This is a genomic window from Microbacterium cremeum (assembly GCF_015277855.1).
Classification (GTDB): Bacteria; Actinomycetota; Actinomycetes; order Actinomycetales; family Microbacteriaceae; genus Microbacterium; species Microbacterium cremeum.
Genome location: NZ_CP063812.1, coordinates 514,711 through 572,381, shown reverse-complemented (window position 1 = coordinate 572,381; position 57,671 = coordinate 514,711). Strand labels below are relative to the sequence as shown.

Sequence of the window (57,671 nt, the reverse complement as noted above, 5' to 3'; positions counted from 1 at the left end):
ACACGCGGAATCTACACAGCGACCCCGCGTGTCGCGACCCGCGAACCTCCGGACCCTGAGCGGGCAGCTGACGCCAGCTCCAAGGCTGGGCCTCCGCCTCAAGTGGCACAACACGCGGAATCGACACAGCGACCCCGCGTGTTGCGACCCCCGAACTCCCGACCCCCGACCCCCGCCCCCCGAGCCGCGCGGCAACTCAAGTGGCACAACACGCGGAATCGACACCGCGACCCCGCGTGTCGCGACCCCCGAACCCCGAACCCGCGAAACCCCGAACCCGCGAACACCCGGGACCCCGGAACACGTGGACCCCCCGCAACCCCCGGCGCGCGAGCGGGCAGGGGGTGCCGGCATCCGTCGCCCGCTCAGTCCTCCGGGCCGCGGCCGGCGTGGAAGCGCGAGCGGTAGCGCGCCACGGCTTCGTCGAGCAGCGCGTCGTCGAGCCGCGCGATCGGGATGACCTCGCGCAGCAGCGGCTCGCAGTCGGGGCCCCGGCCCACGACGGTGCCGCACAGCACCCACGCGTACCGGTCGGGGTTCTTCTCCTGCAGCTCGCGGTACTGACACACCTGGCGCGCGAGCCAGTCCTCGAAGGGCCGCGTCCACCACGGCTCGGCATGCAGCGGATTGACCGACAGCCCCGGCAGGGTCAGCCCGCTCTCGGTGTCGACGCTGGGGTCGCGATCCGACCCGGGCCCCTCGCTGTACCGGACGTACGTATGCCCGTAGCGCCGCACGGCCGCCGCGAGCTCGCCGAGCGACCGGTGCGTGTCGATCAGCGTCTCGGTCACGAACAGCGGCAGGCCGCCCGGCGGTACCGGGTGCCGGTCGGCGTCGGTCATCGCGGTCCTCCCTCCGGGACCGCCAGATTACGGATGCCGCCACCGCGGCCGCACGGGGTTGACGGCTCTGCGGGGCGGGAGTAGCGCCGGGCACGGCCGGCACCCGCCGCGGCCGGCCGCGATCAGGCGATCGCGGCCCCGGCGCGTGCGTCGACGGGGGTGAGCGTCCCGAGCCGCGCCTCGACGTCGCGGGCCGCGGCGAGCGCGACGTGGTCGCCGTTGCGCGGGCCGATGAGCTGAACTCCGCTGGGGAGCCCGTCCTCGTCGAGTCCGGTGGGGACGGCCACCGACGGCAGGCCGAGGAAGTTCACCGTCACCAGGAGGCGGTGATCGCGCCACAGCTCGGTCGTCGCTGCCGGTCCCGAGAGGTCGAAGCCGATCTCGGGCATGCGCCGTGCCGACACCGGACCGAGGATCACGGGGTGCTCGGCCTGGAACCTCTCCCACGCTCCGGCGATCACGACGCGCTGCGCCCACGCGGCACCATAGGCCTCCCCCGACTCGAGCACCTCGATCTCTTTCACGTTGTCGAGGAAGTAGCGGGTCGAGCCCTCCGACAGCGGCGCGGGCAGAGCGCCGGGAAGGAATGCGCCCACCATCTCGGTCGAGGAGATCCGGCGCCAGAGGGTCGCGGCCTCCTCGATCATGGGCGGCTCCACCTCCACGACCTCCCAACCTGCTGCGGCCAGCGCGCCGGCCGCACGGTCGATCGCGTCGGCGACCTGCGGGTCGACGCCCCACCCGAGCGGATCGCGCACCACGGCGACGCGACGTGGCCCGTCGTACGACGCGGGATGCCGGATGCTCAGGGCGGTCGGGTCGCTTCCGTCCGCGCCGTGCATCAGCGTGAACGCGACATCCAGGTCGTCGACCGAGCGGGCGATCGGGCCGTTCACGGCGAAGAGGAGCAGCGACAGCGACACCGGCTCGTTCACCTCGAGCGTCGGCGCGGGGATGCGGCCTGCCGAAGGACGCAGCGCGCAGACGCCTGCGGCGTACGCGGGCAGCCGCAGCGACCCGCCGTAGTCGTTGCCGAGGCCGAGCGGCGTCATGCCCGTGGCGACGGCCACGGCATCCCCGCCACTGGATCCGCCGGGCACGCGTGCCGGGTTCCACGGGTTCACGGTGCGGCCGAACAGGTCGTTGTCGGTGTCCCACCGCAGTCCCCAGTCGGGCATGTTCCCGCGGCCGATCGGGACGGCTCCGGCCTCGAGGAGCCGGCGGACCATCGTCGCGTCATGGGCGGGGACGGCCTCGGCCAGGAACGTCCAGCCGCTCGTCGTCGCCGACCACGTCAGGTCGATGTTCTCCTTCACCGTGAACGGCACGCCGGCGAGCGGACCAGGGTCCTCGCCGGCCTCCAAGGCGGCGTCGACGCGATCGGCGAGGGCGCGGGCGCGGTCGGGGAAGACCACTGTGAGCGCGTTCACCACCGGGTTGATCTCGTCGATGCGTGCCAGGTGCGCGTCGACCGCCTCCCGCGCGGTCGACGCGCGGGAGCGGATCGCGTGGGCGAGCTCGCGCACGCCGTAGTGCCACAGGGGTCGGTCGGTCATCTCTTTCCTCCAGGGGTCACGATCCGGTTGGTGGCGGTGGCCACGGCCGGCAGGGGGGTCGTGCGGGCGGGGAGCCGGCGACGGGGCACCCAGCCCTGCCGCGGGATCGAGTCGATCAGCATGCGCGTGTAGTCGGCGCGCGGTTCGTCGAGGACGTCGGCGATGGGCCCCTGCTCGACGATCGCGCCGGCGCGCATCACCACGACATGGTCGCAGACGCGTCGTACCGTGGTGAGGTCGTGCGAGATCATCAGCAGCGCGACGCCCGTCTCGCGGCGGATGCGGTCGAGGAGGGTCAGGATCTCGACCTGGGTCGTCACGTCCAGCGCCGACACCGCCTCGTCCAGCACGAGGATCTCGGGGTCCGCGGCGAGCGCACGCGCGATCGCGACGCGCTGCCGCTGCCCTCCCGACAGCGAGCGCGGCTTCTTGCCGGCGAGCTCGAGGTCGAGAGTCACCGCCGTGAGGAGTTCGTCCACGCGTGCGTTCAGCTCGGCGCGGGAGGCGGCGGGCCGATGCACCGAGACAGCTTCGGCGAGACACTGCCGCACGGTCTGACGACGGTCCAGCGACTGGTACGGGTCCTGGAACACCATCTGCGCGATCCGGGCACGCGCCCGCCGCCCGCGCGCACGGCGTGCCGGCGTCGTCCAGTCCTCCCCCTTCACCGAGACGGTGCCGGCGTCCGCTCGCTCGAGCCCGCAGATGATGCGCGCCGTCGTCGACTTGCCCGAGCCTGATTCGCCGACGATCCCGAGCGACCCGCCCGGGGCGAGCGTGAACCCGACGTCGTCGACGGCGACGAACGTCTCACGCACCCCCGACGCCGACCGCACGGGAAAGGTCTTGCGCAGGCCCTCGACCACCAGCACCGGCTGGTCGCCGCCGCCGCCGTGCGCCAGCAGGTCGGTCGGCAAGGAGGCCGACAGCAGCCGGCGCGTGTACGCGTCGGTCGCGTCCTCGCGCATGCGGGCCGCGGCGAGCGTCTCGACCGTGCGGCCGTGCTGCATCACGGCGACGCGGTCGCATACGGCGCCCGCGAGCGCGAGGTCGTGGGTGATGAACAGCAGCGCGAGGTCGCGATGCGCGCGGAGGTCGGCGATCACGGCCATGACCTCCTCCTGCGTCGTGACGTCCAGCGCCGTCGTGATCTCGTCGGCCAGCAGGATCGGCGGGTCCATCGCCAGCGTCGCCGCGATCATGACGCGCTGCAGCAGACCGCCCGACAGGTCGCCCGGTCGCTGCCGCATGCGGCGGCCGGGATCGGGGATGCCGACCTCGGCGAGCAGGTCGATCGCGCGCCGCGCCGCGGCATCCGGCCTCTCCCCTGCCACCGACACCAGCGCCTCGGTCATGAAGTCGCCGATCGTGCGCAGCGGATTCAGGTGCGCACGCGGCGTCTGGAAGACCATGCCGATGCGCCGGGCGCGGATGTCGCGCAGGCGCTTGGCGGTCATCTCGGCGATGTCCTCGCCGTCGATGCGGATGCTGCCGCCCTGGGTGAAGCCCTCGGGGAGCAGTCCCGCGACCGCGCGCACCGAGAGCGTCTTGCCGGATCCGGACTCGCCGACGAGAGCGAGGGCCTCGCCACGGCGGACCTGCAGCGTGCAGTCGTGCACGAGCGTGCGGGGACCGCCCGGTCCCGGGGCGGCGATCGACACCCGGTCGAGTTCGAGGACGTTCTGCGTCACTGGTCGGCTCCTTCCGCCCACGTGGTCACGCGGGCGCCGAGGATGTTCACCGCGAGCACCGTGACCACCACGAGCAGCGCCGGGAACATCGACTGCTCGGGGGCGCCGTTCAGCAGAGCCGGCTGCCCGCCGGCGATCATGACGCCCCAGTCCGACGACGGCGGCTGCGCGCCGAGGCCGAGGAACGAGATCGCCGCGAGGTCGAGCATCGCGTAGCCGAATCCGACCGTCGCCTGCGCGAGGATCGTGGGCAGGAGCGCGGGAACCACGTGCCGGAAGCAGATGGCCCCCGATCCGACGCCTTGGATCCGCAGAGCGGCGACATACGGCTTGGACAGTTCCTGCCGAGCCGCCGCCCGCACCAGCCGCGCCACGATCGGCACGTAGGCGATCGACAGCGCCACGATCGGAGCGACCAGCCCCTTGCCGAACATCGAGACCGCGAGGATCGCGAGCACGAGTCCCGGGATGGCGAAGATCACCTCGATGAGGCGCGAGCTGACGCCGTCGACCCAGCCGCCGAACCAGGCCGACGCGATCGCGACGGCCGATCCCAGGACGGCCGAGGCGAGCACGACGACGACAGGGGCGAACACGCTGGGCGCTGCGCCCGCGAGAACGCGGGACAGGATGTCGCGGCCCAGGTCGTCGGTGCCCATCGGGTGCGCGGCGCTCGGCGCGCCCGAGACCGGGCCCACGAAGAGCTGGTCGGGCGGGTAGGGCGCCAGGAACGGCCCGAAGAGTGCCAGCACGACGATGACCGACATCACGATGGCCGCAACGATGAACAGCGGGTCGAAGACTGCGACCCGGCGGGCGAAGACCGGCACGCGGCCGCCGGCGAGTTGAGCGACGCTCATGCGGTCCTCCTCGGCTTGACGGAATCCGGGTCGATCAGCGCGATCGCCACATCGGCCACCGCGTTGAGCACGACGAACAGGAACACCAGCAGCAGCGAGATGACCTGCACCACCGGCAGGTCCTTGCGCGCGGCGGCCTCGGTCAGCAGCGAGCCCAGCCCGCCGATCCCGAACGCCTGCTCGGCGATCGCCGAGGCCGCGAACAGTCCTGCGATCGTCGCGCCCGAGATCGCGAGGATCTGCGGTGACGCGTTGAGGAAGACATGACGGCGGAAGATCTGCCCGCGAGGGATGCCTCGCACGCGCGCGGTGTCGACATGCTCGGCGTGCAGCTGGCCCACGACGGCGCCGCGTGTGATGCGGCTCGTGTACGCGATGTAGAGCACCGCGAGCGAGATCGCGGGGAGCGTCAGGTGGAAGAGGTTGTCGAGCAGCCCCTCGCCCGAGCCGTACACCGGGAACCAGCCGAGCACACGGCCGAACACCCAGATGAGGAGGATCGCGACGACGAACGTCGGCATCGCGACGCCGATCGACGTCGCGATGAGCACCGACCGATCGGCCGCACGTCCGCGGGTCGCCGCGACGATCCCGGAGCCGACCCCGAACACCAGGATCAGCACCAGCGTGTACGCCACCAGCAGCACCGTGATGCCGAACCGCGGGGCGATCAGCTCGACGACCGGCGTCCGGTAGACGAACGAGGTGCCGAGGTCGCCGCTGAGCACTCCCCCGATCCAGTGCAGGTACTGGATCCACACCGGCTGGTCGAGGAGGTACTGCTCCTTGATCGCGGCGATCATCTCCGGCGTCGGCCGGAGCCCGCCCGCGAGCGCGACCACCGGATCGCCGGGTGTGAGCAGCACCGCCGAGAAGATCAGGACGCTCGACAGGAAGAGGGTGAGCAGCAGTCCGCCGATCCTGCCGAGGAGCTGCCGGGCCACCGTGGCGGTCATACGGGCTCCCCTCTCTCGGTCGCGGCGCTCACCGGCCGCCGAGATGCAGCGCCCACGGGCTCGCGTACGCGGCCACGGAGGTCGTCGCACCGGTGAGCGCGTCGTTCAGGAACGTCGTGTGATACGAGCCCGCGAGACTGACCTGCAGCAGGTCGGGGGCGAAGATCTCCTGTGCGGCCACGTACGCCTCGGCCGCCGACTCGGCATCCGGCGCGGTACGCGAGGCCTCCAGCAGTCCTGTCACCTCGGGATCGGCATAGCCGCTCCAGTTGAAGATGCCTCCCAGGTCAGGAGGGAGGAGGAAGAGCTGCGGGTATGCCAGCACCCCCGGGGTCTCCATGTATCCGGAGGTCGCCACGAAGTCGAGGTTCTCCCGCGGCGCGGGATCGGGAAGGAAGATCGCGGCGAAGTCGGCGGCCTGACGCTCGTCGATCTCGACCGTCAACCCGATCTGCCGGGCCGCGCTCTGGATGATCGCGGCGGTCTGCGAGAGCTCCTTGCTGCCGGCCGGGATCGCGACGCGCAGCGGCACCGAGACGTCCTCGCCCGACTCCGCCACGAGCCGCTTCGCCTCGTCGAGGTCGACCTCGGGAGCGGCGAGGGCGTCGTACCCGGCCTGATAGTCCTCGGCCGCGGACGACCCCGACCACGAGAAGGGCGTCACGAAGGTGCTGATCGGCTGTCCGAGCCCGCCGAGGACGGTCGAGATGTACTGCTCGCGGTCGATCGCAAGGCTCAGCGCCTGCCGGATCATGGGGTTCGCACCAGCGCCGGACTCCCGCGCGGGACCGAACGAGAACGACGCCGTCGACGGCCCCACCACCAGACGCCCGGTCTCGGACGCCTCGAACGAGGAGCGGCTGGAGGGCGGCACGTTGAAGGCACCGTCGACCTCGCCCTCGAGCAGCGCGTTGGTGAGCGTCGTGCCGTCCGAGATGAACCGGAACGTCAGCTTCTTCGCCAGTGGAGCGCCGTCCCAGTACGACTCGTTCGCGACGGTCACGATCTCGCGGCCGGGCGTCCAGCTCGCCAGCTTGAAGGGTCCCGCACACAGGAGCTCGCCGCCGGACGTGCCCAGCGCCGGGCCCTGCGCCTCGCTCACCGCCTTGTTCAGCACCGCCCCCGCGCCGCCGGACAGGGCGTCGCGGAACGTGGAGTCGGGAGCGACGAAGCGGATCGTCACCTGACGCTCGCCGGTGATCTCGATGCCGTCCTCGGCAGCGACGAGCACGAACGCGCCGTAGAACGCCGACGTCACATCGGTGCGGTGGCGCTCGAGGCTGTACACGACGTCCTCGACCGTCACCGGCGTCCCGTCCCAGAACGTGACGCCGGGGCGGATGTCGATGACGAAGGTCACCGGGTCGGCCCAGTCTGCCCGCTCGGCGATGCCGGGTGCCACGCCGAAGTCCGGCTGCACGCGCAGCAGGCTGTCGCACAGGTTGGGCTGCACGAAGTTGTAGTCGGCTCCCGGGACCAGCGAACGCGGCTCGCCCTCGACCAGCGCCCACGTCACCTCGTCGACCTCGGCCGTGCCGGCGGGGAGCGCGGCGACGAGCTCGACCGGACCCGCGTCGGCGTCATCGGTGGGCGCCGTCTCGCCGTCGCGCGGCGTGCACCCCGCCAGCAGGACGAGCGCCGTGCCTGCGGCGATCGCCGCCAGGGCCTTTCCTCGGAATGTCATGTCGATTCCTCTCGGTTGTCGGATCGGCTGCGCGTCAGCGCACCACGAAGACCCGGACGCACACCTGGCCGTCCTCATCGCGCGCGAGCCCCACGAACTGGTGCTCGGCGAGCCAGCGGTGGGCCGCGGCATCCGTCTGGAACACCGGCGCGGTGCGGAAGTAGTACTCGTCCTCGGGCACGTTCTCTCCCGCCTCGAGGCGCGCGATCACCTCCGCCGAGGCGCGGAAGTAGCCGCGGTTGAGGATGTCGATGACGGAGCCGTCGCTCGCGCGAAGCAGGTAGCGCGCCTCGAGCTGCGCGGTGCGGGCGCGATCGACGGCCCAGTCCCCGCCGTAGGGCAGCACCTCTCCCGACAGGAGCGGGCCGGCGACGGTGCCGCCCGAGATCGGCGTGAACGTCAGCTCTTCGTCGGCGCTGCGCCCGATGCGAAGATGCGGGTCGACGTCGACGCGGATCTCGAACGCGAACTCCAGAATGGGATCGATCATGCGGGGGCCTCCTCGGCTCGCGGGTCGGGTGAAACGGTGATGATCACGCGCAGCGGGTCGTCCCCGCCGAGCGTGATCCGCTGGCGGTTCGGCACGGTCTCGATCGCGCCCCACGGCTCCTCGCCGGTGCCGGACTGCGGGATGAACTCGGGGAAGTCGCTGCTGTGGACGTGCAGGCGCAGCCGGTGCCCGGCGCGCAGCCGGTATCCGGCCTGGCCGAGGTCGATGTCGACCGACGCCGGCTCGGTCGCGTCGTGCACCTGCACCTGTCCGCGGGCGATGCGCAGCGCGGTGCCGTCGGGCGCGACGTCGAGGAGGCGGGCGAAGACGTCCATCACCGGGCCGTCGGACGAGACGGATGCCGCGACCCGCACCGGACCGGTGAGATCGACGTCGCGCACGAACACGTCGGTCGTGAACGCGAGGACGTCGTCGCGTTCCCCGATGCCCGACTCGTCGGGCCGGTGCTGCAGGTAGGCGAACGCGTTCGGCACGCTCGAGGGCACGAGGTCTGCCGGGTCGTGCACCCACTCCAGGTCCGTCGCACGACCAGGACCCTCGGGCGAGAGCCCGCCGCCGGCCGACGCGTAGAGGATGCGGGTCGTGGCGCCCGGAGGCGGCCAGCTCTCTCCGGTGCGCATCCCCGTCGTGCCGGCGAGGTTCCATGCCACCCGGGGGATGTCGGCGGGCCGGCCGTTGCCCCGCACGAACACGTCGAAGAAGTCCGCCGCGGGCTGCAGCATCCGTGACAGCTCTTGACGGATCTGCTCGTCGGAGCGCGACTCCGCGCGCGACTCTTCGGGATCGTCCAAGTAGTACGCCTCGTGGTCCATCGACTCGATCCGCAGGAAGTGGTTGAGCGCCCACGCGGGTCGCCGCTCGATCTCGGCGACGTCCGCCCAGGACAGCGGTGCGCAGTTGTCCCACCACCCGATCGTGTGCAGCACCGGTACGGGGCGGGCGTCGAAAGGGCTGGCGAACGGGAAGCGCGGCAGATGCACGGGCCGCGGATACCACTGGTCGTACGACACGGAGCGGGAGCCCAGCCGGCCGACGATCTCCTCCGCCTGCGCGCTGAACGGACGCCGCGCGGTGTCGAGCTCCCAGAAGTAGGCGTCCTGCGAGTGGAAGTACGTGAGCGGGTACAGGTACGTGATCGCCCATTCCACCGGGCGCACGCGCTCCCCGCGGATCGCACGCACGGGCTCGCCGAGCATCGTTCCGGTCACCCGCGGGGCGATGGCCTTGAGCGCCGGGTGCTGCGACGCGGCGGCCGCCCACTGGGTGTAGCCGTAGTAGCTGTCGCCCCACATCGCGACGCGCCCGTTCGACCACTCCTGGCGGATGATCCATTCGATCGTGTCGTAGCCGTCGTCGACTTCGTTCACGAACAGCAGCGCGTCGCCCTCGGAGCGGAACTTGCCCCGCACATCCTGCGCGACCACGCGGTAGCCGCGCGCGGTGAAGTACTCGGCGATCAGCGGGATGAACGTGTATTCGCCGCTCTTGTCGTACGGGAGGCGGATGAGGATCGCGTCGCCGGGCGTGCGGTCGGGATCGGCCGGCGCCCCCGGAAGGTACACGTCGGTGGCGAGATGCGCGCCGTCGCGCATGCGCACACGCTGCTCGTGTGCGGCGGGGCTGACCGGTGCGGGTGCGACGTGGACGATCTGCGTCACGATGTCTCCTCTTCGAGCGTGATGGGAGCAACGGTAGAGAGGGATCTGTTCTTAGTCAAGTCTGACTAGACAATAAACTGGGACTCCAGTCCGATATGGTGCGAAAGGGAGGTACCGATGGCTCGACCATCCGTCGCCGATGAGCGGATCCGGCAGATCGTCGACGCGACGATCCGCACGATCGGCGCGCACGGCATCACCGGAGCGAGCCTGGAGCGCATCGCCGAGGAGGCGGGCATGTCGCGCGGACACGTGCGGCACTTCGCCGGCAACCGCGAGGAACTGCTGCGCGAGAGCGCGCGCCGGTTCTACTACGACGGCATGGAGGGAGAGTCGGTTCTCCCAGCCGGCACGACCGACGTCGATGCAGCCCTGGACCACCTCTTCGGCGAGGAGTTCTCCGCCCCGGGCAATGACAACGCGGTCGTCCTCGGGTTCGTCGAAGCGGCCCGCACCGATCCCGTGCTGGCGCGGCTGCTCGTCTCGGCGTATCAGGGCACGCACGACCTGCTCGCCGAGCTGCTCGAACGGTCGCACCCGGCCGCAGACCGGGCCGCCTGCGAGAGCGTCGCCTACGGGGTCGTGGGCATCGCCCTGCACAACGTCTTCCTGAGCGACATCGCCTCGGAGGCCACCGGCACCGCGATCGCCCGCGCCGCAGCGGAACGGCTGATCGCGACATTGGACTGAGCAGCGCCGCGCGGGGTGACCTGCGACCGCGCGACCGGCAGACTATGCCCATGACCGGGACGCCGCGCTCATGGGTGCTGCACGTCGACCTCGACCAGTTCATCGCGGCCGTGGAAGTGCTGCGGCGGCCCGAGCTCGCGGGCAAGCCCGTCATCGTGGGCGGCCGCGGCGACCCCACTGAGCGGGCCGTCGTCTCGACCGCCTCGTACGAGGCGCGCGAGTTCGGTGTGGGATCGGGGATGCCGCTGCGGATCGCGGCGCGGAAGATCCCGGATGCCGTCATCCTGCCGGTCGACGCTCCCGCCTACCTTCACGCCTCGGAGACGGTCATGGCGACGCTGCGAGCGCAGCCGGGAGCGGTCGTGCAGGTGCTCGGCTGGGATGAGGCGTTCGTCGGCGTCGAGACCGACGACCCCGAAGGCTACGCCCGCCGCATGCAGCAGGCGGTGCTCGACGCGACCCGGCTCCATTGCAGCATCGGGATCGGCGACACCCTCGTCCGCGCCAAGGTGGCGACCGGGTTCGGCAAGCCCCGCGGCACGTTCCGGCTCACCGCCGAGAACTGGCTGGAGGTCATGGGCGGACGACCCACCATCGACCTGTGGGGCGTGGGCTCGAAAGTCTCGAAGCGACTTGCGGCCCTCGGCATCCGCACCGTGTCGGAGCTCGCCGTCGCCGAAGACGACGTGCTGACGACTGAGTTCGGGCCCCGCATGGGTCTCTGGTATCGCCAGCTCGGACGCGGCGACGGCTCGGCCGTCGTCGACGACACGCCCTGGGTCGCCCGCGGCCACAGCAAGGAGACGACGTTCCAGACGAACATCGTCGACCCCGCCGAGATCGAGGCGGCCGCGCGGCACCTGCTCGACCAGGTGCTCGACGAGGTCGCCGCCGATGAGCGCCCCGTCGTCGGGCTCGGGCTGAAGGTGCGCTATGCGCCGTTTCTCACCAAGACCTTCACGAAGAAGATCCCCTCGACCTCCGACCGCGACACCGTCATCGCGCGCGCGATGGAGCTCGTGGCGAAGATCGAACCCGATCGGCCGATCCGCCTCCTCGGCATGCGGGCCGAGATGTCCATGCCCGAGGATGCGAGAGAGGGGCATACCCCGACGCGCGGCGGGTGGTGAGCCGGCGGGGGAATGCGCCCGGCTCGCGCGGTCGATGACCTCGCAGCCTTAGCATCGAAGCGATCGGCGAGAGAGACGACATGAGGAGGATCATGAATCTGACGAGCCTGTACCCGGTGCTCATGACGACGGATGCCTCGGCCGGCGCCGCCTTCTACCGAGAGCACTTCGACTTCGAGGTCGCGTTCGAGTCCGACTGGTACGTGAGCCTCCGCCGCGGCCCGTGGGAGCTCGCCGTTCTCGACGCGAGCCACCCGACGATTCCCGAGCGGTTCAGGGGGCGCTCCGCGGGCGGCCTGCTGCTCAACCTCGAGGTCGACGACGTCGACGCCGTCCACGACCGGCTGCTGGCCGCCGGCGTCCCCCTCGTACAGCCACTCCGGTCGGAGGACTTCGGTCAGCGGCATGCCATCTTCGCCGGCCCCGACGACGTGCTTCTCGACGTCATCACCCCGATCCCACCGACCGGAGAGTTCGCGGAGCAGTTCTCCGCGGAGGCGCTCGGTGAAGCACAGGCACGCACCAGCGAGGTCGCGGCGGCCCACCCGATCTCGCCGGCGTGATCCGCCGCCCGGCGTCCGGCTGGCGGCGCGGCGGGTGCTGGGCGCGGGCGTGGCATGCCGGGCAGGGCGGAGACATGTGATCTTCCCCCGGCTCGGCGCCTGACGCCGCGCTGCGCGAGCTTCGCCACCGCGGACCCTGGCGGCGCGACCACGCGTGCGTCACGAACTCGGCTCAGCGTGCTCCGCCGACGGGTCCGGTCGTCGAGCGGATCACCAACTCCGGATCGAGTGTGACCGACGACGGCGCTCCCCCGCGCGTGAGATCGCGCAGCAGCGTCGCGGCTGTGCGACCCATGAGTCGGCGCGGCTGGTTGACGCTGGTCAGCGCAATGGGCTGAAGCTGGGCGAGGATCGTGTTGTCGTAGCCCACGACCGAAACGTCGGCGGGCCAGCTGAGACCCAGGTCGGCTGCGGCGCCGAGTACACCGAGCGCTGCGAGGTCGTTCGAGGCGAGGATCGCGGTGGGGCGCTGCGGTGAAGAGAGCAGTTCGCGGCCCGCGGCGTAGCCGCCGTCCTGGTTGGGTGCAGCATTCGCGACCTGCGCTCGGTCGGCCAGCCCGACGGCGGTCATCGCGCGCAGGAAGGCATCCTCGCGCGCACGAGCACCCGGGTTCGCGCCGGCGGCGACGAATCCGATGTCTTCGTGCCCGAGCGCGAGCAGATGATCGAGCGCGACGCGCACCCCCTGGGCGTCGTCGGTGAGTACGCGACCGGTGCCGACGGGGCGCGGACCCGGCCGCCCGACGATCACGGTGGGCACGTCTGCGGCGATCGCCTCGATCTCTTCGGTGCTCATGGTCGGGGTGATGAGGATCAGGCCCTCGGCGCGCAGTTCGACGAATGCCTCGGCAGCGGCCTTCTCCTTTGAAGGTTCGCGCTCGCCGCTTGCGATCAGCACTTGATGGCGGAGGTCTTCCGCCGCTTCGAGGATGCCGTCGATGACCTCTGTATAGAAGGGGTTGTGCAGGTCCGAGACGAGGACGCCGAACATGTCGGTCCGCTGGCTCGCCAACTGGCGAGCCGCAGCGTTCGGGCGATAGCCCAGTCGGCGCATCGCCTCGTGCACGGCGCGCTTGCGTTTGTCGCCGACTTTCTCAGGTTGCTGCAGGACGAGTGAGACGAGGGATCTCGACACGTTCGCCTCGCGAGCGACATCCGACATCGTCGGCCGCCGGGCCCCTTGCGCCGACGACCCCGAGGCGCCGGTCATCCCTTCACCGCCCCGGAGGTGAGTCCGGCGACGAAGTACTTCTGCAGGAAGGCGAACAACAGCGCGACCGGGATGATGGCCAGAACGGAGCCGGCCATCAGCAGGTCCCATTCGGTGGCGAACTGACTGCGCATGCTCGCCAAACCTACAGGGATGGTGCGCAGGTCGGCATCATTCACCGCGAGCGAGGGCCACGCGAACTCTCCCCACGTCCACATGAACTTGAGCACGGCGAGCGTGCCGTACATCGCCAGCGCGTTCGGCACGAGGACCGACCACAGTGTGCGCAGGCGGGAAGCGCCATCGATGAACGCGGCTTCGTCGAGCTCGCGCGGCATCGCCATGAACGTCTGCCGCAGCAGGAAGATGCCGGTCGGACTCACGACGTAGGGGGCGATGAGCGCCGCGTACGAGTTGAGCCAGCCCAGATCGCGCATCTGGATATAGAGCGGCACGAGGATGACCTGCGCCGGGATCATGATCGCCGCCACCACCAGAAGCATGACGATCGGCTTGCCCCAGAAGTTCATGCGCGCAAGCGGATACGCGATGAGACTGTCGAAGACGAGGTTCGCCAGGACGACGACGACGCATACGAGCAGAGAGTTGAAGAACCATCGCGCGAAGTCCTTCTGCTCGAACAGACGTGCGTAGTTGTTCAGGGTCACGTCGGCGAACGCGAACACGTCCATCTGCGCTCCGAGCAGGTTCTGCAGCGGTTGCAGAGACGCCAGCAGCATCCAGACGAACGGGACTCCGCAGAACAGCACGATGCCCACCAGGGCGACCACGTAGCCCGTGCGTTTCAGCGCCGCGTTCATGCCGTGACCTTTCGTCGAGCGACCAGCTGGAGCGAGAGCGGGATCAGCACGAGCAGGAACAGCACGGCTGTGCCCGCCGCGGCGAAGCCGATGTCGATCTGCATGCGCGTATAGAGGAACGTGATGATCGTGAGCGTGGCGTTCCCGGGGCCTCCCTCGGTCATCACCCACACCTGATCGAACACCTTGAACGAGTTGAAGATCAGCAGCACCAGCACGAAGAGATTGACCGCGCCGAGCATGGGGAACTTGACACGCCAGAAGGTCTGGGTGGCACTGGCCCCATCGATCGATGCCGCTTCTTCGATCTCACGCGGAATCTGCTGCAGACCGCCCAGAAGTACCAGCATGTAGATGCCGAAGTCCTTCCAGACCGACACGAGCATGACCGACGGCAACGCCAGCGCAGGGTTCTGCAACCATGCCGGGCCGTCGATCCCGAAGACGGCGAGAACCTGATTCAGCGGACCGCCCGTCGGTTCATAGATGAACTTCCAGATCACACCCGCCACGACCATCGGGATGATCGCCGGCAGAAGCGTGACGGTGCGAACCGCTTTCACTCCGGCAATCGCCTTGTTGAGCATCACGGCGGTCCCGAGCGAAAGGGCATAGGCGGTCACCGACACTCCGACGGTGTAGACCAGGGTCACGATCAGCGACTGATGGAACGTCTCCGACGCGATCAGGCGTTCGTACTGCAGCGTTCCGACGAACTTCGGGTCCCCCAGGAGATTCCACTGGAAGAAGCTCAGTCCGAACGCCTGGCCCAGCGGCCAGTAGAGGAAGGCGACGAGCGGGATGAGCCCGGGGAGCATGAACAGCCACGCAGAGATTCCTTCGCGCCGCGCCGCGCTCATCCCGCGTCGTCGCGTCCCCATCAGTAGCTCGCCACCTCGAGTGCCTCGTCGACCGCAGCATCGATCGCTGCGAGCGCATCGTCGATCGACATGTCTCCATTGATGGCGGCCACGATGTACTGCTTCTGAGCCTCCCACCGTGCGGCTTGCGCATGGCGCTCGGCGACGATGTTCGACAGGCTGGCGCGCTGAAGCTGCTCGAGCAGCGCCCCGCGGTTCGGGTCGGCCTCGATGAGGGCCTCGACCTGTCCACGGACCTCGTCGCTGACCTCGTCGAGGTCGTATGCGAACAGCGGCGCCTTCTCCATGTAGCGCAGGCCCTGCTCAGGCGAGGTCATCCACTTCATGAACGTGCCGGCGGCCTCGAGCTCTTCGGATGCCGCGTTGGCGACCAGGAACTCACCATCGGTGTAGGAGCTCGCCGTGTCAGGCCCCTCGGGCATCGGCGCCAGACCCCACTCGTCCGCCAGCGTCGACGCCTCGATCTCGGGCAGGTGCAACTGCTGGAACGTGAACATCGCGACCGTGCCGTCGATGAACCCGCCCTTGGCGCTCGGACCGGGCGTCGAGATGCCCTCCTCGACGAAGCTGCGCAGATACTCCAGCGCCTCGCGCCCGGACTGGGAGTCGGCGTTCGCCTTCGTGAGGTCGTCGATCAGCTGCTCCCCACCGGCCTGGTAGAAGAAGTTCGCCCACGTGTGGTTGATCGCGTTGAGGTGATCGTCCATGCCCTTGATCTGGAAGCCCATGACGGGATCCCCCGCCGCCGCGGACTCCGTGGTGATGGTCGCAGCGGTCTCCTTCAGTTCTTCCCACGTCTCGGGTGGCCCATCGAAGCCGTACTGCTCGAGCAGTGTCGCGTTGTAGTAGAGGACATTCGTGTAGTAGCCGATCGGCACGCCGTAGATCTCGCCGTCGTAGCCGGCGGCCGCCTCGATGATGTCGAGGAACGGCTCGACCTCGTCCTGCGTGTATCCGAGATCGGCGAGCGATGCGAGCGATCCCGACGTGAGGAAGTCCTGGTTCACCGGCGCCATGATGAAGACGTCGGGGCCGGTCCCCGCGCCGACCGCCTGGATGATCTTGTCGCGTCCATCGGCCCACTGCAGTCCGGTCAGCTCGACCACGATGTCGTCTTGGCTCGCGTTGAACTCGTCGACGTACGCGGCGACATCCTCTTCCGTGTGACCGCCGAACGGCATGCTCCAGAACTCGATGGTCACGGGTCCTGCGTTCTGGTCTTCCGGGCCGCCGTCCCCCGTGTCGCTTCCGGTGCTGGAGCATCCGGCGAGGATCAGGGTGACGGCCGCCGCGGCCGCAAGCCCTCCTGCTGCTTTACGCTGAAACATCTTCGTCTCTCCTTGGTGTTGGGTGTGGGCGTTTTCGAGTCGTCAGTCCAGAATCACGCCATCGGCCCGTAGCGCATTCTGCAGTGCGGTCATGTCCAGATCGCGCACGCGCGTGCCAGAGGCCGCCGCGAGACCCGCCGCGGTGCCGGCGGCCTGCCCCATCGCCATCGCGGTAGCCGTGACACGCGACGAGCCAGCGGCTCGGCGTGTCGCCGAGTGGCAGCGGCCGGCGACGAGCAGGTCGTCCCAGCCCTGAGGCAGGAGCGTGCGGAACGGGATGTCGTAAGGCTCGGGCGTCCACGCGTCGTAGTCGTGGGTTCCCGCACGATCGGTGGGGTGGACGTCCACGTAGAAGACACCCTTCAGCACGGCATCCTCGAATCGACGGCTCGTGCGGATGTCGTCCTCGGTCAGTTGATAGTCGCCGACGATGCGCCGAGTCTCGCGGACCCCGACGGAGGGTCCGCTGTAGATCAGGTAGGCGGCGCGAAACTCCGGCACGCGCTCCCGCCAGGCGCGCACGAGTGCGTTGGCGTCTTTGCGGCCGCGGATCTCGGCCGCGGTGAGATCGGCAGGGTCTGTGCCGTCTCCGGGCATACGCGTGATGTTGAACACCAGTTCGTCGGGTGCGTGTGCGAAGTCGTCGTGTTCGGCGTGGAAGAAGTACAGCCCGATGTCACCGGACTCGTGCAGGTCTTCGACCACTTCCCGCATGCGGGAAGTGAGGGTGTCGCTGTCCTCCACGTTTCCGACGCGGAAGTGAAGCGTGAGCGGCTGCATGGGCATGCTGCGCTCGATGGGCGCCCCTGCCCAGGCCGCGACGTCTCCGTCACCGGTCGCGTCGATGGTGACCTTCGGTCGCACGACAGTGAGTCCAGCCTTGTTGGCCAGCACCACGTCGTCCACGCGTCCGTGGGTGGCGCGAACGGCCGCGACCGAGGTGTGGAAGAGCAGGCTCAGTGAGTCGCTCTGCTCCGTGAGCATCTCGTCGGCGACGTTCTTGAACGCCTCGGGGTCCAGCGGGAGGAAGGGGTGTTCGAGATGCGTCTGCCCGACACGAGCAAGACCCAGCCGCTGCAGCACCTCGACGGGGATGCCCCCCAAGGCGATGCGGCCGGTGCCGAGGTGGGCGATGCCGTCGAACCACGGGTTCCCGACGCGCGTCAGGATGCCGCCGGCGAAGCCCGCCTGCTCGACCAGCAGGGTGTCGGCACCGTGACGGGAGGCCGCGAGGGCGGCGCCGAACCCGGCGCACCCCCCACCGGCGACGAGCACGTCGACATCGGTGACGGGAAGGTCGGCTACGAAATGCGTGGTGGTCATCCTTGACTTTCTGAATTGTTGCGCTCCAAGTACGTCAGACCGTACACGGTGCCGGCACAGACCACAACCTCGTAACCCACGATCCTTGAAATAGCGGGGCGCCAGGGCGCCGACCGCGGCGGCGGGATCGAGCCAAGGAGCGGCGTGAATCGATCCGTCCAGCCTCGATTGTTGGTGCGCTCCAACGGCCCCGCTCGTCGGTTGCCCCTTGCGTGGCCATGACACAGCGCCTGAGTCTCCCGCTGCGCCCGGGCCCCCTCCGCCCACCGGTATGGTTCTGCCATGCCGATTCCGATGGAGAACCTGGGCGCCTTCGCCGTCGCATGCGTGGTGTTCGTCGTCGTGCCGGGCCCCAGCGTGCTCTTCGTCGTGGGCCGGTCCATCTCGCTCGGTCGGCGGGGCGGTCTTCTGAGCGTTGCCGGGAACACCTTGGGCACGGTCCCCGCAATCATCGCGGTCTCGTTCGGACTCGGCGCGATCATCTCCGCGTCGGCCGTTGCGTTCACGGTGATGAAGATTGCCGGGGCCGCGTACCTGGTGTGGCTTGGGGTGCAGGCGATACGGCATCGACGGGATTCGTCCGACCAGGGATCGATGTCCTCCGTCTCGTCTGCGACGCTCCTGAGACAGGGCTTCGTCGTAGGTCTCACCAACCCGAAAGCGCTGGCGTTCTTCGTAGCCGTCCTGCCTCAGTTCGTCGCTCCGTCTGCGGGGCCGGTATGGGCGCAGCTGCTCCTCCTCGGGCTGATGCTCCAGATGATCGGGCTCCTGTGCGATACGGTCTGGGCGCTCCTGGCAGGAGCGGCCCGGTCGTGGTTCGCGCGATCTCCTCGCCGATTGAGCGCGATGTCGGTGTCTGGTGGCGTCATGATGATCGGGCTCGGCGGCGCGCTCGCAGTGAGTGGCGCGAGAGACTAGGCCGGGCGGAAGCCACGGCCCACCGCCTTCCCTGAGCAAACGCGAAGCTTGATGTCTATCGCCGGCTTCGGGTGTGCGAGCGCTCTCACCGAGAGAACTCGAGTCGCCGCCGTGCGATCGAGTTCCTGTACCGGAGCGGTACGGAAATGGCTATGCTCACACGCATGACGAGAACCGCGCGACCGCTCTCACGAGAGCGCGAGGCTCGCCTCTTCGAGGCCGCCGCGCGGGTATTCCTGACGCGCGGGTTCGAGGCATCCTCGCTCAACCGCATCATCGACGCAGCCGGCATGCAGAAGAGCTCGTTCTATCACTACTTCGCCGACAAACGCGATCTCCACGATCGGATGCTGCAGACACTCATTGCCACGCTCTCGGAGTACGTCCGCCTCCCCGACCTCCCGACGCTCAACGCGCCCTCGTTCTGGCCGGCGATGTATCTGCTGCTCGACGACGTTGGGCGCATGACCGGCGAGCGTCCGGAGACGATCGAGCTCGCGCGAGTGTTCCACGCGGCGGCCGAGGATGACGAGGCCGTGCGGCTGCGGGCCGCAGCGCGGTCATGGACGGATGCCGCTCTCGCTCGCGGAGTGGAGTTGGGTGTGGTGCGCGCCGACCTGCCGACGCAACTGCTCGGCGACATCGCTTTCGCCGCGGTCGTCGCGGTCGATCGGTGGGCACTGAACCCGGATGCGGGTCCGGACGCCTCGGACCAAGCGCACCGTGCCCTGGAGGCACTGAGGCGACTGTTGGAAGGGAGCTGAGAATGGCCACGGTGCTCTTCTGTCCCGTCACGTTCAACCTTGCTGAGACCACCCGGATGATCCAGGTCGCGCGCGCTCTGGACCCGGCGCACCGGGCCGTGTTCATGGGGTACGAGGACGACTTCGTTCATCTCATCACGGATGCAGGAATGGAGTACCGCGCGTGCAGGCCGTCGTGGGGTCCCGCCGAGCGCAAGCAGGCGATCGACTTCGACCAGGGCAAGGCGCTGCGCAGCCCCTTCACGAACGAACTCGTGAGTGCACGTGTCGGTGTCGAGCGCTCGCTCATCCGCGAGCTCGACGCGAAGGCTGTCGTCACCGGCTCGAACATCACGTCGTTCGTCTCAGCACGCGCCGAGAACATCCCGGTGTTCTACCCCGTGCCGTTCGCCCTCACCCGAGCCCAGGTCGAGCAGACGGAGCACATGGAATTCGTGCGCGGGGACGGGCTGCTCGCACGCACAGCGGATCGCATCGCGACGTCGGCCTTCCGGTGGGTGTACACGAAGGCACCACTCGCGCCGAAAGCGTTCACCAAGGTCGCGAGGGCCAACGGCGTTCCCCCGCTCCGGACGATCGCTTCGCTTCTGACAGCCGACCGAAACCTGCTCACCGAAATGGAGTGGGAACTCGACGGCTTCGACATCCCGCCTGACTTCGAGCGCGTCGGGCCGATCTTCGCGCACATCGACTCCCCGATGCCCCCGATCGTCGAGCAGCTGGCGGCCGCACCCGAACCGCTGGTCTACCTCGGCCTGGGCTCCAGCGCGAACCGCAAGCTCGCTCTCGCGGCCGCCCACGCACTCGGCGCGCTACGAGTCAATGTCGTCGCGCCCATCCGTCACTATTTGAAGCCCGGCGACAGTGTGCCACCCAATGTTCACGTCACGGACCTGATCCCCGCGCACCTTCTCGGAGGCCACGTCGACGCCGCGGTGTTGCACGGTGGACAGGGCACCGTGCAAACGGCGTGTGCGACCGGCATCCCGTTCGTGGGCATGGGCCTCCAGCCGGAGCAGACATGGCATGTGCGGATGTGCGAGAGGCGAGGGAACGCGCTCGCGGTGTCACCGAAGGCGGTCTCGAAGCCCGCCTTCACCGCCGCGGTAACACGCGTCCTGACCGAGCCGTCGTTCCGCGCGGCTGCATCCGAGGTGCGGGCCGCCTATGCCCGCGAAGACGGCGCCGCCGCCTCGGCTCGTCTGATCGAGGACGCCCTTCAGCGGAAGGCAACGTGAAGAAACCTGGACAACCGGGCGTCTTGTGGCGGAGACGGAGGGATTTGAACCCTCGGTCCCCTTACGGGGACTCCACCTTAGCAGGGTGGTGCACTAGGCCTGACTATGCGACGTCTCCAGGCATCCGAACGGCCGTGGCCGACGAACACACCTGGCAATCATAACTGCTGCGCGCGTGAGCGCAGAACCGGCGGTTCAGTTCTCGGGCAGGGTGCAGGTGGTCTGCGCGGCGGTCTGGCCGGCGATGTCCGATGGCAGTTCGACGCGCTGCTCGGCAGGCGGAGCCGTCGAGTCGACCGGGGCCGCCCCCGCACCCTCGGCGCCTTCCGCCGCGCCCTCCGCCGGCGTCGCCTCCTCCGGCGTCGTGGTCGGCTGCTGCGCGACCTCACCGGTCACCTCGACGCCGTAGCCCTGGCTCGCGTCGCCGGTGAGGGTCAGCGGCTGGTTGGCGGCGAGCGCGGCGAACAGGGCGTTCGCGGCATCCGTCACCGGCAGCACCCGGCTGGCACCGCCTCCCGACGCGTATCGCGTCGGGTACTGCACGAACACGATGTCTTCGTACGGCACGTCCTTCATCGCCATCGCGATCTGCACCATGAGCGTGGGGTTGGTGAGGCCCGAGCTCAGCACGAGCTGGCCCTGCTGCACCTGCGCGATCGCGGTGGTCGCGAGGTTCAGCAGGCGTCCGGGGTCGGCGAGCACCGCGTCGGACTGGAGCTTGCGCACCATCGACGACATGAACTGCTGCTGGTTCGATATGCGGCCGAGGTCGGAGCCGTCGCCGATGCCGTGGCGGATGCGCAGGAACTGCAGCGCCTCGACGCCCTGGAGCGTGTGCGTGCCGGCCGTGAGGTTGAGGCCGGTGTGCCGGTCGCTGATGTCGCCCGCGACGCACACGTCGACGCCGCCGATCGCGTCCGACATGTTGATCACCCCGGTCCAGCGGATCGCCGCCGCGAAGTGGATCTTCTCACCGGTGAGCTCCTCGACGGTGAGCACGGTGCACGCGAGTCCGCCGTACATGTACGACGCGTTGATCATCTGCGACGACATGGCCGAGTAGTTGCCGCTGCCGTCCTCCTTCGGGCACGACGGGATCGGCACGAGCATGTCGCGGGGGAACGAGACGACCGTCACGCGCCGCGGCTCGTCCGAGATGTGCACCAGCATCGTCACGTCGCTGCGCTCACCCGGCGAGTCGTCGTTCGCGCAGCGGGGGAACAGTGCGACGTCCTGGCCCTCGCACGAGTCCGAGCCGACCATGAGGATGTTGACGCCGCCCTCGATCGCGCCGAGCGACGGCGGCAGGGGCTTCTCCTCGTCGAGCACCACGGCGTTCGCGGTGATCGTCTCGGCGGCGTTCCACACGCTGTAGGCCGCGACGCCGGTCGCACTGAGGCCCACCACGCCGAGCACGACACCCAGCATGGCGAGCATCGTGACGAACGGATGCCGCGTCGGCAGGACGCCGTGACGCGCGAGTGGTGCGCGGCCCTCGCCCGAGGACCGGTTCTGCCCCGCCATCAGCCGTTGGCCCTGAGGTTTCCGGCCGAGCAGGTCTGGTCGGCGGCGGACTGGCCGGGGATGTCGTCGAGCGGCACGGCCGTCTCGGTCGGCGCCGGGGTGCCCGTCGCGGACGGATCCGGCGCGGTCTCGACCGGCTCCTCGGTCGGCTGCGGGTCGACCGTCACGACGCCGCCCGTCTTGTTCTGATCGTTGGTCAGCTCGATGGGCTCGTTCGCGGCGAGCGCGGCCCAGAGCTTGTCGGCGAGCACGTAGTTCGGCACGACGCGGTTCTCGTCGGCCGGGTCGGTGAGCACCGGGTACTGGACGAAGTTGATGTCTTCGAACGGCACGCCCCGCACGGCCATCGCGATCTGCACGAGCGTCGAGGCGTTGGCAAGCGACTGGCTCGGCGTGATGTTGTCGACGGCCGTCGTCGCGAGCCGGTACAGCGCCGCGGGATCCGACAGGACCTCTTCGCTCACGAGCTTGCGGGCCAGGCTCGACATGTACTGCTGCTGGTTCGAGATGCGTGCGAGGTCGCTGCCGTTCTCGAGACCGTGGCGCGTACGGAGGAACTGGAGTGCCTCGACCCCCGAGATCGTCTTCGGCCCGGGGCCCCAGTTGATGCCCGTGTGGGGGTCGCGGATGCCGCCGTTGCCGATGCAGACGTCGACGCCGCCGATCGCTTCTGTGATGTTGATGACGTTGCCGAAGCTGACCTTCGCCGCGAACGGGATGTTCTCGCCGCTGAGGTCGGAGACCGTCTTCGCGACGCACGACAGGCCGCCACGACCCCAGGCCTCGTTGATCTGCGACTTGAAGGTCTCGGGGCTGACCGAACCGTCTTCGCGCGTGCACGACGGCAGCGGGATCATGAGGTCGCGGGGGAACGACACGACCGTGACGCGCCGCGGGTTGTCGGCGATGTGCACGAGCATGTTCACGTCGTTGAGCTGACCCTCGGAGTCCGGACCCTTGCAGCGGTCGCCGAAGATCGATGCGTACTCGGGCTCGCACTCGTCGGTGCCGACGAGCAGCAGGTCGACGCCGCCCTCGATCGCGCCGATGTCGGGCGGGACGGTGCCCTGTCCCTCGAGTTCGACGCCGCCATCGGCGAAGCTCGCGGCCAGATCGTACGCGGCGTACGACGCGACGCCGACGCCTGACACGAGCACGACGGCGACGATCACGCCGAGGATCTTGAGGATCGTCCCGAACGGATGCGGGGACGAGAGCTCACCGTGGCGTGCCACCGTGCGGCGGCCACGCCTCGCACGCTTGCTCGTCTCGCTCACTCGGTTCCTCTCGGGGATGCTTGCCCGCGGTCCACCCCTCGCGCCCGTCTGCGGAGGGTGTGGGATTCGAACCCACGGGACATCTCTGCCCACTGGTTTTCAAGACCAGCTCCATCGGCCGCTCGGACAACCCTCCCGACCGATCCCACCGCGAGGGCGGCATCCGTCGAACAGGCGTCGAGTCTAGCCGACAGCACTGTCGGCCCATTCTTCCAACCACGGCTGTGCAAGCTCTGAAAGGCGCACCGGATGCCGCGGAGCGCGCGCTTCTTCGGGCTCAGCGACCGTACCCCGGGCTTTGAGCGCCCTTCGATACGCTCCTTCGTCGCTACTCAGGACCCGCGAAGCGAGACGAAACGCCCCGGTCGGTCAGAGAGCGCGAAGCACGGCCGCGACGCCGCCCGCCTGCACCGACGCGGTGATCTCGCCCGCGGCATCCCGCACCTCCTGCGGGCCCTGCTCCATCGCGACCGCGCGGCCGCCGTTCTCGAGCGCCCAGCGGAACATGCCGAGGTCGTTGCGTCCGTCGCCGATCACGAGCACGTGCGCGGGGTCGATGCCGAGCTCGGTGCGCACGCGGTCGAGGCCGGTGCCCTTGTCGACACCCTGCGGAGCGATGTCGAGCCACGCGGTCCAGCCGACGGCGTACGACACGTGGTGCAGGCCGATGCGCGCGACCAGGTCGACGAAGTCCTGCTCCTCCTGCTCGGGGGCGACGACGACCACGCGGCACACGCGCTGCGCGCCGAGCTCATCGAAGGGCACCTTGCGGGCGTGCAGGAGGTTCCAGTCGTCGAGGTGCTCGGTGTAGAGGCGGGTGCCGTCGGGGAGCTCGACGAGGTAGCGCGCCTCGGGAAGGTGCCCACGCAGCAGCGTCAGCACCTCGCGCGGATCGAACGTCTCGACGTGCCACCGCTCGTACTGAAGGTCGTCGGGGTCCACCCGCTTGAGCACGACCGCCCCGTTGGAGCACACCACGAACTCGGGTGCGATGGCGAGCGCGCGCAGGATGCCGCGAGTGCCCTCCCAGCTGCGCCCCGTCGCGATCATCACCTCGTGCCCGGTGCGGTGCGCGTGCTCGACCGCTTCGACGACGCCGGGGCTCAGCGACTCGTCTTCGAGCAGCACCGTGCCGTCGATGTCGAGCACGATGAGCAGCCGCGCGACGACCGTCGGCGCCGCGGCGGTCTCGCGTGCGAGCTCTTCGACGACTTCGGCCGCTGCTTCCGGCGTGACGAGGTCGACCTCGCCGGTGTCGGGCAGGCGCGCCTCAGCGGACGAGTCCCCGGCAGCCGGCGTCACGCGATCGGCTCCATGATCTCGAGGCCGCCGAGGAAGGGCCGGAGCACCTCCGGCACGAGGACGGATCCGTCGTCGCGCTGATGCGTCTCGAGCATCGCCACGATCCAGCGGGTGGTGGCGAGCGTGCCGTTGAGGGTCGCGACGGGCTGCGTCCTTCCCCCGTCGGGACGGTGACGGATGTCGAGCCGCCGCGCCTGGTAGGTCGTGCAGTTCGACGTCGAGGTGAGCTCGCGATAGGCGTTCTGCGTCGGCACCCACGCCTCGACGTCGTACTTGCGGGCCGCGCTCGACCCGAGGTCGCCGGCGGCGACGTCGATCACGCGGTAGCTGAGACCGAGGTCCTGCAGCATGCGCTCCTGCAGCCCGACGAGCCGCAGGTGCTCGGCCTCGGCATCCTCGGGTGCCGTGTAGACGAACATCTCGAGCTTGTTGAACTGGTGCACGCGGATGATGCCGCGGGTGTCTTTGCCGTACGAGCCGGCCTCGCGCCGATAGCACGTCGACCATCCGGCGTAGCGCTTCGGGCCCCGCGACAGGTCGAGGATCTCGCCCATGTGGAAGCCGGCGAGCGGCACCTCGCTCGTGCCCACGAGGTAGAGGTCGTCTTCTTCGAGGTGGTAGACCTCGTCGGAATGCTGTCCCAGGAAGCCGGTGCCCCGCATGACCTCCGGCCGCACCAGCGTCGGCGGGATGAGCGGGGTGAACCCGGCCTGCAGCGCGCGGTCGAGCGCGAGGTTCATGAGCGCGATCTCGAGACGCGCGCCGATGCCGGTGAGGAAGTAGAAGCGGCTGCCCGACACCTTGGTGCCGCGCTCCATGTCGATCGCGCCGAGCAGCTCGCCGAGTTCGAGGTGGTCGCGGGGTTCGAACGCGAACACGGGCTTCTCGCCGTGGGTGCGCAGCGTGACGAAGTCGTCCTCGCCACCCGCGGGCACGCCCTCGATGACGATGTTCTCGATCCGGGCGAAGGCGGCGTCGGATGCCTCTTCCGCCGCGGTGACCGCGTGCTGGGCCTGCTTCACCCGCTCGCTGAGCTCCTTCGCCTCGGCGACGAGCACCGCCTTCTCTTCTTTCGGAGCCTGTGCGACGCGCTTGCCGTGAGCGTTCTGCGCGGCGCGGAGCTCTTCGAACGCCGTGATGGCGGCGCGCCGCGCGCGATCCGCCTCGAGCGCGGCGTCGACGGTGTCGGGCGACTCCCCGCGCGCCACCTGCGAGCGCTTGACCAGCTCGGGATTGTCGCGAAGAAGCACGGGATCGATCACCCTGCAAGCTTAGTCGCGCCCGGTGATGCGGCATCCGGGCGTCGGGGTCGGCGGCGAGCGCCGTGTCGAGGCATCCGTCGCCCGCCGGTTCCTTCGGGTGGCGCAACACGCGGGAACGATCGCGCGACCCCGCGTGTCGCGACACCCGAAGCGGCGGCACCACACCTTCGGGTGCCGCAACACGCGGGAACGATCGCGCGACCCCGCGTGTTGCGACACCTGAAGCGGCCGCGAGCACGGGCGCGCGGCATCCGTCGCCCGCCGGGTTCGGGCGGCACGCCGGAGTCGCGCCGTAAGGTTGTCCCATGGCAGCGGCATCCGGTCCTGACCGTGAGAACTCCCGGCCGGGCGCGGAAGATCCGCCGCACCCGGCCGACGAGGTGTACGCCGACGGTCCCGAGACCGGGGAGCTCGGGGAATCGGCCGCCGCTCCGGCACCGTCCGACGCCGATATGGTGCGCGCCGCGGCCGAGACGGGCGATCCGGATGCCGCGGCAGAGGTCGCGACCGAAGGCCCGGACGACGCGGGCCTGATGTCGGCGGACGCGCCCGACCCCGAGGAGGCGGCCGCTCCCGACCAGGTGATCCGCGAACCCGAGGACGTCGAGCCCGACACCGCCGACGACGAGCACGGCGAAGCCCGCCGGGTCGATGCGGCGGGACGCACCGAGCCGCTGACGGATGCCGGGCGCCCGAACCCGAAGGCCGCGCTCGTCTACAACCCCATCAAGGTCGACGCCGCCCGGCTGCGCAGGCTGGTGACCCGCCTGTCGGACGAGGCCGGCTGGTCGGAGCCGCTGTTCTACGAGACCACGGTCGACGACCTCGGCGACGACGTCACGCGGCAGGCGCTCAACGAGGGCGTCGACGCGGTGCTCGTGGCCGGCGGCGACGGCACGGTCCGCGCGGTCTCGGAGGCGATGACGGGCAGCGACGTGCCGCTCACGATCGTGCCCAGCGGCACCGGCAACCTCCTCGCGCGCAACCTGCAGCTGCCCCTCGACGGCCCCGAGGAGATGGTGCGGGCGACCTTCGACGGCGATCGCGAGGCCATCGACGTCGGGCTCGCGCGGCTGCGCCGCCCCGACGGGGAGGTCAAGGAGCACGCGTTCGTCGTGATGGGCGGGATGGGCCTCGACGCCGCCATGATCGCCAACACCAACCCCCAGTTGAAGAAGTCGGTGGGGTGGGTGGCCTACGTCGACGGCGCCGCGCGGTCATTGGTCAGCGCGCAGCCGTTCCGCGTCATGTACGAGCTTCCCGGCCACCGCCTGCACTCGACCCGTGTGCAGAGCGTGCTGTTCGCCAACTGCGGGTCGCTCCCGGCCGGGCTCGAACTCATCCCCGAGGCGTCCGTGTCGGACGGCGAGCTGGACATCGTGATCGTGCAGCCCAAGGGCCCGCTCGGGTGGCTGCTGGTGTGGCGTCGCGTCGCATGGGACAACAGCGTGCTGCGGCGCTTCCGCGCCGGGCGCCGCATCCTCTCGCTGCGTACGCGCGACAGCGCGGTGCGCTATGCGCGCGGCGAAGGCATCGACATCGGCACGAGCGAGCCGCGCCCCGTGCAGCTCGACGGCGACGAGTTCGGCGAGGCGGTGCACGTGACCGTGCGCGTCGAGCCCGCGGCGCTGCGCATCGCGATCCCCCGCGGCCACTCCATCACGCCCCCGGCCAACGGGAGCCGCAAGAAGAGGCGGCGACGCCGGGGCGCGGCATCCGCCGTCACCCCTTGACGGCGCCTCCGAGGCCGGCCGACCGCAGGAACAGCAGGACCACCTCATCGCATGTCTTGACCTGACATGCGGCGAGATCGCGGTGCCGCGACGACGCCGCCCGTACACGAGATCGGCCACGCCCCCACGAGGGGACGTGGCCGATCCGGCGGTCGCGGCGAACGTGCGGGAGGTCAGGACACGAGCGCCTGCTGCCACTCGATGAGGTCGGCGATCTTCGCGACCAGCGTGGCGTTCTGGAGGCCGTGGGCCTTCCCGTACGCCCGCTCGAGCGTCTCGATCGCGGCGACGTGGTCACCGGCGAGCGCCGCCGCTTCGGCGGACTCGAGGTACGCCGCGACGTCGCTCGAGAGCTTCCCGGCGCGGTTCGATCCCCCGGCGAGCCCGGCGACGATCCCGTCGACCTCGGGGAACGTCACGCAGTCGCCGCCGCCGGTCACGACGCCCGCGGTCCATTCGATGCCGGCGAGGATGTGCTCGAGGAACAGCGGGTCGCTCCATGACGCGTCGGTGTGGCCTGCGCCCTCGTACCAGGAGCGTCCGCCCTCGAAGTTGTGGCACCAGGCGATCGGATGGTCGGCGCCCATCGCGCCGAAGCCCGGGTTGTAGGTCGACTCGTCGAGCGTGATGAGCACGTGCACGTCCTCACGCGGATTGACGGTGAAGTTGTACCACTCGTCGAAGCGCACCCATTCGGTCGGGAGCATGGCGGTCGACGGGTGACCGGGGTTCTCGACCCGCATCGTCGCCGTCTGCTGCGCGGGGTGATTGCGGAACCGCGCGCTGCCGCCGGTGAGTTCGCTGTACCAGGGCACCGTGTGCATCGAGTCGGTCGCGGCGTGCAGGCCGACATACCCGCCGCCCGAGCGGATGTAGCCCTGGAACGCACTCAGCTCGGCGTCGTTGAGCAGTCGCGGGCGGTTCGGGTCGAGGTTGTTCGTCGCATCGACGGGCGACGCGAAGATGACGGTGGCGTACTGCGAGAGGTCCTCCGCGGACGTGAACGGCGTGGAAGGCAGCGTGAGTTCGGGCTGTCGGCTGTCCCATACGTCGACGGTGAAGCCGTTGTCCTCGCCGAGGGCGATGATGGCATTCGTGGTGTCGTCGATGTGCGAGTGACGGAAGCCGAGGGTCTGCCCGACCACCAGCACCTTGTACTCGTCCTCGGCGTGCGCCGGCGCGACGGCGATGCCGACGCCGAGAGCGAGACTCGTGGCCGCCAGGCCCATGACCCCGCGTCGGATGTGTCTGTTCATTCGGTCGTTCTCCCCTTCGAGTTGGCCCGATCCGTCCGCGCATAATATGTTGCGCTAGACGACATATCTGTCGCCGCCGACCCTATTCCTGCAAATACAACGTTGTCAACGGCGAGGGAACCGGCCTGTGCGTCGAGCGACGGACCTTCTGCCTGATGCGAGAGGCGCCGCCCGCCAAGTCGGACCGGAGTCATTGCGAGCCGGACGCGTCGGGATGCCCGGGGGCCCCGCCTCACAGGCGGAAGCAACCCGGTTCGGCACATCGCGGCGCGACTACCGGCGGTGCAGGCGGCGTGCCGGCCGCGCTGTGGCGCGAGGCCACATGAGAAGGAACTAATGCGCAGCACGAAATTCGGGCTCGAAGAGCAGTTCGTCGCCGGCCTCGAGGTGCGCTCAGCGCACGCAGGAGGACGTCGACGGAATACCCGCGTGCCCCGCCGCTGTTGCGCCCCACCATGACAACGATCGGAATCATCGGTGCAGGACACATCGGCAGCGCGCTCGCACGGGCGTTCTCGGGACTCGGCTACGACGTCGTGCTCTCGAACTCCCGCGGACCCGAGAGCCTGACGGACCTCGTCGCCGGACTCGGCCCCCGGGTCACCGCCGCCACGGCCTCCGACGCGGCCGCGGCTGCCGACATCGCGGTGGTCACCGTGCCGCTCAAGGCGCTGAACGACGTGCCGGTCGAACCCCTCGCCGGCAAGATCGTGCTCGACACCAACAACTACTACTTCGAGCGCGACGGCCACATCGACGCGCTCGACCGCGGGGAGACCACGACGTCCGAGCTGCTGCAGCAGCACCTCCCGACGTCCAGGGTCGTCAAGGCCTTCAACCACCTCTATGCCGACGAGATCAACACGACCGGCCTGCCCGCGGGCGATCCGGATCGGCGTGCCCTCGGCACCGCGGGCGACGACGCCGAGGCGCTCGCGTTCGTCACCGGCGTCTACGACGCGCTCGGCTTCGACACCGTGAGCGCCGGACCGCTGAGCGAGTCGTGGCGTCTCGAGCGCGACCGGCCCGCCTACGTCGCGCGCCAGACCGCGGCCGAGCTGCGCGACAACCTGGCGAAGGCGAACCGCCTGCCCTGACGCGTTTCGTCTCGCTTCGCTCGCTCAACGACCGGGGCAGGGACGCGTTTCGTCTCGCTTCGCTCGCTCAACGACCGGGGGCAGGGACGCGTTTCGTCTCGCTTCGCTCGCTCAACGACCGGGGGCAGGGACGCGTTTCGTCTCGCTTCGCTCGCTCAACGACCGGGCCCCCCACCCCCCGGTCGTTGAGCGAGGGAGCGCAGCGACCGAGACGAAACGCCTCGGACTCTCCCCCGCGTCAGGAATACCGGGGATGCCGCGGCCGGTTGTCGCTGGGGATGAACACCGACGCGACGACCACGCCCGTGCCCGACCTCTCGCTCTCGGTCCTCGACCTCGTGCCGGTGCGCACCGGGCAGACGAGCGCGCAGGCGGTCGCGGCATCCCTCGACCTCGTCGCGGCCGCCGACCGGCTCGGCTTCCGCCGGTACTGGTTCGCCGAGCACCACAACATGCCCGCCGTGGCGTCGACGACGCCGCCGGTGCTCGCGGCCGCGGCCGCCGCACGGACCTCGCGGATCCGCCTGGGGTCGGGCGGCGTCATGCTCCCCAACCACTCGCCGCTCGTCGTGGCGGAGCAGTTCGCCGCGCTCGAGGCGATCGCGCCGGGCCGCATCGATCTCGGCATCGGGCGCGCGCCCGGCTCCGACCCGGTGATCACGCAGCTGCTGCGGCAGAGCGGCACCACGAGCGACGTCGAACGGTTCCCCGAGCATGTGCGCGATATCGTGTCGCTCGTGTCGGCCGAAGGGGCGGCGCTGCGGTTCACCAGCGGCGGGACGTACGACGTCCACGCCACACCGGCCGCGACCAGCGTCCCGGAGGTGTGGCTGCTCGGCTCGAGCGACTACTCCGCCCAGCTGGCGGCATCTTTCGGCCTGCCCTACGTGTTCGCGAACCACTTCTCAGGCGAGGGCCTCGAGCGTGCGCTCGAGCTGTACCGCACGCAGTTCCAGCCGAGCGAGGCGCTCGCCGCACCCCGCACCTTCCTCACCGCGAACGTGCTGGTCGCCCCCACCTCCGAGGAGGCCGAGGCGCGGGCGCTGCCCAACCTGCGCATGACGGCGCGCCTGCGCACCAACCGGCCGCTGGGCGCGCTCGAGACCGTCGAGCAGGCGCAGGCCGGGGCATCCGATTTCGACGCCCTCGCCGAGTCGTTCATGACATCGGCGCGCGCGAAGTGGTTCGTGGGGGCACCCCGGGCCGTGGCCGAGAGCCTCCGCGCCTTCGCCACCCGGCACGGCGTGGACGAGGTCATGATCTCGCCCGTCGTGGGATCGTACGAGAACGAGCCGATGGATGCCGCGCCCGGCCGCGTGCGCACGCTCGAGCTGCTCTCGTCCGAGCTGCGGCTCAGCTGACCAGCGAGTAGAACCGGAAGAACCCGAAGTCCTCGATCGGCAGGATCTCGATGTCGTCGAAGCCCGCTGCGCGCGCGTAGTCGCGGAGGACACCGGGTCGCATCACCGTTCCCGTGCCGACGCTCGGCGAATGCGAGAGCCCGTCGGGAAGGCAGCAGAAGAGGCTGTAGCCGTACATGAGCCGCTCGACGTCGCCGCCGGGCGCCACGAGCGTCTCGCCGACGGCCTCGTCCATGACGATCACGGCTCCGCCCGGGTGCACCGCGCGGCGCATGGCCGCGAGCACGTCCACCGGCCGCGGCATGTCGTGGATGCACTCGAACGCGAAGGCGGCGTCGAACGGTCCGTGGGCGGCGAGTCCGTCGGCGTCGGCGTTGTGGAATCGCACACGATCGGCGACCCCGGCACGCTCCGCGTTCTCGCGGGCGAGCTGGATCGACGGCTCGTCGATGTCGAACCCGTCCACCTGCAGGCCGGGGTACTCGCGGGCCAGCGCGATCGACGACCAGCCCGCACCCATGCCGACGTCGGCGATTCGCGTGCCGGGCTTCGAGAGCACCGACTGCAGCTGCGGGACCCCCGCGAACGCATCGGGCAGCTGATCGAACCACGGACGGTTGAGATCGGCCTGCGCCTCGCGCGCGTCGGCGCCGAGCTGCTCCCAGCTCACCCCGCCGCCGTGACGGTACGCGTCGAGCAGCTCGGGCATCACGCGCCCCGTGGCCGCGAACAAGCGCGGCAACGGGCCGAGATACGCCAGGCTCCTCTCGTCGGTCAGCACCTCGGCTGCCCCGGCCGGCAGCGTGAACCGCCGCGAGGCCGGCACGCCGTCCTCCCCCTCCTCCATCAGGAGGATGCCGGCGACGGCTTGCTGCTCGAGCCACTCCCGCACGTAGCGCGGGTGCGTGCTCGTGCGGTCGGCGAGCTCGGCGACGGTCGCGGGGCCGTCGGCGACGAGGCTGCGGTACCAGCCGAGGCGATCGCCCAGGTAGGCGGCCAGCACCTCGGTCGCGGCGAGGACGGCGGCGAGCATGCGATCGGCGAACTCCTCGGCGCTCGGGCCGACGGCGGTGGCCGGGACGGTGTCGGGAAGGGTGGTCGACATGGGGACTCCGTTCGTTCATGGCGAGCCGTGATGGCCTCGCACCTCCGACGCTACGAACGGGAGAGGCGGCGCGAATCGGGCGAATCATGCAGATCGCGCGGACGCAGTGCTGCATGGGATCGTGCAGATCAGCTCACGGCGGAATCCGCGACCCCCTGGGAGTGCCACCAGGCCGCCGCGGCCGTGCGAGAGCCGACGCCGATCTTGACGTAGATGTTGGCGAGGTGGCGGCTGACGGTCTTCTCGCTGATGAACAGCTGCTCGGCCACCCGGCGGTTCGGCGCGCCCTGCGCCACGAGCGCGAGCACCTCGCGTTCCCGCGGGGTCAGCGGACCGGCGTCCACGACCGGTTCGTCCCGATCCTCGGGGACGCCGAGGCGGGCGAGGATGTCGTGAGCCTCGGTCGCCGCCACGTGGGCGGTTGCGGCATCCCCCGCCAGCTCGTGCGCTTGCGAGAGCAGCAGCAGCACGCGCGCGAGCTCGTAGGGCTGACGGTCGGCGCGGAAGGACGCCTCGGCCCGGCGCAGCGCGGCGAGGGCGGCCGGCGCGTCGCGGGACGCGAGCGCGAGCATGCCGTCGGCGTGCGCCGACCACGCCGCGAACCCGGGGCTCCGCAGGCGCTCCGCAGCCTCGCGCAGCTCGGCGGCCGCGGCATCCGCCCCCGTCCGGTCGTCGCACGCGAGCGCGATCTCGGTGGCCGCCCGCAGCAGCCGCACCCGCGACAGCGCATCGCGCGGGGCCAGCGCGGCGGTCAGCGCCGAACGCGCCGCGACCGGATCCCCGGCGTCGAGCAGGAGCAGCGCCGCGCCAGGCTGCGGATCGACGCCGGCCGTGCGGGCGAGGTCATACGCCTCGCGCGCGCCCGCCGGGTCGCCGCGGCGACGGCGCACCTCGCCGAGCTGATAGAAGCCCTCGCCGGCCACCCACGGATTGCCGCCGGCGAGATCCGCGCACTCACGCAGGAGCATCGCCTCGGCAGCCGGCCAGTCGCCGCGGGCGCTGCGCAGCTCCAGGCGATGCACGCGGCAGATGCCGGTGTACATCGCCTCGCTCCCGAACTGCCGGCACCACTGCTCGGTCGCGCGCGTCCAGTCCTCCATCCGGCGGAAGTCCGCGAGCTCATGGCAGGTGTGGATGATCGTGCAGTAGATGTCGCCCGCCCATTCCGCGGCGACGTCGCCCGCGAGCACGGGGAGCATGGCCTCGTCGAGCAGGGCGAAGCCCCGTCGCGAGTCGCCGCGCCGCAGCTCGGCCAGCCCCCGCACCACCATCGCCAGGGCCTCGACCGCCGGCTCGGGGAAGCGCCGCGCGAGATCGGCGAGACGCTCGATATCGTGGTCGGGCCAGGCCTCGATCCCGGTCGTGATCTGACCGAACGACGCTTCGAGGTACACCAGGTACGCGTGCGGCGGACCCTCGGGCAGATCGGCCAGGATGCGCCGCGCGCGGTGCAGCCACGCGGTGCCGATCGTCAGGTCTCCTCGCGTGAGCCACAGCACGCTCAGCTGCAGCGCCATCATCGCCGCGTCCGACGCGCGGTCGGTGTCGCAGAGACCGCGGAAGGCCTCCTCCGCGAGGGCGAGCGACTCGGCCACCCGGCCCAGCCACCAGGCCGAACGCGCCATGAGCACGACGTCGTCGACCTCGAGCGGGGCCTCGGACCGGGCCGTGCTCAGGTACTCGAGCGCGGTGGACCAGTCGGATGCCGCGAAGGCGCTCCGCGCGGAATCGATGAGCGCACCGCGGTCGGCCATGCCTCAGGGTACTGCCGTGCACAGGGCGATCGGGAGGGCGGGACGGCGCCGCATGCCCGTCCGGCACGGCACGGCCCGAGAGGTCAGCCGCGCTCTTCGGGCTCTTCGGGCGCGCCCGAGATGAGGCCGCGCAGCCAGTCGCGGGCCTCGACGAACACGTCGTCGGCGTAGCGCTCGGGGTAGTGCACGACCGCGCGGTCGGCGCGCGGGTACGAGCCCAGGAAGATCACGCGCGGGCTGAAGCGGCGCAGGCCCAGCAGCGCATCGGCCATGCGCTCGTCCTCGATGTGGCCGTCCGCGTCGATCACGAAGCGGTAGCGGCCGAGCTCGTCGCCGATCGGACGCGAGGCGAGAAGCGAGAGGTTGATGCCGCGGGTCGCGAACTGCTCGAGCATCTCGAGCAGCGCGCCGGGGTGGTCGTCGGGCAGTTCGACGATCAGCGACGTCTTGTCGGCCCCGGTCGGGGGCGGCGGCGCGACGGTGCGGCTGACCAGCACGAACCGGGTCACCGCGTTGGCGTTGTCGCCGATGTTCGAGGCGAGCAGTTCGAGTTCGTGATGCTCGAGGATCCCGGGCGGCGCGATCGCGGCATCCGCGTCGCTCGTCCCGTCCAGCAGGCTCATCGCGCTGGCGACATTGCTCGCCGCCGGCACATGCGCGTGCGACGGGAGCTCGCGCGAGAGCCACTGCAGGCACTGCGCGTACGCCACCGGGTGCGCCGAGATGAGCGACACGTCCTCGAGGCGCGCGCCCGGGCGTCCGACGAGCACGAACTCGACCGGCACCAGGTACTCGCCCACGATGCGCAGTCCGGACACGGTGGCCAGGGCATCCTGCGCCGTCGACACCCCGCCGTCCACGGAGTTCTCGATGGCGATCATCGCGGCATCCGACCGCCCCTCCACGACGTCGGCCAGCGCCTCGCCCACGTTGCGCACCGACCGCCAGTCCTGCGCGCGCGCCTCCGGCACCTGCGCGAGCGCGGCCTCGGTGAACGTACCCGCCGGGCCGAGGTAGCTGTAGGTGCGGCGGACGGGTGCGGATGCCTGAGCGTCGACGGCCTCGGAAGTCACGCCCGCCAGCCTAGCCGCGCGCCGGGGCGGCGGCCCGGCAGGGCGTAACTCCGCCTCGCCACGCGTGCGGAGGCCCTCGTCCCGCGGGAATCCGCCTCGGGCACGCCGCTGATGGCCGATTCAGGCGGAGTTGTGACACGGACGCCGTGCGGTGAGTCCCGCCGAGAGGCAGACTGGAACGCATGACTCGCGCAGGACAGCCCGCCGACGCATCCGACCTCATCGACATCGATGAGCTGATCGCCGCCTACTACGACGTCAAGCCCGACCCGGCGGTGCCCCAGCAGCGCGTCGCCTTCGGCACCAGCGGGCATCGCGGCTCGTCGCTGTCGGCGAGCTTCAACGAGGTGCACATCCTCGCCACGACCCAGGCGATCGTCGAATACCGTCGCGGCCAGGGCATCGAGGGGCCGCTGTTCCTCGGGCGCGACACGCACGGCCTGTCGCTGCCGGCTGAGCGCAGCGCCATCGAGGTGCTCGTCGCGAACGGCGTCGACGTGCGCGTGGACGCCCGCGACTCGTGGGTGCCGACTCCGGCTCTCAGCCACGCGATCCTCACCTACAACCGCGGGCGGGATGCCGCCGACCCGGGCCGCGCGGACGGCATCGTCGTCACGCCGAGCCACAACCCGCCCGGCGACGGCGGCTTCAAGTACAACCCGCCCCACGGCGGGCCTGCCGACACCGACGCCACCGGCTGGATCGCGAACCGCGCGAACGAGCTCATCGCGGCGGGTCTCGACGGCGTCGCACGCACGCCCTTCAAGGACCTGGACGGCGACACCATCGGCGAGTACGACTTCCGCGACGCGTACGTGCGCGACCTCGCGAACGTGATCGACGTCGACGCCATCCGCAACGCCGGCGTGCGCATCGGCGCCGACCCCCTCGGCGGCGCGTCTGTCGAGTACTGGGCGCTCATCGCCGAGGTCTTCGGCCTCGACCTCGCCGTCGTGAACCCCGACGTGGACCCCACGTGGCGGTTCATGACGCTCGACTGGGACGAGAAGATCCGGATGGATCCCTCGTCGCCGTCGGCGATGGCCTCGCTCGTCGCGCGCCGCGACGAGTACGACATCCTCACCGGCAACGACGCCGACGCCGATCGCCACGGCATCGTGACACCCGACGCCGGCCTCATGAACCCCAACCACTACCTCGCCGTCGCGATCGACTACCTGTTCTCGCACCGCGAGGGATGGCCGATGGATGCCGCGGTCGGCAAGACCCTCGTCAGCTCGATGATCATCGACCGCGTCGCCGAGGCGCTCGGGCGGCCGCTGCTGGAGGTGCCGGTCGGGTTCAAGTGGTTCGTGCCGGGACTGCTCGACGGCTCGGTCGCGTTCGGCGGTGAGGAGTCGGCAGGCGCGTCGTTCCTGCGCAAGGACGGCTCGGTGTGGACGACCGACAAGGACGGCATCCTGCTCTGCCTGCTCGCCGCCGAGATCCTCGCGGTGACGGGCAAGACGCCGTCGCAGCGGTACGCCGAGCTCGAGGCGCAGTTCGGCGCGTCGGCGTATCAGCGCGTCGACGCCCCGGCGAGCCCCGCACAGAAGGCGGCGCTCGGCAAGCTGTCACCCGAGGCGGTGACGGCGACCGAGCTGGCCGGCGAGCCGATCACCGCGAAGCTGTCGCACGCGCCGGGCAACGGCGCCGCGATCGGCGGGGTCAAGGTGCAGACCGAGCACGCGTGGTTCGCCGCGCGCCCGTCGGGCACCGAAGACGTCTACAAGCTCTACGCCGAGTCGCTGCAGGGCCCCGAGCACCTCGCGCAGGTGCAGGAGGAGGCGCGCGCCGTGGTGTCGGAGGCCCTCGGCGACAGCTGACCCGAGGGACCGCGGTCCCTCGGGGTCCGCGGCCCCTCGGGGGTCCCGCCCTCCGCCCGCGCCCTCGCGCGCCGCGCGCCGTGCATCGCCGAGAGTGCAGCTGGCGGACGAGAGGTAGGGAGCTTCCCTCTGCCTCGTCCACCAGCTGCACCCTCGCGGATTCGGCGGGCGGGCAAGCGCTTACTCGAACGCTCGGGCACAATGGCTGCATGGCCGAACTCGCGCTGCGCATCGACGACGCCGACCTCACCGTCACGGCCGCGGGCGTCGACATCGCCCGGTACGCGTTCGAGCCGGGGGGCGCGGCATCCGAAGGGCCGAAGCCGTTCCTCCACCCGCTTCGGGCCCTCGACGGGGCGCCGCTGACGGCCTTCCGCCCGTGGGATCACCGCTGGCACAAGGGCTTGCAGATGACCTGGACCCACGTGTCGGGCGAGAACTTCTGGGGCGGGCCGACGTTCCAGCGCGACACGGGCTACCGGCAGCTCGACAACGTGGGCAGCATCCGTCATGACCGCTTCACGGACGTGCAGGATGCCGGACCCGCCGTCTCGTTCACCGAAGAGCTGACGTGGGTCACGCGGGCGGGCGAGGCGTGGATCGCCGAGACCCGCACGCACCTCTTCCACGGCGTCGACCCCGAGCGCGGCCTGTGGATGCTCGACTTCTCGACGACCCTCTGCGGCATCGCCGACCGCGACCTCGAGCTCGGCAGCCCGACGACGCAGGGGCGCCCGAACGCCGGCTACACCGGATTCGTGATGCGGATGCCGCGCGCCTGGACCGGCGGACGCGTGCTGTCCGCCGAGCTGCCCGACGACGCGGGCGCCGACGCGATCATGGGCGCCGAGACGCCGTGGGTGGCGGTCTCGGGCGAGCACGACGAGGTCGACGGCGGCGGAACGGTGCTCGTGTTCGCGGGCACCTCGACCGGCGCGCCGCCGATCCGGTGGTTCGTGCGCACCGAGCCGTTCCCGATCGTCGCGCCCTCGCCGTCGTTCGACGAGCACATCGTGCTCGCACCGGGCGCTGAGCTCGCGCTGCAGCATCGCCATGTGTTCGCAGACCGGGTGTGGTCGCCGGCGCAGACCCGCGCCCTCGCGGAAGAGCTCGCACCGTGAATCCGCTGTTCCCCGGCGGCGTCGCCGTGAGCAGCCTGCACGTCTACGACTGGGAGGCCGAGGACGGTCTGCGCGGCGGATCGCCGCACCTGCACACCGCCTCGAGCGAGGGCTACGTCGTCACGGCGGGGTCGGGCGAGGTGCACACGGTCTCGGCAGCGGGTCGAGGCATCCGTCGCCTGCACCCGGGTGACGTCGTGTGGTTCTCGCCGGGCACCGTACACCGCCTCGTCAATCACGGCGGGCTCGATCTGCTCGTCGTGATGCAGAACGCGGGCCTGCCCGAGGCCGGCGACGCCGTGCTGACATTTCCGGCCGACGTGCTCGACGACCCCGAGGCGTATGCCCGGGCAGCGACGCTGCCCGACGGCACCGACGAGGAGCGGGAGGCGGCGGCCCGCGCCCGGCGCGACCTCGCACTGAGCGGGTATCTCGAGCTTCTCGACGACCTCGAGGCCCGCGGCCCGGTCGCGCTCGCCGAACTGCACGCACGCGCGGCGCGTCTCGTGCAACCGCGGATCGCGCGGTGGCAGCGGCTGTGGGAGTCCACCGTCGCCGCCGAGACCGCGCGCACGCGCGACCAGCTCGAGCGGTTGGGCGACGGGATGCCGGGACTCCTGGCCGACGCGGCCGTCGCGCGCGGCGAGCGCCGAAGTGGCCCGCGAGCGTTCGGGATGTGCGGCCGGCTGCAGACGTGGGACTGGCCGGCCTGAGCGGAGCCCGGACCGGTTCGACCCGAACACGTGTAGCCTCAGCACCACAGGGTCACCGCGGCTCTCGAAGGAGCCGGATCCATGGGTGACAAGTCCACGCGCAGAGAAGGCGGCAAGACCGCCCCCTCCAAGACGCTGAAAGAGAAGCGCCTCGCGAAGGCCGACAAGAAGGCCGCGAACAGCCGCGCCGCCGACAGCGACGCCATCACGAACATCAAGAAGCGCTGAGCATCTAGCCCTCTGCGTTTCGTCGCTGCGTTTCGTCGCTGCGTTTCGTCGCTGCGTTTCGTCGCTGCGTTTCGTCTCGCTTCGCTCGCTCAACGACCGGGGGTTCCGGTCGTTGAGCGAGCGGGCGAGCGAGACGAGCGCGCCTACCGCACCGTGACCTTGATCTCCTTCGACGACGTCGCGCCGGCGGCGTTGGCGAACTCGGCGACGTACGCGTACGTGCCCGGCGCGCGGCCGACGATCGGGGTCGACGCGTGCTGTGAAGCCGGGGATGCCGCGATGAGCGTCTGCTCGTCGATCAGCGCGCCGTTCTCGTACAGCCGGTACGACGTGCCGTTCGTGCCCCACCAGAGATCGGCCGTCACGACGTAGTTGCCGTCCTTGTCGCGGTTGTCGTGCGAGAGCACGGGGCGGGCGGGCGCGGCATCCTTCACCGTCACGGTCACCGACGTGGTCGCGGTCGTGCCCGCCGCGTTGATCAGCTCGCCGGTGTACACGTACGTGCCGTTCGGCTTGCCCGCCACGCGCACCGTCGCGACCTGCGCGTCGGGCGAGTGCGGATCGAGCAGCTGCGTCGAGATGAGCTCGCCGTTCTCGTACAGCCGGAACACCGACCCGTTCACGCCCCACCACAGATTCAGCGACACCGTGAACGCTCCGTCGTGCAGGCCGTCGTCCCAGCCACTGTCGGACGACAGGATGCCGCGACCCGGCGCGGCCGTGGCGCCCTCGTCCTCGAACACCAGCAGCCGTACCGACTCGGCCGTGACGACGCCCGCGTGGTTGACCGCCCGCACCGTGAAGGTGTGGGTGCCGGCGAGCCCCGCGAGCTCGATGACGTCGCCGGGTGCGACCGGCTCGCCGTCGAACGCGACGTCGAGGTTGCGCACGCCCGACTCCGGGTCTTCCGCGGTCACGGCGACGGTGAAGGCGGTCGAGTCCGGCAGCAGCGTGCCGTCCGCGGGAACGCCCGACAGCACCGGGCCGCTGTCGTCACCGGGGCCCGTGGGGGCGCCGGTCACCGCGATCGAGGGCAGCGGTGCGGCATCCATCCCGTCTCCGATGAAGAAGCTCGGGTGCGGGGGCTGGTTGTAGCCGGTGTTCTGCCACGCGATCGCGACACGGTACTGCATGTCGTGCATGAGCGTCGGGATGCGCAGGTCGGTCTCGTCGGTCGTCGAGTAGATCCGCAGCTCGGACGAGTCCGGCGCCCGCCACGCGATCTCTTCACGCCAGTCGCCGAAGAGATCGGCCTGCAGGTTCGGCGTGCCCTTGGTCGAGTTGTTCGACAGGCCATCGGCGGCGAGCAGCAGATCGGCGGTCTCGGTCTCCCAGTTCCACTTGCGCACCGTGCCCACGCCTGTGCTCGTGGCGGGGTTCCAGTCGTGGTCGACGATCTCGCGAAGCGGGTCGCCGTCGAACCACGCCAGGAAGTTCGCGGCGGGGATCTTCTCGGCGATGAGCTCACCCCCGGCCGACTTCAGCTGCCCCACCGGTGAGTTCCATTCCGCCGAGCCTCCGATCGCCCACGCCTCAGCCCCGGCGAAGCGGGGATCGATGTCGCCGGCGGCGGCGCGACCCGTGTCGACCGTCGCGGGGATGTCCCAGAGGATCTCGCCGGTGCGCGCATCGCGCATCGTCGCTCCGCGGTTGCCCGACTCGGGCATGCTCTCGTGCGCCGAGAACACCTCCAGCCCCGGACGACCGGGATCGAGGTCGCCGACGTGCTGGGCGTCGCCGTGCCCGAGGCGCGTGGAGTAGAGCAGCGAGCCGTCGTCGTCGATGGTGGCGGAGCCGAACAGGATCTCGTCCTTGGCATCGCCGTCGACGTCTGCCACCGACACCGAGTGGTTGCCCTGTCCGTACAGCCCGTACGCGCCGTCGTCGTCGGAGTCGATCACCCAGCGCTCGTGCAGCTGCGTGCCGTCGAAGTCGTACGCGGCCACGACGGTGCGGGTGTAGTACCCGCGGCTGAAGAACGCGCTGGGGTGCTCGCCGTCGAGGTACGCGACGCCGGCGAGGAACCGGTCCACCCGGTTTCCGTAGGTGTCGCCCCATGCCCCGACGTCGCCGCGCGCCGGGTGGTAGTCGATCGTGTCGACCGCCGCCCCCGTCTCGCCGTCGAACACCGTCAGGAACTCCGGCCCGGTGAGCACGTATCCCGAGCTGTTGCGATGGTCGGCGCCGGCGTTGCCGATCGGCTGGCCCACCCCGTCGATCGTGCCGTCACCCGTCTTGGTCATGAGCTCGGCCGAACCGTCGCCGTCGAAGTCGTAGACCATGAAGTGCGTGTAGTGGGCGCCGGCGCGGATGTTCACGCCGAGGTCGATCCGCCACAGCCGCGTTCCGTCGAGGCGGTACGCATCGAGGAGGACGTTGCCGGTGTACCCCGCCTGCGAGTTGTCCTTCGCGTTGGACGGGTACCACTTCACGATGTACTCGTACTGCCCGTCGCCGTCGAGGTCGCCGACGCTGACGTCGTTCGCCGAGTAGGTGTAGGGCTGGCCGTCCTTCGTGTAGGCGTCGGCCGGCTTCTGCAGCGGCAGCGACGAGTACGCGCCGGTCTGCACGCCGAAGGCCTCGGTCTCGGTGGTCTCGACACCGTTCAGCACCTTCGTGACGAAGTACGTCGAGTCGGCCGTGCCCTCGGCATCGAGGAGATTCGTCGAACTGGTGAGCGGCTCGTCGGTCAGGCGCGCACCGTCGCGGTACACGTGGAAGACGACGGATGCCGGATCCGTGCCGAGCAGCCGCCACGAGACGAGGTTGCCCGACTCGGTGCGCATGGCGTGCGGCGCGCGGTCGAGGTACTCGGCTTGACGCTGCAGCACGGTGACGGCTTCGGTCTCGAGCTGCGCGGAGCCGGGCCCCGCGCCGCCCGCGTTGACCGCGACGACCGTGTAGAAGTACGGGATCGCCGTGAGCACCGCCGCGTCGTCGACGTGACGGTTCGTCGGCGCGATGCCGACGAGCTCACCGCGCTCGCCCTCGACCTCGGACCGGAACACCAGGTAGTAGGCCGCGCCGACGGGGGCGGCCCAGGCCAGCTCGATCTCGCGCGCTTCGATGCGCTCGACCGAGAGCCCCGTGGCCGCGCCGGGCGCGGCGACGTCGGGGTCGACGAACGAGACCTCGACGGGGGCGGATGCCACCGACTCCAGCCCGGTCTGGTCGACCGCGGTCACGTGGTACGCGTAGTCGAGCCCGACGCGCGCGGTCACGTCGGCGAACGTCGGCTCGCCGACGGCTCCGATCAGCGCCGGCTTGGCGTCGAAAGGCGACTGCCGGTAGACGTTCCAGGTGAGCCCGGACTCGTCATCCCATGCCAGCGTCACACTGGGCGCCTCGGGGTCCGCATCGAGCGCCGTCACCGCGAGCCCGGTGGGTCCCAGCAGGATGGGCGTGACCTCCAGGCCGTTGAACCTGCTGCCCGATGCGGCTCCGTACGCTTCGACGTTCAGCTGGCCGTCGGTGACGAGGAACGGACCGCGCAGGGTCTCGTTCACCGAGCCGCTGCCGGCGTTGCCCGACCCGGCCTCCTTGCCCTCGACGCGGAAGCTGGTGCGCGACGAGCCGATCCAGTCGCCCGAGTACGTCTTGACCGAGTACGTGCCGTTGGGCACGTCGAGGGCGAACGTCGAGCTGTCTCCGGGGAGCACGAAGTCCCGCACCAGGTCGTTCGCCGCGCCGCCCGCCGATCCGCGATCGCGGCCGGCGTTCGCAGGAAGGGTGTTGAGGAACCCCCACCCGCGTTCGGCGGTGTAGGCCGTGTCGGGGCGCACTTCGGCGTAACCGGGCATCACCGGGTTTCCGGCCAGCTGCAGGTCGAACTTGTACAGCGCCTGCTTGGTCGTGAAGGTCACGACGCTGCTCGGCGCCGAGTCCCCCCGTCCGTTGACGGCGACGACCCGGTACCGGTAGCCGGTGCCCTCGAGGAGCCCCTGCACGATCGAGCTCGTCTGCGTCACCATGCCGACCAGTGCCCATTCGGGCTCGGGGTCGGCCACGGCCTGCCGGTAGATCTTGTAGATGTCGGCGGTGGGCGCGGCATCCCATTGCAGCGTCGCCCCGCCGTTGCTGATCGCACCCGCGACGAGGTTCTGCGGCGCCGGCGGCACGTCGGCGGGCGGCTCGATGTCGGAGACCTTCTGCGCGAGCGGGTCGGCGAGCGCGGCGACGTCCTGGGCGATGAGGCGCGCCATCTGGATCGCGCCGTACTCCTGGAAGTGCGTGTCGTCGACGGTGCCCGCGGGGCGGTTCGGGAAGATGCCCGGGTCCACGTGCAGGAAGACCGCCTTGGCGGCGTCCGGACCGATCTCGTTCAGGTACGCTCGCGACGAGGCCGACAGGTCGACCAGCAGCACGCCCTCCTCGACCGCGAGCTCGGTCATCTTCGCGACGTACTCGGGGAAGCTGACGTTGAACAGTCCGGTCTCGGCGTTGAAGCTGCGTCGTGAGACCGGTGTGACGAGCACGGGCGTCGCCCCGCGCTGACGGGTGCCCTCGACGTAGACGCGCAGGTACTCCTTGTAGTCCTCGGGGCTGGCGTACCGGTCGTCGACACCCTGCGTGGCGTCGTTGTGGCCGAACTGGATGAACTGGTAGTCGCCCGGCCGGATGGAGCGGAGGATCTCGTCGAGACGACCCTGCGAGAGGAAGTTCTTCGACGAGCGGCCGCCGATCGCGTGGTTGGCGACCGCGATGTCATCGGCGAAGAACCGATCGATCATCTGCCCCCAGCCGGCCTGCGGCGCGTACGCGATCGGGTCGTAGGTCTGCACGGTGGAGTCGCCCGAGAGATAGACCGTCGTGAGGGCACCCGCGACGCGTGCGGGCAGCCGGGTGATGGTGAGGGCGTTGACGGATGCCGCGTCCCCTCCGAACTCGAGGGTCAGGGTGCCGTCGACCAGGGCGATCGGGAACGACATCTCGAGGTACGAGCCGGCGGCCTGCGGGTTCGCGAGCACCCTTGCGATGGACTCGGCGGTGATCGTCGTGGTGGTCGGATGCTGAGCGTCGCCGGCGATGACCTGAACGCTGTAGTCGCCCGCGCCGAGGTCGACGGCGAACGTGGCGCCGGTCACGGCGACGAGGTCGCTGCGCAGCGGATCGGCGGTACCGCGGTCGACGTCGGGCGCCGCGGCGGCCGGAGCCGTGGTGAAGCCGTAGCCCCACTCGGGCAGGTACGCGGTCGACGACGTGACCGCCAGCGCCCCGTCTGCGACAGCGCCGGGACCGAAGTCGAACGTGACGACGTCGCCCTCGGGGAGCGGCGCGGGCGCGACGTACACCGGCGAGTCCGCCGTCGCGGCGGCCGAACCCGCAGCGTTCTCGGCGGTCACCCGGTAGGTCCAGGCGAGGTCGGTGTCGACGCCGGCGTCGGTGTAGCCGGGCAAGGCGACGGTCGCGAGGCTCTCGAACTCACCGCTGCCGGCCGGAGCGCGCTCGACGCGGTAGGCGTCGGCGTTCGGGACGGCCGACCACGTGAGCGACACCGCGTCGGTCGTGACGGCCGCGACCGCGAGGTCGGCAGGTGCCGCGGGCGCCGCAAGCTCCGGGATCTCGCCGCTGGACACGCTCGCGCTCGGTGCCGACGCGCGGGCGTACTCGCTCACTGCGACGACCGCGTAGGCGTACGTTGCGCCCACAGCGACACTCGTGTCGGAGTAGGCGGTCGCGGTGAGCCCTTCGGCGATCGGCGCGAAGACGCCCACCTCGCCGTCGGATGCCACGAGGGCCCGCCGCACGGCGTAGGTCGCGGCATCCGTCACCTCCGCCCAGACGAGGTCGACGGCGTTCCACGCGACGCGTGTGATGGCGGGCTGTGCCGGCGCCGCCGGTGTGACGGGTTCGACCTCGAGGCCGTTCACGACACCGCCGATGCCGGTACCCGTGACGCCCACCGTCAGCTGACCGTCGGTGACGACCGTGCGGAAGGTCTGCACCGAGACGCTCTGGCGCGCCGTCACCCGGCCCGCCTCGGCGCCCTCGAGGGCGATGGTCGTGGCAGTGGTGGACGTGCCGGCGAGCTGGTCACCGGTGTGCAGCGTCACGTCGTAGGCACCGTCGGGGAGGTCGACGAGGAACTGCCAGTCGAGCCCCGCGACCCAGTCGTTGGCGAGCGGATCCGCGGGGTCGGTCGAACCGGTGCGGTCGCGGAAGATCAGACCCGTGCCTTCGGCAGGCACGATGCCGAACCCCGACTCGGCGCTGTAGGCCGAGGTCGGGACGACGCGCTCGTAGCCCTCGGCGAGCGGCGAGGACGGCCCGCCGAAGTCGAACAGGTAGGCGCCGTCGGCGTTCGGTTCGAGGGCGGCCGCCGCCGCGGGAGCGGTGAGCAGCGCGGCGGCGACGACCGCGGCGAGACCTGCCGCAGCCGCGCGTCGCGGCCGCAGCGACGGCGAGGCGGCGTGGAATCGTGGGGCTGATGACCGGTCGGACGGAATGGGCACGGATCCTCCTTGTGTCTGCATCGGCAAAGGAGCGGCGGACTCCGCAGCAGCGCGGGGTCGTTTCGCGGGTCGTCGCTCGGGAAAACGCATTCCGTTCGACGGCGAGCAGTTTTGCACGGCAATGGCGGCGACGGCAAGGGATGACGAGAAACGTTTCTCGCGAGCGGGTCACCGGTGAGGAAAACGCCTACCATGATCGGACCGGGTGCCTGCGACGGGGGCGGCGCCCCCGAGCCGTCAGAGACGAGGCCGCCATGAAGCGAGTCGGCATCCGCGATGTCGCACAGCACGCCGGCGTGTCGATCAGCACGGTGTCGAACGCGCTCAACCGGCCTCACATGGTGAGCGAACGACTCGTCGAACGCGTGCGCTCCGCCGCCGATGAGCTCGGCTACGTGCCGCTCCAGGCCGCGCAGCAGCTGCGCGCCGGACGAAGCGGACTGCTCGGCATGACGGTCATCAACATCGCCAACCCGTTCTTCGCCGACATGGTCGCAGGGGCCGAGGACGCGGCGTCGGCGTCGGGCCTTCGGGTGCTCGTCGGCAACTCCAGCGACGACATCGCGAAGGAGCGCGATCACCTCGAGCTGTTCGAGCGGGTGCAGGTCGAAGGTGCGCTGGTGAGCCCCTTCGGCCCCCTCGAACCGTGGCTTCAGCGTCTGCGCGGCCGCGGCATCCCCGTCGTGCTGGTCGACGCCGTCGACGAGAGCGGCGAGCTGGCCTCGGTGTCGTTCGACGACGTGGCAGGCGGGCGGCTCGCAGCCGAGCATCTTCTCGAGCAGGGCCGCCGCCGGCTCGCATTCGTCGGCGCCCGACGAGACGTGCGGCAGGTCAGCGAGCGCCTGGAGGGAGCCCGGCGGGCCGTCGCCGCGCACCCGGGCGCGAGTCTCGAGCTGATCTGGACCGAACGGACGACGTCGGCGCTCGGCGCGAGCTTCGGCGAGCAGCTCGCGCTCCGCGAGCCGGCCGAGCGCCCCGACGGACTCGTCGTGTCGAACGACCACCTCGCCATCGGACTCGTGCACGGCCTGGTCTCGCGAGGCGTCGGCGTGCCCGACGACATCGCGATCGTGGGCTACGACGACATCGAGTTCGCCGCGATCGCGGCCGTGCCGCTGACCTCGGTGCGCCAGCCGGCGCGCGAGATGGGCCGCACCGCCGCCGAGATGCTGCTGGCCCGCATCGGCGGGACGGCGGGGCCCGAGTTCACGAACGTCGTGTACCGGCCCGAGCTCATCGTCCGCGCCTCGACGGCGTGACCTCCGCGGAGGGCGAGACGGATCGGATAGCGCTTTCCTACTCGACGGCATAAGCTGACCGATGCCGCGGGCCGAGGGTTCGCGTCCGCACACCGCGAAGGAGCACGATGACCGAGACACTGCGCTGCGCGATCGTGGGCACCGGCGCCATCGCCCGCGCGCACGCCACCGCCATCGCGGCGTATCCGCACGCGGAGCTCGTCGCGGTCACCGACCTGTCGCGCGAGTCCGCGACGTCGTTCGCCGCGGAGTTCGGCGTGCCCGAGGTGTACGACGACCTCCCCGCGCTGCTCGCGTCCGCGCACCCCGACGTGGTGCACGTCTGCACGCCGCCGGTCGCGCACCGCGACCAGTCCGTCGCCGCGTCCCGCGCGGGAGCGCACGTCATCGTCGAGAAGCCGCCGGCACCGAGCCTGGAAGAACTCGACGACATGCGCGCAGCCGCGGCCGACGCCGGCCGCGAGCTCGTCGTGGTGTTCCAGCAGCGCACCGGCACGGCTGCGGCGCACGTCAAGCGCCTGCTCGAGCAGGGTGCGTTCGGCCGCACGCTCATCGCGCAGTGCCAGACGCTGTGGTTCCGCGACGCCGCATACTTCGCGGTGCCGTGGCGCGGCAGGTGGGAGACCGAGGGCGGCGGACCGACGCTCGGTCACGCGATCCACCAGATCGACCTGCTCGCCTTCCTGCTCGGCGACTGGCAGAGCGTGCAGGCGCGGCTGTGGCGGCTCGACCGCGAGACGCAGACCGAGGATGCCTCGACCGCGACCGTGACGTTCGCCAACGGCGCGATCGCCTCGGTGGTCACCAGCGCGGTGTCGCCGCGCGAGACGAGCGCGATCCGCATCGACACGCAGCGCGCGACCATCACTGTCGACCACCTCTACGGACACGGCCACGAGCATTGGCGGATCACTCCCGCCCCGGGATTCGAAGCCGAGGCCGACGCGTGGCGTCTGCCCGACACCGAGGAGCCGAGCGGTCACGACGTACTGCTGCGCGATGTCTTCGACGCGCTGCGCTCGGGCTCGCCGCTGCCTGCCGTCGGCACCGACCCGGCGCGGTCGTTCGAGCTCGTCGCGGCGATCTACGCATCGGCCGCCGAGGACGGCGCGGTGGTGACGCCCGCCGACCTGGCCGCGCACCCGACGCACCGCCGCAGCTTCGCCAGCGCCGTGGTCGACGTGCGCCCCGCGCCCTGACGACGGGCGCCGCCGTCGCGGCCGCCCGCCGCCGGAGTCCTGTAGAGCCCGGCTCGCACAGGTCAACCGCACCTGTGCGGGAGGTTGGATCGTTCCAATCTCCTGTGGAGGCGCGGTTGACCTGTTGAACGCGGGGAGGCGCGTCCGGGCCAGGCAGGGGACGGATGCCGCAGCACGGGCAGGCTTGACGAAGCCCAGAGCGGGCCGGGACTGTAACCGGGCACAGTTCCCGTCCACGTCCAGACGGTCGCCCGTTACTGAATCGTTTGAATCCGCCGGTGGAACACTCTTGCGAAACGTTTTTCGCTCAGGTACCGTAGCGGGCAAGCGCTTTCCAAGCAGTGCACCGAGAACGCGCCTGACACCAGCCCACACAGACGACGAACGTCTTGCGGCCATGAGAACGCAGACGTTCACAGAGAGGACAAGGATGTTCAGCAAGAAGCGGGCCACCGCCGTCGCCGCGATCGCGGCGGGCGCCGCCCTGGTTCTGGCCGGCTGCGCCGGCGGAGGCGACACCCCCGATGCCGAAGCGACGTTCAACCCCGACGAAGAGGTCACGCTCGACCTCGCGTTCTGGGGCAACGACGTGCGCGCCGGCCTCTACAACGAGGTCATCGCCGCGTTCAACGAGGAGTACCCGAACATCACGGTGAACTCCACGTTCCTCAACTTCCCGGAGTTCTGGGAGAAGCGTCAGACGGAGGCTGCCGGCGGCAACCTCCCCGACGTCATGCAGTTCGACTACTCGTACCTGCGCCAGTACTCCGAGAACGGCCTGCTGCTCGACCTCGATCCGTACATCGGAGACATCATCGAGTCGGAGCCGCTGCCGCAGAACATCCTCGACATCGGCGTCGTCAACGACACGACCTACGCGATCCCGACGTCGACGAACGCCTGGGGCATGTACACCAACCCGGTGCTGCTCGAGCAGGCAGGCGTCGAGGAGTTCCCCGGCGGCACGTGGGAGGACTACGCCGACTGGATGGGCGAGGTCACCGACGCCTCCGGCGGCGCCTTCTGGGGTGGCAGCGACTACACCGGTCGCATCCAGAACTTCGAGCTGCAGCTGCGCGCCGAGGGCTCGTCGCTGTTCAGCGACGACGGCGAGCCCGGCTTCGACGAGGAACGCCTCGCGGAGTTCTGGGAGTCTGGCCAGACCGTCCGCGACGGCATCGGCGTCCCGCAGCAGCGGGTCGAGGAGGTCGCGCCGCTGAGCCCGTTCGACACGGCGCTCGCCGCGAGCGAGCTGACGTGGGACAACTTCGGCTCGGGCTACCTCGGCAACCTCGGCGAGGGCTACACCGAGCTCGGGCTCGTCGCTCCTCCGATCACCGAGGAGGGCGCCAAGGACCTGTACCTGAAGCCCTCGATGCTCCACGCGATCTCGGCGAACACCGATCACCCGGAGGCCGCGGCGACGCTGGTGAACTTCCTCATCAACTCGCCGCAGTCCGGTGAGATCTTCGGCACCAACCGCGGCATCCCGGCCTCCGAGACCGCCCTCGCGGCCGCCGAGCTCGACCCGCTGAGCCAGCAGATCGCCGACTACGAGGCGTCGATCGCCGACCGTCTCGGCGACGCGCCGCCGGTGCCGATCATCGGCTACGGCAGCCTCGAGGAGAAGTTCCGCCAGCTCGGCACGGAGCTCAACTTCGGGACCATCACGGTCGAGGACGCTGTCTCGCAGTTCTTCGCCGAGATGGACGTCGTGCTGAACCAGTGAGTCCTTCCGGGTCCGGGTGCGCTCGGCGCACCCGGGCCCGGAACACCACTCGATCCCCCCGTATCGGAGAACCCCGTGAGCACCACTGCGACCAGAGTCATCGTGACCGGCGACAAGTCGTCGCGCCGGCCGTTGTCGCGCAAGCGCCGCCCGGAGCACCTGGACCGGCCCGGGCAGCGGTCCCGGCAGCGCCGCGAGACGGTCGCCGGGTACGGGTTCCTGATCCCGTGGCTGGTCGGGTTCTTCGGCCTCACCCTGGTGCCGATGGTGTACTCGCTGTACCTCTCGTTCACCAGCTACAACATCTTCTCGCCGCCGAAGTGGATCGGGCTGGACAACTACGTCCGCATGTTCACCACCGACCCGGCGTTCATGCAGTCCGCGCAGATCACGCTGATCTATGTGCTGGTCGGCACGCCGATCACCCTCGCCGCGGCGCTCGGCGTCGCGATGCTGCTGAACTACCGCGACCGCGGCGCCGGGTTCTTCCGCTCCGCGTTCTACGCCCCGTCGCTCATCGGCGGCTCGGTCAGCGTCGCGATCGTGTGGCGCGCGATGTTCGCCGGCGACGGACCGGTCGACAGCACGCTCACCTTCTTCGGCATCGACATCGGCGGCTGGATCGGCAACCCGTCGCTCGTGCTGCCGATGATGATCCTCCTCGCCGTGTGGCAGTTCGGTGCCACCATGGTCATCTTCCTCGCGGGCCTCAAGCAGATCCCGAAAGAGCTGTACGAGGCGGCCGAGATGGACGGCGCCGGCCCCTGGCACCGGTTCCGCGCCGTCACCCTCCCGATGCTCAGCCCCGTGATCTTCTTCAACCTGCTGCTGGGCCTGATCGGCGCGTTCCAGGTGTTCGCGTCGGCCTACATCATCAGCAACGGCACCGGCGGACCCGCCGGGATGACGAACTTCATCACCCTCTATCTCTACAAGCGCGGCTTCGCCGACGGCCAGATGGGCTACGCCGCGGCGATCGCCTGGGTGCTGCTGGTCGTGGTCGCGATCATCGCCGTGATCCTGTTCCGCACCCAGCGGAGCTGGGTCCACTACGCCGGAGACAACCGATGAGCACCACATCCTCGTTCGGCGAGAACGCCCTCCTGATCACCGAGAACCAGGTCGACCCCGACACCCGTGCCCGCGAGCCGCGCCGCAGGATCAAGCGCCGCACCTGGCAGACCGTGATCTGGTTCGTGGTGCTGCTCGCCCTCGCCGCGGTGGTGCTCTACCCGCTGGTGTGGCTGTTCTTCTCCACCTTCAAGCCCAACGCCGAGTTCGGACAGAACCAGAGCCTCATCCCGCAGAATCCCTCGTTCGACAACTACGTCAAGGTGATGGAGGGGATCGCCGGAGTGCCGATGTGGAGGTTCTACCTGAACTCGCTCCTCCTCGCCGTCGGCTCCGTGGTGGGCGTGGTGCTCTCGTCATCGCTCGCCGCGTACGCGTTCGCCCGCATCCAGTTCAAGGGCCTCGGCATCTTCTTCGCCGCGATGATCGGCACGCTGCTGCTGCCGTTCCACGTCGTGATCATCCCGCAGTACATCATCTTCAACAACCTCGACCTCGTCGACACGTTCTGGCCGCTGCTGCTGCCGAAGTTCCTCGCCACCGAGGCCTTCTTCGTGTTCCTGCTGGTCCAGTTCATCCGCCAGATGCCCCGCGACATGGACGAAGCCGCTCGCATCGACGGCGCGGGCCACCTCCGCGTGTTCTGGTCGATCATCCTGCCGCTGATCAAGCCGGCGCTCATCACGTGCTCGATCTTCGCGTTCATCTGGGCCTGGAACGACTTCCTCGGTCCCCTCCTCTACCTCACCAGCCCCGAGAACTACCCCCTCCCCATCGCGCTCCGCCTCTACAACGACGCGTCCTCCGGCGGCGCCGACTACGGCGCCACGGTCACCGCCTCGTTCATCGCGCTCGTGCCGGTGCTCCTGTTCTTCCTGGTGTTCCAGCGATTCCTCGTCGACGGTGTCGCCACCCAGGGATTGAAGGGCTGACGGATGCCGCAGACCATGGATCGCCGTGAACTCCGGGCCGCGCGTCGCGCCGACGCGTCCGGAAGCGGGCCCACGCTCGCCGAGCGCGCGCCGGCCCGATTCCCCGGCGCCACGGGAGCGTTCGCCCTGTTCGGCGAGGTGCTGCTGACCGGCGTGCTCGTCGCCGCCGGCAGCCTCGCGGTCATCACGCTGCCCGCGGCCCTGGCCGCCGGCATCCGTCATCTGCGTCGCTATGTGAACGCGGAGGCCTCGCACGCCCGGACGTTCTGGCAGGACTACCGCCGGGCGCTGCCGGGCGGGCTCGTCGTGGGCATGGTGGGTGCCGTCCTCGCACTGGTGCTCGTGCTCGACATCGACCTCGCCGGCTCCGGCGCGTTGCCGGGCGGCCCCGCGGTCGCGGTCGTCGGCTGGACCGGCCTGGTCGCCTGTGCGGTCGCGCTGCTCGTGGCGGCGGGCTCGTGGACACCCGAGCGCGGCTGGCGCACGGCGGTCCGCGGCATCCCGTCGGCCGTCGCCGGCGACCCGATCGGTGCGGTGTACCTCGCCGCGGCGGCGGTACTGGCCGGTGTCGTGACCTGGATGCTGATCCCCCTGATCATCGCCGGGCTCGGCTGCGCCGCCTTCGCGGTCGTCGCCGTCCCCGCCCGCCGCGGTCGGCGCTGACCCGCCGCCCGACCACCAGAACAGGAGCTGCTCGACGTGCTGTACGGCGCCGACTACAACCCCGACCAGTGGCCGGAAGAGGTGTGGGACGAGGACGTCCGCCTCATGCGAGAGGCCGGGGTCAACATCGTGAGCCTCGGCATCTTCGCGTGGTCGCGCATCCAGCCCGCCGAGAACGTGTGGGACTTCGAGTGGCTCGACACTGTCATCGGCACGCTGCACGCGGGCGGCATCCGGGTGAACCTCGCCACGGCGACCGCCTCGCCGCCGCCGTGGGTGAGCGCACGCTACCCCGAGACGCTGCCGGCCGACGAGTCGGGCGCGAAGTACTGGCCGGGCAGCCGCCAGCATTTCGCACCGTCATCGCCGACGTACCGGCGCCTCGCGGGCGAGCTCGTGCGCCGCCTCGCCGAGCGTTACGCGCAGCATCCGGCCGTGGTGATGTGGCACGTCGGCAACGAGTTCGGGTGCCACCTGCCGATGGACTTCTCGGATGCCGCGCGCGACGCCTACCGCGTCTGGCTGCGCGACAGGTACACGACGATCGCCGCGCTCAACGACGCGTGGGGCACGAGCTTCTGGTCGCAGCGCTACGGGTCGTTCGACGAGATCTTCCCGCCGCGGCTCGCGCCCTACAGCCACAACCCGTCGTCGATGCTCGACTACCGCCGGTTCACGTCCGACATGCTGCTCGAGTGCTACCTCATGGAGCGCGAGATCCTGCTCGAGGCCGGCGCCACCCAGCCGATCACGACGAACTTCATGGGGCCGTTCAAGCCCGCGGACTACCGCCGGTGGGCGCCGTTCATGGACGTCATCGCCGACGACTGCTACCCCGACCCGGCCAACCCGAACCGCGTTCGCGACGCCGCCTTCCAGCGCGACCTGGTCCGCTCGCTCAAGCCCGGCGTTCCGTGGCTGCTGTGGGAGCAGGCGACGGATGCCGTCAACTGGCGTCCGTCGAACCCGGGCAAGCGCCCCGGCGCGCTGATGGCCGAGACCGCGCAGTCGATCGCGCGCGGGGCCGACGGCATCATGTTCTTCCAGTGGCGGCAGTCCCGCGCGGGGAGCGAGAAGTTCCACTCCGCGATGCTCCCGCACGCGGGCACCGAGACGCGCGTGTGGGACGCGGTCACCGAGCTCGGCGCGCGCCTGGCGGCGCTGCCCGAGCTCCCCGCGCCCGGACACGACGCCCAGGTGGCCCTGGTGTTCGACTGGGAGAGCTGGTGGGCCGTCGAGGAGCGCGACCACCCCACCGAGGTCGACTACCTCGCGCTCGTGCTCGAGTGGTACGGCGGGTTCCATGCCCGCGGCATCCAGGTCGACATCGTGGGCCCCGAGGAGGTCGACCGCGGGTACGACCTCGTCGTCGCGCCCCTGCTGTACCTGCTGCGCGAGGAGGGCGCGGCCGCGCTCGAGCGGTTCGTCGCCGGCGGCGGGACGCTCCTCACCGGTCCCTCCACCGACATCGTCGACGGGCACGACCAGTTCCGCGACGGCGGGTTCCTCACGCAGCTGGGGCCGGTGCTGGGCGTGCGGTTCGAGGACTTCGGCGCGCTCAGCGGGGTGAGCACGGGCGGAACCGGTGTCGGCGCGACGCAGGCACGCGACGCGGGTGCCGTCGACGGCGCCGGCGAGACGGTCGCCTTCCGCATGGGGGATGCCGTGCACCGCGGGCGACTCGTCGCCGAGCGCGTGCATGCGACCGGCGCCGAGGTCGTGGCGGTGTTCGACGAGGGCCTCGCGGCCGGGTCGCCCGCGCTCACGCGCCACCGGCACGGCGCCGGTGAGGCCTGGTACGTCGCGACGCAACCCACGAGCCACGGCCCTTCGGCCGGCGGGCTCGAGGCCGGCAGGCTCGACGCCGTCGGGCTCGACGCCGGCGGGCTCGACGCCGTCGGGCTCGACGCCGGCGGGCTGGAGGCCGGCGGGCTCGAGGCCGTCGTCGCGGCCGTGGTCGAGGCATCCGGCGTCCGCCCCGTCGTGGCGGACCTGCCCGCCGGGGTCGAGGCCGCGCGTCGCGGCGACCTCGTGACGCTGATCAACCACGGCGATGAGACCGTCGAGGTCTCGATGTCGGGAACGGATGCCGAGTCCGGCGCTGTCGTCGACCGCGTGGTCCTCGCTCCCCAGGGCGTCGCCTTCGTCCTCGCCCCCGCCCCGCGCGCCCCGCCGCCGCGCCCCCGCCCGCCGCCGCGCCCCCGCCCGCCGCCGCACACCCGCCCGCCGCCGCACACCCGCCCGCCGCCGCGCCCCCTCCCGCCGCCGCACACCCCGCCCCCGTCGACGCCTCGACCCCCGCCGCGCGTCCCTCTCCCTCCGCCTCCGCGCCCGTCGTCGACCGCTCCGCAGTCACTTTTCGTAGCGAACGCGCTCCGCACCCGCAGAACCTGACTGCGGAGCACGGACGTTCTCCGCTCCGCAGTCAGGACTTGCGGGCGGAGCGGCCGGGGAGCGACAGATTGTGACTGCGGAGCAGAGGGGGCGGGGCGGTTGCGTGGGGCGAGGGCCCGTGGCACACTGTTGGAAAGCGTTTACCCATCGCGATCCCCGACCGCCGGGGACAGGTGCGGTACCAGACTTCGTCAGAGCAGAAAGCAGGACCCCGTGACCGATACGACACTCGCTCCGGCCTCGGCCGCGGCATCCGCCCTCTCGCCCGTGCGCGAGATCGGCATCATCATGAACGGCGTCTCGGGCCGCATGGGGTACCGCCAGCACCTCGTCCGCTCGATCCTCGCGATCCGCGACCAGGGCGGCATCGACCTGCCCGACGGCAGCAAGGTCACCGTCAAGCCGCTGCTGGTCGGCCGCAGCGAGGCGAAGCTCGCCGAGCTCGCCGCCAGGCACGGCATCGAGGACTACACCACCGACCTCGACGCCGCTCTCGCCGACCCGCGCTGGGAGATCTACGCCGACTTCCTCGTGACGAAGGCGCGCGCGTCGGCCCTGCGCAAGGCGATCGCCGCCGGCAAGACCATCTACACCGAGAAGCCCACGGCCGAGACCGTCGCCGAGGCGCTCGAGCTGGCGAAGCTCGCGAAGGAGGCCGGCGTCAAGACCGGCGTCGTGCACGACAAGCTCTACCTGCCGGGCCTGCAGAAGCTCAAGCGGCTGATCGACTCCGGCTTCTTCGGCCGCATCCTGTCGGTGCGCGGCGAGTTCGGCTACTGGGTGTTCGAGGGCGACTGGCAGCCCGCGCAGCGCCCCAGCTGGAACTACCGCGCCGAGGACGGCGGCGGCATCATCGTCGACATGTTCCCGCACTGGAACTACGTGCTCGAGAACCTGTTCGGCGACGTCCAGACGGTCTACGCACAGGCGGCCGTACACATCGCGGACCGCTGGGACGAGCAGGGCGAGCACTACACCGCGACCGCCGAAGACGCCGCGTACGGCATCTTCGAGCTCGAGGGCGACCCCGAGCACGGCCCGATCATCGCGCAGATCAACTCGTCATGGACAGTGCGCGTGAACCGCGACGAGCTCGTCGAGTTCCACGTCGACGGCACGCACGGCTCGGCCATCGTGGGCCTGTTCGGCGCGAAGATCCAGCACCGCAACGCCACTCCCAAGCCGGTGTGGAACCCCGACCTCGCCGACGACCACGACTACGACGCCGACTGGGCCGAGGTGCCCACGAACGACGTGTTCCAGAACGGCTTCCGCCAGCAGTGGGAGGAGTTCCTCGCTTCCTACGTGCTGGGCACCGAGTACGAGTTCGACCTCCTCTCGGGTGCGCGCGGCGTGCTGCTCGCCGAGGCCGGCCTGCAGTCGAGCCGCGAAGGCCGCAAGGTCGAGCTGCCGACCCTGTCGCTGGACTGACGGGATCGACGGATGCCGCAGCTCACGCTCCTCTCGCCCCTCGGCGCCGCGTCGACGGTCGAGCTCAACGACGCGCCGGGTCACCGCAAGCCCACCGGTCCGCTCCGCAGCCGCGTGGCGTACGCCGCCGCGCATGTGGTGCCCAAGACCTGGGCCGACAACACCCCCGGACGTCCCGCCGAGGTGGACTGGGACGCGACGCTCGACTTCCGCCGCGCGGTGTACTCGTGGGGGCTCGGCGTCGCCGACGCCATGGACACCGCGCAGCGCAACATGGGCCTGGACGCCGCGGCCACCCGCGAGCTGATCGCGCGCAGCGCGCAAGTCGCGCGCGAAGAGGGCGGCTCGGTCGTCGTCGGCGTCAACACCGACCACGTCGAGGCCGAGGTCATCTCGATCGACGAGGTGATCGCCGCCTACAAGGAGCAACTGCACTTCACCGAGGAGCAGGGCGCGGGCCCCGTGCTGATGGCCTCGCGCCACCTCGCGCGCGTCGCCGGGTCGGCCGAGGACTACCGGCGCGTCTTCCGCGACGTGCTGTCGGCCGCGACGACGCCCGTCGTGCTGCACTGGCTGGGCACCGCGTTCGACCCGGTGCTCGAGGGCTACTTCGGCAGCCCGGACTGGCGCGAGGCGTCGGCGGTGCTGCTGCAGATCATCGAAGAGAACGCCGGCAAGGTCGCGGGCGTCAAGATGAGCCTGCTGAATGCCGCGTCCGAGGTGTCGGTGCGCGAGCGCCTCCCGGAGGGCGTGCGCATGTTCACCGGCGACGACTTCAACTACGTCGGCCTCATCGGCGGGGATTCCATCCACGGCGTTTCGTCTCGCTTCGCTCGCTCAACGACCGAGGGGTCGGTCGTTGAGCGAGGGAGCGAACCGTCCGAGGGGTCGGTCGTTGAGCGAGGGAGCGAACCGTCCGAGGGATCGGTCGTTGAGCGAGGGAGCGAAGCGACCGAGACGAAACGGCCCGGATCGACGAGCAAGGGCTACTCCGACGCCCTGCTCGGCGCGTTCGCCGCGATCACCCCGGTCGCCTCGGCCGCCATCCAGGCGCTGGATGCCGGCGACCCGGCGCGCTACGTCGAGATCCTCGGCCCCACCGAGGAGCTCAGCCGCCACGTGTTCGCGGCGCCGACCTTCTACTACAAGACCGGTGTCGCGTTCCTGTCGTGGCTCAACGGCCACCAGGACGCGTTCCAGATGGTGAGCGGTCTGCACTCCGCGCGCAGCCTCCCCCATCTCTCACGCATCGTCGAGCTCGCGAACTCCTCGCTCGCGCTGGAGC

The 57,671-nt window shown here is 70.5% G+C and carries 44 protein-coding genes and 2 tRNA genes (1 of these 46 running past the window's edge); 22 read left to right on the top strand and 24 right to left on the bottom strand.

Annotation, left to right across the window (positions count from 1 at the left end):
- Window positions 1–365 precede the first annotated feature (365 nt).
- The 8 genes from IM778_RS02465 to IM778_RS02430 all read right to left on the bottom strand — a co-directional run bounded on the left by IM778_RS02465 (window position 366) and on the right by IM778_RS02430 (window position 9,758).
- Window positions 366–842 (bottom strand): DUF6098 family protein, encoded by a 477-nt coding sequence (locus tag IM778_RS02465; RefSeq protein ID WP_228484707.1) that lies wholly within the window; start codon window positions 840–842, stop codon window positions 366–368.
- A gap of 122 nt (window positions 843–964) precedes the next feature.
- Complete coding sequence (locus IM778_RS02460) at window positions 965–2,398, bottom strand: amidase (RefSeq protein WP_194410527.1); 1,434 nt, start codon at window positions 2,396–2,398, stop codon at window positions 965–967.
- Complete coding sequence (gene nikE, locus IM778_RS02455) at window positions 2,395–4,089, bottom strand: nickel ABC transporter ATP-binding protein NikE (RefSeq protein ID WP_194410526.1); 1,695 nt, start codon at window positions 4,087–4,089, stop codon at window positions 2,395–2,397. The genes IM778_RS02460 and nikE overlap by 4 nt, the downstream gene beginning before the upstream one ends.
- Window positions 4,086–4,949, bottom strand: a complete 864-nt coding sequence (locus IM778_RS02450; protein ID WP_194410525.1) for an ABC transporter permease — start codon at window positions 4,947–4,949, stop codon at window positions 4,086–4,088. Before IM778_RS02450 ends, nikE begins: the two co-directional genes overlap by 4 nt.
- Window positions 4,946–5,905 (bottom strand): ABC transporter permease, encoded by a 960-nt coding sequence (locus tag IM778_RS02445; RefSeq protein ID WP_194410524.1) that lies wholly within the window; start codon window positions 5,903–5,905, stop codon window positions 4,946–4,948. The genes IM778_RS02450 and IM778_RS02445 overlap by 4 nt, the downstream gene beginning before the upstream one ends.
- Window positions 5,906–5,933: 28 nt before the next feature.
- The gene (locus IM778_RS02440) at window positions 5,934–7,589 is read right to left on the bottom strand and encodes an ABC transporter substrate-binding protein (RefSeq protein WP_194410523.1); all 1,656 of its coding nucleotides are present in this window, start codon (window positions 7,587–7,589) and stop codon (window positions 5,934–5,936) included.
- 34 nt (window positions 7,590–7,623) lie between these two features.
- Complete coding sequence (locus tag IM778_RS02435; RefSeq protein ID WP_194410522.1) at window positions 7,624–8,079, bottom strand: DUF3237 domain-containing protein; 456 nt, start codon at window positions 8,077–8,079, stop codon at window positions 7,624–7,626.
- A complete protein-coding gene (locus IM778_RS02430) occupies window positions 8,076–9,758 on the bottom strand; it encodes a CocE/NonD family hydrolase (RefSeq protein ID WP_228484706.1) in 1,683 nt (560 codons plus the stop codon). The genes IM778_RS02435 and IM778_RS02430 overlap by 4 nt, the downstream gene beginning before the upstream one ends.
- Before the next feature lie 117 nt (window positions 9,759–9,875).
- Between IM778_RS02430 and IM778_RS02425 the strand changes: the two genes are divergently transcribed.
- The 3 genes from IM778_RS02425 (at window position 9,876) to IM778_RS02415 (ending at window position 12,141) form a co-directional block, all read left to right on the top strand.
- The gene (locus tag IM778_RS02425) at window positions 9,876–10,448 is read left to right on the top strand and encodes a TetR/AcrR family transcriptional regulator (protein ID WP_194410521.1); all 573 of its coding nucleotides are present in this window, start codon (window positions 9,876–9,878) and stop codon (window positions 10,446–10,448) included.
- A gap of 50 nt (window positions 10,449–10,498) precedes the next feature.
- Complete coding sequence (locus IM778_RS02420) at window positions 10,499–11,578, top strand: DNA polymerase IV (protein WP_194410520.1); 1,080 nt, start codon at window positions 10,499–10,501, stop codon at window positions 11,576–11,578.
- A 92-nt stretch (window positions 11,579–11,670) separates the two neighbouring features.
- On the top strand, window positions 11,671–12,141 hold the full coding sequence (locus IM778_RS02415) for a VOC family protein (protein WP_194410519.1): 471 nt from the start codon (window positions 11,671–11,673) through the stop codon (window positions 12,139–12,141).
- Window positions 12,142–12,313: 172 nt separating this feature from the next.
- On the opposite strand, the gene IM778_RS02410 is transcribed toward IM778_RS02415, so the two are convergent.
- From IM778_RS02410 to IM778_RS02390, 5 genes are read right to left on the bottom strand one after another with little or no spacing between them, the layout of a single operon-like run.
- A complete protein-coding gene (locus IM778_RS02410) occupies window positions 12,314–13,303 on the bottom strand; it encodes a LacI family DNA-binding transcriptional regulator (protein ID WP_194410518.1) in 990 nt (329 codons plus the stop codon).
- Window positions 13,304–13,347: 44 nt separating this feature from the next.
- Window positions 13,348–14,172 (bottom strand): carbohydrate ABC transporter permease, encoded by an 825-nt coding sequence (locus IM778_RS02405; protein ID WP_194410517.1) that lies wholly within the window; start codon window positions 14,170–14,172, stop codon window positions 13,348–13,350.
- A complete protein-coding gene (locus IM778_RS02400; protein WP_194410516.1) occupies window positions 14,169–15,032 on the bottom strand; it encodes a carbohydrate ABC transporter permease in 864 nt (287 codons plus the stop codon). Before IM778_RS02400 ends, IM778_RS02405 begins: the two co-directional genes overlap by 4 nt.
- A 20-nt stretch (window positions 15,033–15,052) precedes the next feature.
- A complete protein-coding gene (locus IM778_RS02395; protein WP_194410515.1) occupies window positions 15,053–16,381 on the bottom strand; it encodes an ABC transporter substrate-binding protein in 1,329 nt (442 codons plus the stop codon).
- Window positions 16,382–16,423: 42 nt separating this feature from the next.
- Window positions 16,424–17,704 (bottom strand): FAD-dependent oxidoreductase, encoded by a 1,281-nt coding sequence (locus tag IM778_RS02390; protein WP_194410514.1) that lies wholly within the window; start codon window positions 17,702–17,704, stop codon window positions 16,424–16,426.
- 294 nt (window positions 17,705–17,998) lie between these two features.
- On the opposite strand from IM778_RS02390, the gene IM778_RS02385 reads away from it, so the two are divergent.
- The 3 genes from IM778_RS02385 to IM778_RS02375 all read left to right on the top strand — a co-directional run bounded on the left by IM778_RS02385 (window position 17,999) and on the right by IM778_RS02375 (window position 20,624).
- A complete protein-coding gene (locus IM778_RS02385) occupies window positions 17,999–18,622 on the top strand; it encodes a LysE family translocator (protein WP_228484705.1) in 624 nt (207 codons plus the stop codon).
- A gap of 164 nt (window positions 18,623–18,786) precedes the next feature.
- A complete protein-coding gene (locus IM778_RS02380) occupies window positions 18,787–19,386 on the top strand; it encodes a TetR/AcrR family transcriptional regulator (protein ID WP_194410512.1) in 600 nt (199 codons plus the stop codon).
- Window positions 19,387–19,388: 2 nt separating this feature from the next.
- A complete protein-coding gene (locus IM778_RS02375; RefSeq protein ID WP_194410511.1) occupies window positions 19,389–20,624 on the top strand; it encodes a glycosyltransferase in 1,236 nt (411 codons plus the stop codon).
- 26 nt (window positions 20,625–20,650) lie between these two features.
- Here IM778_RS02375 and IM778_RS02370 read toward each other — a convergent pair.
- The 6 genes from IM778_RS02370 to serS all read right to left on the bottom strand — a co-directional run bounded on the left by IM778_RS02370 (window position 20,651) and on the right by serS (window position 25,989).
- Window positions 20,651–20,742: transfer RNA gene (locus IM778_RS02370), tRNA-Ser, on the bottom strand.
- A 77-nt stretch (window positions 20,743–20,819) separates the two neighbouring features.
- A complete protein-coding gene (locus IM778_RS02365; RefSeq protein WP_194410510.1) occupies window positions 20,820–22,148 on the bottom strand; it encodes an LCP family protein in 1,329 nt (442 codons plus the stop codon).
- Window positions 22,148–23,425, bottom strand: a complete 1,278-nt coding sequence (locus IM778_RS02360; RefSeq protein ID WP_194410509.1) for an LCP family protein — start codon at window positions 23,423–23,425, stop codon at window positions 22,148–22,150. The genes IM778_RS02365 and IM778_RS02360 overlap by 1 nt, the downstream gene beginning before the upstream one ends.
- 51 nt (window positions 23,426–23,476) lie before the next feature.
- Window positions 23,477–23,561, bottom strand: a tRNA-Ser gene (locus tag IM778_RS02355).
- Window positions 23,562–23,794: 233 nt separating this feature from the next.
- The gene (locus tag IM778_RS02350; RefSeq protein WP_194410508.1) at window positions 23,795–24,727 is read right to left on the bottom strand and encodes an HAD family hydrolase; all 933 of its coding nucleotides are present in this window, start codon (window positions 24,725–24,727) and stop codon (window positions 23,795–23,797) included.
- Window positions 24,724–25,989: a serine--tRNA ligase gene (gene serS / locus IM778_RS02345; protein WP_194410507.1), complete on the bottom strand. Its 1,266-nt coding sequence runs from the start codon at window positions 25,987–25,989 to the stop codon at window positions 24,724–24,726. Before serS ends, IM778_RS02350 begins: the two co-directional genes overlap by 4 nt.
- 305 nt (window positions 25,990–26,294) lie before the next feature.
- Between serS and IM778_RS02340 the strand changes: the two genes are divergently transcribed.
- Window positions 26,295–27,722 (top strand): diacylglycerol kinase family protein, encoded by a 1,428-nt coding sequence (locus IM778_RS02340; RefSeq protein ID WP_194410506.1) that lies wholly within the window; start codon window positions 26,295–26,297, stop codon window positions 27,720–27,722.
- Between the two features lie 173 nt (window positions 27,723–27,895).
- Here the strand turns inward: IM778_RS02340 and IM778_RS02335 are convergent, their stop codons facing one another.
- Window positions 27,896–28,978 (bottom strand): ThuA domain-containing protein, encoded by a 1,083-nt coding sequence (locus IM778_RS02335; protein ID WP_194410505.1) that lies wholly within the window; start codon window positions 28,976–28,978, stop codon window positions 27,896–27,898.
- Between the two features lie 350 nt (window positions 28,979–29,328).
- Between IM778_RS02335 and IM778_RS02330 the strand changes: the two genes are divergently transcribed.
- Both IM778_RS02330 and IM778_RS02325 read left to right on the top strand, forming a co-directional pair.
- On the top strand, window positions 29,329–30,075 hold the full coding sequence (locus IM778_RS02330) for an NADPH-dependent F420 reductase (RefSeq protein ID WP_194411687.1): 747 nt from the start codon (window positions 29,329–29,331) through the stop codon (window positions 30,073–30,075).
- Between the two features lie 278 nt (window positions 30,076–30,353).
- Window positions 30,354–31,436, top strand: a complete 1,083-nt coding sequence (locus IM778_RS02325; RefSeq protein WP_194410504.1) for an LLM class flavin-dependent oxidoreductase — start codon at window positions 30,354–30,356, stop codon at window positions 31,434–31,436.
- On the opposite strand, the gene IM778_RS02320 is transcribed toward IM778_RS02325, so the two are convergent.
- From IM778_RS02320 to pheA, 3 genes are all read right to left on the bottom strand, one after another.
- On the bottom strand, window positions 31,429–32,541 hold the full coding sequence (locus IM778_RS02320) for an SAM-dependent methyltransferase (RefSeq protein WP_194410503.1): 1,113 nt from the start codon (window positions 32,539–32,541) through the stop codon (window positions 31,429–31,431). The two genes, IM778_RS02325 and IM778_RS02320, sit on opposite strands and share 8 nt — an antisense overlap.
- 128 nt (window positions 32,542–32,669) lie before the next feature.
- Window positions 32,670–34,295 (bottom strand): LuxR family transcriptional regulator, encoded by a 1,626-nt coding sequence (locus IM778_RS02315; RefSeq protein ID WP_194410502.1) that lies wholly within the window; start codon window positions 34,293–34,295, stop codon window positions 32,670–32,672.
- Between the two features lie 83 nt (window positions 34,296–34,378).
- Window positions 34,379–35,368, bottom strand: coding sequence for a prephenate dehydratase (pheA, locus tag IM778_RS02310; protein ID WP_194410501.1), 990 nt, complete (start codon window positions 35,366–35,368; stop codon window positions 34,379–34,381).
- A 182-nt stretch (window positions 35,369–35,550) separates the two neighbouring features.
- Here pheA and pgm point away from each other — a divergent pair, with 182 nt between their 5' ends.
- The 4 genes from pgm (at window position 35,551) to IM778_RS02290 (ending at window position 39,256) form a co-directional block, all read left to right on the top strand.
- Window positions 35,551–37,194, top strand: coding sequence for a phosphoglucomutase (alpha-D-glucose-1,6-bisphosphate-dependent) (gene pgm / locus IM778_RS02305; RefSeq protein ID WP_194410500.1), 1,644 nt, complete (start codon window positions 35,551–35,553; stop codon window positions 37,192–37,194).
- A gap of 209 nt (window positions 37,195–37,403) precedes the next feature.
- The gene (locus IM778_RS02300) at window positions 37,404–38,315 is read left to right on the top strand and encodes a DUF6807 domain-containing protein (protein ID WP_194410499.1); all 912 of its coding nucleotides are present in this window, start codon (window positions 37,404–37,406) and stop codon (window positions 38,313–38,315) included.
- On the top strand, window positions 38,312–39,028 hold the full coding sequence (locus IM778_RS02295; protein WP_194410498.1) for a cupin domain-containing protein: 717 nt from the start codon (window positions 38,312–38,314) through the stop codon (window positions 39,026–39,028). The genes IM778_RS02300 and IM778_RS02295 overlap by 4 nt, the downstream gene beginning before the upstream one ends.
- A gap of 81 nt (window positions 39,029–39,109) precedes the next feature.
- Window positions 39,110–39,256 (top strand): hypothetical protein, encoded by a 147-nt coding sequence (locus IM778_RS02290; RefSeq protein WP_194410497.1) that lies wholly within the window; start codon window positions 39,110–39,112, stop codon window positions 39,254–39,256.
- Between the two features lie 143 nt (window positions 39,257–39,399).
- Here the strand turns inward: IM778_RS02290 and IM778_RS02285 are convergent, their stop codons facing one another.
- Window positions 39,400–45,708 (bottom strand): rhamnogalacturonan lyase family protein, encoded by a 6,309-nt coding sequence (locus IM778_RS02285; RefSeq protein WP_228484703.1) that lies wholly within the window; start codon window positions 45,706–45,708, stop codon window positions 39,400–39,402.
- A gap of 254 nt (window positions 45,709–45,962) precedes the next feature.
- Between IM778_RS02285 and IM778_RS02280 the strand changes: the two genes are divergently transcribed.
- From IM778_RS02280 to IM778_RS02240, 9 genes are all read left to right on the top strand, one after another.
- A complete protein-coding gene (locus tag IM778_RS02280; protein ID WP_194410495.1) occupies window positions 45,963–46,967 on the top strand; it encodes a LacI family DNA-binding transcriptional regulator in 1,005 nt (334 codons plus the stop codon).
- A gap of 107 nt (window positions 46,968–47,074) precedes the next feature.
- Window positions 47,075–48,166 carry a Gfo/Idh/MocA family protein gene (locus IM778_RS02275; protein WP_194410494.1) on the top strand — a complete coding sequence of 364 codons (1,092 nt, stop codon included), beginning with the start codon at window positions 47,075–47,077 and terminating at the stop codon, window positions 48,164–48,166.
- A gap of 430 nt (window positions 48,167–48,596) precedes the next feature.
- On the top strand, window positions 48,597–49,895 hold the full coding sequence (locus IM778_RS02270; protein ID WP_194410493.1) for an ABC transporter substrate-binding protein: 1,299 nt from the start codon (window positions 48,597–48,599) through the stop codon (window positions 49,893–49,895).
- Between the two features lie 75 nt (window positions 49,896–49,970).
- Window positions 49,971–50,966, top strand: coding sequence for a carbohydrate ABC transporter permease (locus IM778_RS02265; RefSeq protein WP_194410492.1), 996 nt, complete (start codon window positions 49,971–49,973; stop codon window positions 50,964–50,966).
- Entirely contained in the window at window positions 50,963–51,898 is a 936-nt protein-coding gene (locus IM778_RS02260) for a carbohydrate ABC transporter permease (protein WP_194410491.1), read from the top strand. The genes IM778_RS02265 and IM778_RS02260 overlap by 4 nt, the downstream gene beginning before the upstream one ends.
- A gap of 3 nt (window positions 51,899–51,901) precedes the next feature.
- Window positions 51,902–52,561 carry a hypothetical protein gene (locus tag IM778_RS02255; RefSeq protein ID WP_228484702.1) on the top strand — a complete coding sequence of 220 codons (660 nt, stop codon included), beginning with the start codon at window positions 51,902–51,904 and terminating at the stop codon, window positions 52,559–52,561.
- A gap of 36 nt (window positions 52,562–52,597) precedes the next feature.
- Window positions 52,598–54,955 carry a beta-galactosidase gene (locus tag IM778_RS02250; RefSeq protein ID WP_228484701.1) on the top strand — a complete coding sequence of 786 codons (2,358 nt, stop codon included), beginning with the start codon at window positions 52,598–52,600 and terminating at the stop codon, window positions 54,953–54,955.
- A gap of 213 nt (window positions 54,956–55,168) precedes the next feature.
- Window positions 55,169–56,386: a Gfo/Idh/MocA family protein gene (locus IM778_RS02245; protein ID WP_228484700.1), complete on the top strand. Its 1,218-nt coding sequence runs from the start codon at window positions 55,169–55,171 to the stop codon at window positions 56,384–56,386.
- A 12-nt stretch (window positions 56,387–56,398) separates the two neighbouring features.
- Window positions 56,399–57,671: the 5' portion of a dihydrodipicolinate synthase family protein gene (locus IM778_RS02240; RefSeq protein ID WP_194410490.1), read on the top strand. It continues 77 nt past the right edge of the window; the window shows 1,273 of its 1,350 coding nt (coding positions 1–1,273); it begins with the start codon at window positions 56,399–56,401; its stop codon lies beyond the right edge, outside the window.

What these genes read in the sequence shown, in the direction of transcription:
- IM778_RS02465 (WP_228484707.1), bottom strand. Translation starts at nt 842, where the DNA reads ATGACCGACGCCGACCGGCACCCGGTACCGCCGGGCGGCCTGCCGCTG.
- IM778_RS02460 (WP_194410527.1), bottom strand. Translation starts at nt 2,398, where the DNA reads ATGACCGACCGACCCCTGTGGCACTACGGCGTGCGCGAGCTCGCCCAC.
- IM778_RS02450 (WP_194410525.1), bottom strand. Translation starts at nt 4,949, where the DNA reads ATGAGCGTCGCTCAACTCGCCGGCGGCCGCGTGCCGGTCTTCGCCCGC.
- IM778_RS02445 (WP_194410524.1), bottom strand. Translation starts at nt 5,905, where the DNA reads ATGACCGCCACGGTGGCCCGGCAGCTCCTCGGCAGGATCGGCGGACTG.
- IM778_RS02440 (WP_194410523.1), bottom strand. Translation starts at nt 7,589, where the DNA reads ATGACATTCCGAGGAAAGGCCCTGGCGGCGATCGCCGCAGGCACGGCG.
- IM778_RS02435 (WP_194410522.1), bottom strand. Translation starts at nt 8,079, where the DNA reads ATGATCGATCCCATTCTGGAGTTCGCGTTCGAGATCCGCGTCGACGTC.
- IM778_RS02425 (WP_194410521.1), top strand. Translation starts at nt 9,876, where the DNA reads ATGGCTCGACCATCCGTCGCCGATGAGCGGATCCGGCAGATCGTCGAC.
- IM778_RS02420 (WP_194410520.1), top strand. Translation starts at nt 10,499, where the DNA reads ATGACCGGGACGCCGCGCTCATGGGTGCTGCACGTCGACCTCGACCAG.
- IM778_RS02415 (WP_194410519.1), top strand. Translation starts at nt 11,671, where the DNA reads ATGAATCTGACGAGCCTGTACCCGGTGCTCATGACGACGGATGCCTCG.
- IM778_RS02410 (WP_194410518.1), bottom strand. Translation starts at nt 13,303, where the DNA reads ATGTCGGATGTCGCTCGCGAGGCGAACGTGTCGAGATCCCTCGTCTCA.
- IM778_RS02405 (WP_194410517.1), bottom strand. Translation starts at nt 14,172, where the DNA reads ATGAACGCGGCGCTGAAACGCACGGGCTACGTGGTCGCCCTGGTGGGC.
- IM778_RS02400 (WP_194410516.1), bottom strand. Translation starts at nt 15,032, where the DNA reads ATGAGCGCGGCGCGGCGCGAAGGAATCTCTGCGTGGCTGTTCATGCTC.
- IM778_RS02395 (WP_194410515.1), bottom strand. Translation starts at nt 16,381, where the DNA reads ATGTTTCAGCGTAAAGCAGCAGGAGGGCTTGCGGCCGCGGCGGCCGTC.
- IM778_RS02390 (WP_194410514.1), bottom strand. Translation starts at nt 17,704, where the DNA reads ATGACCACCACGCATTTCGTAGCCGACCTTCCCGTCACCGATGTCGAC.
- IM778_RS02385 (WP_228484705.1), top strand. Translation starts at nt 17,999, where the DNA reads ATGGAGAACCTGGGCGCCTTCGCCGTCGCATGCGTGGTGTTCGTCGTC.
- IM778_RS02380 (WP_194410512.1), top strand. Translation starts at nt 18,787, where the DNA reads ATGACGAGAACCGCGCGACCGCTCTCACGAGAGCGCGAGGCTCGCCTC.
- IM778_RS02375 (WP_194410511.1), top strand. Translation starts at nt 19,389, where the DNA reads ATGGCCACGGTGCTCTTCTGTCCCGTCACGTTCAACCTTGCTGAGACC.
- IM778_RS02365 (WP_194410510.1), bottom strand. Translation starts at nt 22,148, where the DNA reads ATGGCGGGGCAGAACCGGTCCTCGGGCGAGGGCCGCGCACCACTCGCG.
- IM778_RS02340 (WP_194410506.1), top strand. Translation starts at nt 26,295, where the DNA reads ATGGCAGCGGCATCCGGTCCTGACCGTGAGAACTCCCGGCCGGGCGCG.
- IM778_RS02335 (WP_194410505.1), bottom strand. Translation starts at nt 28,978, where the DNA reads ATGAACAGACACATCCGACGCGGGGTCATGGGCCTGGCGGCCACGAGT.
- IM778_RS02325 (WP_194410504.1), top strand. Translation starts at nt 30,354, where the DNA reads ATGAACACCGACGCGACGACCACGCCCGTGCCCGACCTCTCGCTCTCG.
- IM778_RS02320 (WP_194410503.1), bottom strand. Translation starts at nt 32,541, where the DNA reads ATGTCGACCACCCTTCCCGACACCGTCCCGGCCACCGCCGTCGGCCCG.
- IM778_RS02315 (WP_194410502.1), bottom strand. Translation starts at nt 34,295, where the DNA reads ATGGCCGACCGCGGTGCGCTCATCGATTCCGCGCGGAGCGCCTTCGCG.
- pgm (WP_194410500.1), top strand. Translation starts at nt 35,551, where the DNA reads ATGACTCGCGCAGGACAGCCCGCCGACGCATCCGACCTCATCGACATC.
- IM778_RS02300 (WP_194410499.1), top strand. Translation starts at nt 37,404, where the DNA reads ATGGCCGAACTCGCGCTGCGCATCGACGACGCCGACCTCACCGTCACG.
- IM778_RS02290 (WP_194410497.1), top strand. Translation starts at nt 39,110, where the DNA reads ATGGGTGACAAGTCCACGCGCAGAGAAGGCGGCAAGACCGCCCCCTCC.
- IM778_RS02280 (WP_194410495.1), top strand. Translation starts at nt 45,963, where the DNA reads ATGAAGCGAGTCGGCATCCGCGATGTCGCACAGCACGCCGGCGTGTCG.
- IM778_RS02275 (WP_194410494.1), top strand. Translation starts at nt 47,075, where the DNA reads ATGACCGAGACACTGCGCTGCGCGATCGTGGGCACCGGCGCCATCGCC.
- IM778_RS02270 (WP_194410493.1), top strand. Translation starts at nt 48,597, where the DNA reads ATGTTCAGCAAGAAGCGGGCCACCGCCGTCGCCGCGATCGCGGCGGGC.
- IM778_RS02260 (WP_194410491.1), top strand. Translation starts at nt 50,963, where the DNA reads ATGAGCACCACATCCTCGTTCGGCGAGAACGCCCTCCTGATCACCGAG.
- IM778_RS02255 (WP_228484702.1), top strand. Translation starts at nt 51,902, where the DNA reads ATGCCGCAGACCATGGATCGCCGTGAACTCCGGGCCGCGCGTCGCGCC.